Below are 52,305 nucleotides of genomic sequence, written 5' to 3' on the forward strand. Positions count from 1 at the left end.
GGACCAGGGCCGTCATCGGGGTCACTCTCATCACATAAGCGCTGACCTGCGTCGATGTTTTTCTGATGGCTTATGTCCTCCCCCTGCCGCCGCCGAATTGTTAGGCTCGTGGTTTCGCCCATCCGAGAAGGAACATTCTTCTGGGTAGGGCGATGCTTTGTATTCCCAGTACCTACGAGGAGCACCTGTGACCCAGACCAGCGAGAACGTCACCTGGCTGACCCAGGAGGCGTACAACAAGCTCAAGAACGAGCTTGAGCACCTTACTGGTCCTGCGCGCACGGAGATCGCCGCCAAGATCGCCGCTGCGCGTGAGGAGGGCGACCTGCGCGAGAACGGCGGGTACCACGCGGCCAAGGAGGAGCAGGGCAAGCAGGAGCTCCGTGTGCGCCAGCTGACCCAGCTCCTGGAGAACGCGAAGGTCGGCGAGGCTCCGGCGGCGAACGGCGCGGTGGCGCCCGGCATGGTCGTGACCATCGCCTTCGACGGCGACGAGGACGACACGCTGACCTTCCTGCTCGCCTCCCGCGAGTACGCCAGCTCCGACATCGAGACCTACTCCCCGCAGTCCCCGCTGGGCCGCGGAGTGAGCGACAAGAAGGTCGGCTCGGACGCCCAGTACGAGCTGCCCAACGGCAAGCTCGCCTCCGTGAAGATCCTGAAGGCCGTCCCCTACCAGAGCTGAGGCTCCACCCCTTCGCAGTCCCCCGCATCAGCCCTTACGAGCCCCCGGCGCCTTTCCGACGCCGGGGGTTTCGTCATACCCGGGGCGCCGTCATACCGCGGCCGAGCGGTACTTGCGGACCGCCAGGGTCCTGAATATGAGGACGATCAGGACCGAGTAGATGACCGAGGCCCACACCGGGTGCTGCATGGGCCAGGCGTCCGACGGCGAGACTCCGGGGTTGCCGAACAGGACGCGGCAGGCCTGCACGGTGGCGCTGAACGGGTTCCAGTCGGCGACGTGCTGCAGCCAGGGAGTCATCCGGCTGGAGTCCACGAACGCGTTGGAAATGAAGGTCACCGGGAAGAGCCAGATCAGCCCGCCGGAGGTGGCTGCCTCCGGGGTGCGGACGCTCAGGCCGATGAGCGCCCCGATCCAGGTGAACGCATAGCCGAGGAGCAGCAGCAAGCCGAAGCCTGCCATGACCTTGCCGAAGTTGGTGGACACCTCGGAGCCGGGACGCCAGCCCACCAGAAGCGCGACCACGGCCAGGACGAGCAGGGTCAGCGCGGTCTGTACGAGGTCGGCGATGGTGCGACCGGTGAGCACCGCGCCACGGGCCATGGGCAGGGAGCGGAAGCGGTCCACGAGGCCCTTGTGCATGTCGTCGGCGATGCCCGCTCCGGCACTGGCGGTGGCGAAGGTGACAGTCTGCGCGAAGATGCCGGCCATCAGGAAGTTCTTGTAGACGTCCGCGTCGGTGGAGCCGCCGATGTTCATCGAGCCGCCGAAGACGTACGTGAAGAGGACCACGAACATGATCGGCTGGATCAGCCCGAAGACGATCATCTCGGGAATCCGGCTCATGCGGATCAGGTTCCTGCGGGCAATGACCAGGGAGTCGTTCACGGCGCTCACTTGACGGTCTCCTTTCCGCTCTGATTCCCGTCCTGTTTCCCGCCCGGCCTTCCGCTCTCCCGGCCGTTCTCCTCTTCCTTGACCTCGGCCAGGTGGCCCGTCAGGGAGAGGAAGACGTCGTCGAGGGTGGGGCGGCGCAGGCCTATGTCGTCGATCTCGATGCCGCGGGTGTCCAGTTCCCGGATGACCTCGGCGAGGAGCTTGGCGCCGCCGGTGACGGGCACGGTGAGCTTGCGCATGTGTTCCTGGACGGTGACCTCGCCCTGGCCCTTGCCGAAAGCGTTGAGCACCTCGGACGCGGTCGTCATGTGCTCGCGCTCGTGCACGACGACCTCGACGCGCTCGCCGCCGGTGCGGGCCTTGAGCTGGTCGGAGGTGCCGCGGGCGATGACCCGGCCGTGGTCGACCACCGCGATGTCGTGCGCGAGATGGTCGGCCTCCTCCAGATACTGGGTGGTCAGCAGCAGTGTCGTCCCGCCGGAGACCAACTGCTTGATGACCTCCCACAGTTGCTGGCGGTTGCGCGGGTCGAGTCCGGTCGTCGGCTCGTCCATGAACATCACCGGCGGCGAGACGACCAGGGCCGCCGCGAGGTCGAGCCGACGGCGCATACCGCCGGAATAGGTCTTCGCGGGGCGGTCGGCGGCGTCCGCGAGATGGAACTGCTCCAGCAGTTCGACCGCGCGGGCCTTCGCCGCCTTCGCCCTCATCTGGTACAGCTGACCGACCATCTGGAGGTTCTCGCGGCCGGTCAGATACTCGTCGACCGCCGCGAACTGGCCGGAGAGGCCGATCGAGCGGCGGACGGCGTCGGGGTGCTTCAGGACGTCGATGCCCGCGACGACCGCCGAGCCGCGGTCGGGCCGCAGCAGGGTCGTCAGACAGCGGACCGTGGTGGTCTTGCCCGCTCCGTTCGGCCCGAGCAGGCCGAGGACCGTGCCCTCCGGGACGTCCAGATCGACGCCGTCCAGAGCCCTTACGTCACCGAAGGTCTTCACCAGGCCTTCGGCATAGATGGCGCCTGGCATATCCGTTCTCCACGTCGTTGGGGATTACCGCAAGAAGCCTAGATTTTCTCGTTTGCCCCACCCGACGACCACGAGGAGCATGGGAGGGCAGGGCCTTCGCGTGACACACACCATAACGCGATGTATCGCGCCTCTCAATGCATTTTTCCCGGGTCCACCCGTCCGAGTGAGAGCAGCGCCCCGACCTCAGTCGATGACCGTGTAACCGGCCTCGCGCAGCGCCAGTCCGACCTCGGCGCAGTGCTCCGGACCCTTCGTCTCCAGGTGCAGTTCGACCTCCGCCTCCGTGAGCCCGAGCCGCGGATCGGTCCGGACATGGCTCACGTCGAGGACATTAGCGTCGACCACTGACAACACCCCGAGCAGAGTCGCGAGGGCGCCCGGCCGGTCCGTCAGCCGCAGCCGGACCGCCAGGTAGCGGCCCTGCGCCGCCATGCCGTGGCGCAGGATGCGCTCCAGGAGCACCGGGTCGACGTTGCCGCCGGACAGCACCGCGACGACCGGTCCCTCGAAGGCCCCCGGCTCACTCAGCAGCGCCGCGACCGGGCTCGCCCCCGCCGGTTCCACGACGAGCTTGGCGCGCTCCAGGCAGAGCAGCAGCGCGGCCGACAGCTCGTCCTCGCTGACCGTGCGGACCTCGTCCACCAGGTCGCCGATGATCCCGAACGGCACCGCGCCGGGCCGCCCGACCTTGATCCCGTCGGCCATCGTGACCGGGTTCGCGACCGACACCGGCCGCCCGGCCGCCAGCGAGGGCGGATACGCCGCCGCGCCCGCCGCCTGCACGCCCACGATCCGTACGTCGGGCCGCACCGACTTCACGGCGACCGCGATCCCCGCGGCCAGACCGCCGCCGCCGATCCCGACCACGATCGTGCGTACTTCGGGGCACTGTTCCAGGATCTCCAGGCCCACCGTGCCCTGCCCCGCGATGATGTCGGCGTGGTCGAAGGGGTGGATGAACACCGCGCCCGTCCGGTCCGCGTGCTCCTGGGCGGCGGCCAGCGTCTCGTCGACGACCTGCCCGTGCAGCCGCACCTCGGCGCCGTACTCACGGGTGGCACTGATCTTCGGGAGCGGGGCGCCGTGCGGCATGAACACCGTGGCACGCACCCCGAGCAGCGCCGATGCCAGCGCGACCCCCTGCGCGTGGTTGCCGGCACTGGCCGCGACGACACCGGCGGCCCGCTCCTCGGGCAGCAGCCCGGCGATACGGACGTACGCGCCCCGCAGTTTGAAGGAACCGGTCCGCTGGAGGTTCTCGCACTTGAAGTGGACCGGCGCGCCCACCAGCTGGGTCAGATGCCTGCTGCCCTCCATGGCCGTCACCCGCGCCACGCCCAGGAGCATCTTCTGTGCACCGCGTACGTCGTCGAGAGTGACAGGCCTCGGGGAGCGCAAGGAGTCAGCCGTGCTGTAGCTCATGACTCAAGTCTCGCAGTTCACAGGCGCGGACTCGCGGTGTGACCAAGCTCCGAGACCGGTTTCCGCAGCGTCGGTACGGCCCGCCTTCCGGCCGCGTACCCTGTCCCCCAACCCAGCACCCCCTTTCATGAAGTGAGCCCCCGGCCATGCCCACAACACCTGAAATGTCGATGGACATGACGACCGTCGGTGACACCGGTCTCCTCGACACGTTGCAGCACGAGGTCGCGGTGTTCGCGCGCCGTGCCGAACAGACCCGGCTCGGGGGAGTCGGGCAGGTGCGCAACTCGATGGACCGCGCCGCGTATCTGCTGCTCAACCGCCTCGACAAGGAAGGCCCGATGGGCGTCAAGGCGCTCGCCGCGAGCATGGGCATCGACTCGTCGACGGTCACCCGGCAGGTGGCGCCGCTCGTCGACACGGGCCTCGTCAAGCGCACCTCGCACCCCGAGGACGGGCGCGCGGTGGTCCTGCAACTGTCCCCGCGCGGGCTGTCACGGCTGGAGGAAGTACGGTCGTCGAGGCGCCAGTTGATGGCCGAGCTGACGCAGGAGTGGACACCGGAGGAGCGCGACGCGTTCTGCACGCTCCTCACGCGCTTCAACACAGCGCTCTCGGCCCGTCAGGCCGCCCAGGGCATCCCGGTGGGGGAACCGGAGTCCGCTTCCTGAGCACCGCCTGCTTCCCGACTCTTGACCGGCGGGCGACATCTGGCCTCAGATGAGACCGGGTCCTTGTCGTACGGCGGGAGGCGCGGTGCGAGAACGGCAGGTGTCCCAGGGTGCCGGCCGGGCCAGGGACTTCGAGGCGTTCGTCGCGGGAGCGGCGGGCCGGCTGCTGCACGCCGCCACGCTGCTCACGGCTGAGGCGCCGCACGACAACCCGCGCGCGCGGCGCCTGCTCACGTACGCCTTCGCGCACACGTACGCGTGCTGGGACCGGATGCGCGGCGAGGACCCGTACGACAGGACCCGCCAGTATCTGGCCGTCCGCTTCGCGCGCGGGGCGTGGCACCAGTACGGCGGTCTCGGCCGGGCCCGCCCGCATCCCGGCAGCGCCCTGGCCGTGCTCACCCCCCAGCAGCGGCTGATCATGGTCCTGCGGCTGTACGAGGGGGTCGGCGAGGAGCAGACGGCTGCGCTGCTCGGCCTGCCCACGGAGCGCGTGCACGCGATCTGCGACCGGGCGACGGCGACGCTGCTGCATCCGCCGCGCAAGCCGGCGCCCACGGTGGCCGGGCGGAAGGTGGTGCCGTCGTGAGCCGCCGGGACCGGGAGGCCGCCGCGCGGCACCTCATGGAGGGCACGCCGCCTCCGGTGCCGCCCGACCTGTACGTGGAGGTCGTACGGCGTGGCAGCCGCATGCTGCGGCGCAGACGGGCGGTACGGCGGCTGATGTGGCTGCTGCTGTGCGCCGCGGTGGTCGTCTTCGCGGTGTGGGCGGCGACGGTCCAGCCCTGGGTGGAGCCGCCGTCGGAGACGACTCCACCCCTGACGGGCTGGTGAGGCGGGGGTAGGTCAGCCGAGGGCCTGCTGGAGGTCCTCCAGGAGGTCGTCGACGTTCTCGATGCCCACGGAGAGGCGTACGAGGTCGCCCGGGACCTCCAGGGCCGATCCGGCGACGGACGCGTGCGTCATGCGTCCCGGGTGCTCGATCAGGGACTCCACGCCGCCGAGGGACTCGCCGAGGGTGAACACCTTGGCGCGGTTGCAGACCTCGACGGCCGCCTCCTCGCCGCCCTGGACCTGGAACGACACCATGCCGCCGAACGACCGCATCTGCTTGGCGGCGACCTCGTGACCAGGGTGCTCCGGGAGCCCCGGGTACAGAACACGCGTCACGCGCGCGTGCCGGGTGAGCATGTCGGCGACCTTGGTGGCGTTCTCGCTGTGCCGGTCCATCCGTACGGAGAGCGTCTTGGCGCCGCGCAGCACCAGCCAGGAGTCGAAGGGCCCGGCGACCGCGCCCATGGCGTTCTGGTGGTACGCCAGCTCCTCGCCGAGTTCCTGGTCGGCGGTGATCAGCGCGCCGCCGACGACGTCCGAGTGGCCGCCCATGTACTTGGTCAGCGAGTGCACGACGACGTCCGCGCCGAGCGCCAGCGGCTGCTGGAGGTAGGGCGTGGCGAAGGTGTTGTCGACGACGAGCCGGGCGCCGGCCTCGCGGGCGATCTGGGCGACGGCGGCGATGTCGGTGATGCCGAGGAGGGGGTTGGAGGGCGTCTCCACCCACACGGCCTTGGTCTTCGGGGTGAGCGCGGCCCGTACGGCGGCGGGGTCGCTGGTGTCGGCGACCGACCACTCCACGCCCCACCGGGCGACGACCTTCGCGAACAGCCGGAACGTGCCGCCGTACGCGTCGTTGGGGATGACCACGTGGTCGCCGGGGCTGAGCAGCGTACGCAACAGGCAGTCCTCGGCCGCCAGTCCGGACGCGAACGCGAGACCACGGCGACCGCCCTCCAGGGCCGCGAGGTTCTCTTCGAGGGCGGTACGGGTCGGATTGGCGCTGCGGCTGTACTCGTAACCGCCGCGCAGCCCGCCGACGCCGTCCTGCTTGTAGGTCGAGACCTGGTAGATCGGCGGGACGACCGCGCCGGTGAGGGGATCCGCGGTGTTGCCCGCGTGGATCGCGAGGGTCTCGAAGTGCTGACTGATGTGCCTGTCGCTCATGAGGACCGAGCGTAGTCCGCTCACGGGATTGGTGACGGCCACTGGGGGCGAGGAAATCCGGGCAGCCGTGGGCCTTGCCTTGGACCGGGTTGGCCAATTGTCAGACCCGTCTGGTTCGCTTGTGGCATGCAGATTCTCTGGGTCCTGATGGCGCTGGTCATGATCGGCTTCGTGGTGTTGCCGCTCGTGCGGCGCAGGCGTGCCGGTATTCAGCAGGTCGCGCCCGGTGACCCGGACGCGGCGGACCCGGCGAACTACGGCTTCGCCCGGCAGGAGGCGCTGGACATCCGGATGCCCGGCCCCGACCAGGATCTGCTTGATGTCCTTGACGTCGTGCAGCGTTCGCAGGACTACAGAGCGGCGTCGCAGCTGCTCATCGGCACCGAGAAGGACGGCGAGCGGCGCTGGCAGCGCGTGCAGGCCTTCGCGGGCGCCGCGTCGCTGGAGCTGCAGCAGCGCCCCGGCGGGGTGAGCGAGTCGCCGGGCGGGCAGTGGCTGCGGGTGTGGCGGACGGAGGCGCCCAAGGACGCGGGCGGCGCGGCCGTGCACGCGGAGTTCCTGGTGCAGCAGGCGTGGCGGACGTCGACGCCCGGCACGGACGAGTTCCGGATCATCATGGAGGAGGCGAAGGCGGCGTGCGACGAGGCGGCGCTCCTCTCCCCCGGTGACCCCGTCCCGTACATCGTCGAGCTGTCGGTGGCACGCGGACTGGCGTACTCCCGGCCGGAGTTCGAGCAGCTCTGGCTGAAGATCCTCGACCGCGCGCCGGAGCACATGGGGGCGCATCTCGCGGCCCTGCACTACTGGTGCGAGAAGTGGCACGGCTCGCGCGAGCTGGCGATGTCGTTCGCGGAAGCGGCGGCGGCCCGGGCCCCGCAGGGCTCGCTGCTGGCGGCGATGCCTTTGTTCGCGGTGTTCGAGCACCTCCCCGAGGTGAACCTGGTCAGCGGTTTCTACCAGAGCGAGGTCGTGACGAAGGCGGTCCACGGCGCGCTGTTCGCGGTCCACGCAGCCCGCCCGGACGACCCGATGCTGGCCCACGTACGCCACCTGCTGATCTTCTTCCTGGTGCGCTCCGAGCGCTGGGCGGAGGCCATGAACCAGCTGGTGCACGTCGACGGCCATGTGGGCGCCCTCCCGTGGACCCTCACCGCCGACCCGGCGGCCGAGTTCGCGATCTACCGCGCGCTGGCGGTGGCGGGGTACGAGGCGAACGGGGGAAGCCCGGCGACGCTGCTGCGGTGAGGCGAGGCGAGGTCGGGAGGTGAGACAGGGGGCTGGAGGGGCTCCCTCGTAGCCCCTCCACACCAACCCCCCTGGGGTAGCGGGGGGCGTACATACACACCCTCAGGGGACATGAGCGTCCGGTGGCATGGCCATGTCTTGCCTGCCACCGTGCCCGTACGCGATACTCCGCTTTCCCCCACCCGCCGGTCATGACCCCACCGCTCGGCCGCGCGCCCTTTCCACCGTCCCCGTTCCCCGTGGAGGGATCCCGGCCCGATGGGCTCGACCCTGCGCGCGCTGCGCGCTCTCGTACTGCTCGCCGGCTTCTATCTGCTCGGCGTGCTCCTGCTGGCGGTGCTCGCCGGCGCCGACTACCTGCTCTTCGCGCACACCCCGGCCGCCGTCGCGACGAAGCTGGCCGTCGTCTCCGTACTGCTGGCGGTTCCGCTGGTCCGCGGGCTGCTGATGCTCCGTACGCCGAAGGGCGAGGAGCCTTCCGGGCTGCCCGTCACGGAGGCCGACGAGCCCGAACTCTGGCGTACCGTGCGGGAGTTGGCCGACCAGGTCGGCACCCGCGCCCCGTCCCGCATCGTCCTCATGGGCGACGCCAACGCCGCCGTCAGCGAGGACGCACGGCTGCTCGGCCTGTTCCCCGGGCCGCGCCGGCTCTACCTCGGCGTACCCCTCATGCAGGGTCTGACCGAGGCCCAGCTGCGCGCGGTCCTCGCCCATGAACTCGGCCACTACGCCGGCTCCGACACCCGCCTCGCCGCCCTCACCCTGCGCGGACGTACCCAACTCCTGCGCACGATACGGAACTTCGAGGAGCGCGCGGGCAGCACGGAGGCCCGGGAACGCACCCGGCAGGAGCGGAAGAACGCCAAGGCCGAGGCGAAGGGCAAGGAGACGCGGGAGGTCGACACGGGCCACGCGGGCGTCACGTACCGCGCGATGGCCCGGATCTACACCGCGTACGCCAAGCTGTACCTGCGCGCCACGCTCGCCGACTCCCGCCGCCAGGAGTACGCCGCCGACGCCTCGGCCGCCCGGATCGCCGGCCGCGACGCCACCGCGTCCGCACTGCGCGAAATCCCGGTCCTGGAGGGCGCGTTCGGGTTCTACGTGCGCTGCTACGCCACCCTCGGCACCGACGCCCGGCTACTGCCGCCGCCCGGTGAGGTGTTCGGCGGCTTCGGCCGGATGCTCTCCGCCCGTCAGCTCGAACTGGCGGGCCTGCGCAGCGAGTTGCCGACGGAGCCGACATCGCCGTACGACTCCCATCCGCCGATCGCCGACCGCGTACGCCGTATCGAGCTGCTCCCCGCCGACGGCCGCGCGGACGAAGCCCACGGCGCGGCCATCGCGCTCCTGGCCGACGAGGAGCGGGCGTACGCGGCGCTGGAGGACGCGGTACTGACGGACGAGGTACGGCAGTTCAGGCGTACCGCCGACTGGCAGGACCTCCTCGACGGCGCGATGGCGGCCAACCTCGCCGCGCTCAACACCCCGTTGCACCGGGCACTGGCCCTGTACACGAAGGCCGGCCCGACTCTCCCGGCCCTTCTCACCCTCATCGACGACGGCCAACTGTGGCAGCTGGCCCGCCGGTTGCCGCTGTCGGACGAGGCGGTCGCGGCGAAGGGGCGGGCGTTCCGTGAGTTCGTACGCCCGACGCTGCACAACTCGCTGCACAGCATGGTGATGGCGGAGTTCAGCGCGCGGTCGCGGATGCGCTGGGAGTTCTCCTGGGAGCAGTCGGCGAAGGCGCGGCTGCTCCCGGCGCCGGGCAGCGGTACACCGGCCGATAGCCCTTCCGAGCTCGACGCCTCGATCGGCGCGGCGGTGGACAGGGCCCTCGCCGACCACCCGGACACCGCCCCGCTGCGCGCCCTGCTTCCCCCCGCTCCCCGCTCCCCCCGAGAAACGGACGCCCCCCGATGACCGTACTGCTGTGGATTCTGGGCGTCCTGGCCGTGCCCACGCTGATCGTGGTGTTGTGGCTGGGCGGGGTGGTCGTGAAGGAGTTCTTCGTCCAGGTGACGGCGACGGGTGCGGAGGCCGCCGCGCAGCTCGGGTTCCTGTCGGCCGAGCGACAGAACACGGAGTACGCAGGGCCGCTGCCGGAAGGCTGGGAGACGGCGCTCGACGCGGTGCGGGGCGGGGGCAACGGCGGCTGGAAAGCAGCCGCGGAACTGCTGCGGGGTATCGGCCAGGACTGGGAACGCCGTTCCCTCGCCTCGTATCTGCTGGCGGAGATCGCGGCCGGGGACGACGGCTGGCTGCTCGCCTGGGAGGCCGAAGGCCCCCAGGGCACCGGCGACCCGGACGCGGCCCTGGTCCGCGCCCGCAGCACGGTGATCCTCGCCTGGGACATCCGGGGCGACAAGCTGGCCCGCCACACGACGGGCGAACAGTTCGCGGGCTTCCACCGGCTGCTGCAGCGCTCCCGCGAGGAGATAGCCAGGGCCGCGGCGCTCAACCCCGACGACCCGACCCCGTACGTCACGGAGATCTGGACCGCGCTCGGGCTCGGCTACCCGCACTCCGAGATGGACAAGCTGTGGTCGGAACTCACCGCCCGCGACCCGCACCACTACGAGGCCCACTTCTCGGCGCTGCAGTACTGGTGCAAGAAGTGGCGTGGCTCGGAGCAGATGGCGACGGAGTTCGCCGAGCGGGCGGTGGCGTCCGCTCCCCTGGGCAGCCTGTTGACCGTCCTCCCCCTGATCGTCCACTTCGAGCACGACGGCTCGGTCGGCAGTGCCACCGACCGCACCCCCGAGATGATCGCCCGGGTCGACGCCGGCCTGGCCGACGCCGCAGCCGCCGACCCGGCACACCCGCGCCTCCCGGAGCTGCGGCACCTGCTGGCGTACTACCTCTCCCGCCAGGACCGCGACGAGGCCGCCGTCGAGCAGTTCAAGCTGGTGGACGGGTACGTGAATGCGCTGCCATGGCGCTACGACGACGGGATGACGGCGCGCTACTGCCGTCTCCGGAACCAGTCCGCGCAGGCAGCCGTATCGGCGGCAAGGTACGAGTAGGCGGAGGCGCGCCGACCACTTCGGACCCGGTCGGCGGAGCCTAGACCGACCGGCCGGGGCTCCGCCTTCCGCCGGGCCACGTCGCGATCAGCCCTCCGCGCGGGCGGGCAGCCGCCATCCCGGGCGCGGGAAGTGGCAGGTGTAGCCGTCCGGGTAGCGCAGCAGGTAGTCCTGGTGCTCGGGCTCGGCCTCCCAGAAGGGGCCGACCGGCTCGACCTCGGTGACGACCTTGCCCGGCCACAGCCCGGAGGCGTCCACATCCGCGATCGTGTCCTCGGCGATCCGCTTCTGCTCGTCGTCCACGTAGTAGATGGCGGAGCGGTAGCTGAGGCCGATGTCGTTGCCCTGGCGGTTCCTGGTGCTCGGGTCGTGGATCTGGAAGAAGAACTCCAGGATCGCGCGGTAGTCGGTCGCCTCGGGGTCGAAGAGGATCTCGATGGCCTCCGCGTGCGTGCCGTGGTTCCGGTACGTCGCGTTCGGCACATCCCCGCCGGTGTATCCGACCCGGGTCGCCGTCACGCCCGGGAGTCGGCGGATCAGGTCCTCCATCCCCCAGAAGCATCCGCCCGCCAGCACGGCCCTCTGCGTCTGCGCGCCCATTGAGGCTCCTCCACTTTCTGTCAGCTCGATCACTCGCGGGCTGCTCGGCTCACACACCACCGGCATCCCCGGCCCACTCCCCTCAACGCACGAGCCCGCCAGGCGATTCCGCACCCACCAGACCGGTCCTGGCCTGCCCCTGCCGTGCCTTGCCCTGCCGGTGCTCTCAGTGGCAGTCGTCGTAGCGGTGGGCGTACGGGAGATCGGGGCATCGGCGGTACAGGAAATGGATCCTCGCCCCCGTCCGGGACCGGGCAGACGGACACGGCGACGTAGCGGAACTCGCGCCCTGATCCGTCCACCTGTGAGTACGGCTTCCAGTCGAGTACGCACCACCTTGACCGGCGGCTCCGAGCACGTCCTGCTGTCTGCTCGACCTACTCCACATCGATCCCGTAGTCCTGGACAAGTTGCTCCAGGCCGCCCGCATAGCCCTTGCCGCCGAGGACGAAGTCCCAGTCCCCGTTGGACCTTCGGCGGAAGGAGCCGAGTACCAAGGCGGTCTCGCCGGACCGGCCGTCGGAGACCTCAAGGCGTCCCAGCTCGGCCATCCCCGGGTCTAGGAGCCGGATACAGGCGTCCGTGAAGCCGGAGAGGTCTGCGTCCGGATTGACCTCCGGGTCGATGGCGGCCACGAGCACGAACCGGTCGGCGGTCTCCGGCAGCCCGTCGAAGGTCACGCAGATCGCGGCCTTGTCGGGTGCGGCGGCGGGGAGGGCTCGTACCGCGCCGTCGGGTGTCTGGTGGTTGTTGAAGAAGACGAAGTGATCATCGCTGAGTACGCGGTTGCCGTGGCAGACGAGAGCGCACACGTCCAAGGCAACGCTTCCGGTCCACGACATGCCCAGGATGTTGTAGTCAGCGGGCAGCTGTGGGTCCGGACCTGCTGGCGTCGGTCGTGCCGCGGCCGGACGCCCGCCCCCCTCACCGAGTCGCCCCCGCAGCCCGTGCCGATGCAGCAGATCGACCAGCTCCGCGCCCGAGATCAGTTCCAGGGGTTTGCCGTTGGCGAAGGTGTGTGAGCCGGGGCCGAACCCCGATGTCGTCACGAGGACGCCCTTGTTGGCACCGGCGTCCTGCACGGTCCCGTACAAGTCACGTACAGCGGTGGGTGGCACCGTGTTGCGGTAGCGCTTCACCTGTACGACGATCTTGCCGCCGCGAATCGGTGTCGGATCGTGCGCGTTGACATCCACACCGCCGTCGTTCGAGCGCTGCGTGGTCACCGCCCGCATCCCCATGGCCCGGAAGAGATCGGCGACGAGATCCTCGAATGCGACCGGATCCATGTCGAACAGGTCCGGTTCCTCATCGTTGTCGCTGCCGTGAGCCACCACAGGATTGCCGACATCTTGCGGCCGTCGACTCGGTCGTACGGGAGTGAGCTGGTCCGGCCGCGCCGAAAGCTGCCCTCGGAGTCCGTCGGTCAGGCAGCTGACCGCGTCCACCTGGGCCAGATGAAGTTCACGGAACGACGACGCCGAAGCCATCGCCGTCGCGAGGAAGATGTGGCCGCGTTGGCCCGTCGTCGGGTCGTGTTCGTCCACGAACCCGTTCAAGGACACCGACTCCAGCGCGCCCAGCTGGTCTGCGGCGAACAGCTCGTGCAGGACGAGCAGCACGCACTGCGCGAGCACCTCCCGGTACAGAGCACGGCGTTGGCCCGCCGGGCGGGGAGTCTCCTTGTCCTGGTCGAGGGACGACACGTACCGCACGGACTTCGCTTCGGGGACCACTCCGTATCCGGGCAGCTCCCAGTCGAGAACCAGTTGTCGAGCCGCCGCGTCGTACGCCGCCGAGATCTGGCGAGGGAAGTCCTCGGGCCAGGTGCCCGACGAATAGAGAGCGGCGGAGAAGTACTCGACCACCGAACCGGGGTCTCTCCGTCCGACGCCTTCGGTCACTTCGCGGATTTCGGCGTTGTGCCGACGAGTCTCCGCGAGCTGAGCGCCGGCCCACTGCTCGTACTCCCGCTGAGACGTGGCGAGTTGCTGCTGGCGCTGAGTCTCCGCGGCCTGTGCGGCCTGCCAGTCCCTCTCGAAGCGCGCCCGTGCTTCGGCCTGGGCTTGCGCGCGACGGCTCGCGGTCCAGCCGCCCTGCGCCTGGTACTGATCCGGGCTCGGCATGGTCACGGAGTAGGCCAATGATCCGGGGGCGAACGGCTGGACCTCCTCGGCCCGCATGATCGCCGCAGCGGTGAAGGCCGGTGCCTGACAGCCGACGGCCAGCAGACCTTGCAACGACGCGACCTGTCCGTCCAGTTCCTCCGTACGACGCTGTGCCTCCGCCTGGCGGTACTCCCGATGGCTCTGAGCGGCTCGCCTCTGATAGGCCCGCGCCTGCTGTTCTTCTTGTCTCCGCTGTCTGACCACGGCCTGCGACTGGCGCTGCTGCTGCCGCTGCATCTCAGCCCAGATGCCGACAGAACCAGTAGAGCGACGACTCATGTGCTGCATGCCCTCCCCAGGACGTTGGCAGCCGAAAACCTTCGGTTGTCCCCACAACCCGCTGTAACCAGACGACTCTACCCAGCAATCACCGCCTCGCATATCCACTCGTCAAAGGCGGCCCACTTCGTCATACCCGCAGGTCAACATGACTGGCGAGTAACCGGTCCCGAGGAGAGTTGAGGACCGAGTACTCGATCTGGCAGGTGGAGGAACACAGCGGTCCCCGGTGCCTGATGGCACCGGGGACCGGGGACCGCCGCGTTACGTCACTTCTGGCCCTGGAGCCAAGGAAGTTGACGAGCCGCGACTACTTGGCGGGCTTGTAGAACGTGTACGTAGCCGAGTACGGGACGCTCGTCTGGTCCGTGCCCGTGCAAGCCGTGGTCGGGGCCACTCCGCCTTGGGTGTTGAGGCGCTGGATGTAGGAGACGTCCGCGAAGACGCCGGTGCCGCGTGTGGCGGTGGACTGGAGGAGGAGTTCCGGGATCGTGCCCGTCTTGGGGGAGTTGGCGATGGCGGCGGCGTTGACCGCGCTGCCGTCCACCGTGGACACCCAGACCGGGCCACGGGAGTGGAGGGCGACCGTGCGGCGGGAGCGGTCGTTCTTGGCCCAGAGGGTGGCGGCCGGCTCCAGCAGCTTCCAGGCGCCGTCCGTGCAGGTGTAGGTCTGGACTCCTTCGGCGGAGAAGACGCCGGTCAGTCTGTTGCCGTCCGGGACCTTCAGTGCGGCGGGAGCGTCGACGACGGGACGGACCGTCTGCGCGGGAGCGGCCTGACCGACCGTCGCGCCCAGGAGCGTGCCGGTGGATGCGGCGGCGAGAGCCGTGGTGGTGAGGATGATTCGCTTGGCGAGTTTCATCGGGTTTGTCTCCAGAACGTTTCTGAACTCTGAGCTGTGAACTGCCAGTTGAGAACTGCCAGCTGTGAACTGCCAACTGTGAGCTGCCGGCTGTGAATTGCGAACTGCGGCGCGGGTGCGGTTCCGAATTCGCTCATGTTCCTGTGCCGTGGGGATCAACAACGAGAACGTGAACGAGTCGTGGGCATCACGTCCCCGTGGCGATCATCACGGCTCATGGATACGGAGTATCGCCGAACGGGTTCCGGATCGGCCAGGGACTGCCGGGCATGCCCGCGGTCACGCCGCCGTGGACTTCGGGGCGTTCGACGTACCGTCAGGGCAGTCGACGTGGTGGAAAACGGCTCGGGCGGCGCTCGCGCGATGAGCGCGGGCGCCGCCCGGAGCGACGTGAACGGCGAGGAGAGCGACAGGACTTGAGTTCATTTGCAGTGAATGAGAAGGAAGCCCCTTCATGGCCTCGCCGTGGGCAAACGCTAGCACTCAGCCCGGGATCAGGTCGCGCAGATTTTCGAGGGTGATGATCCGGGAGTCCGGGTGCAGTCCCTCGGGGCGTTGGAGGCCGATGTACGTCACCGGCTCGGCCGGGGCCAGGTCTGTCGGGTCGCCGTCCCAGAGGTCAACTACCGTGGTGTCGGCGGACATCAGGTCGATCAGATAACCCACCGTCAGCTGCTCGCGCTCCACCAAGGCACGCACCACCTTGGACACCGACACCTGGTTCTCCTCGACCCGGTTGGCGTCCGAGATGCCCTTCAGGTACAGGTGCAGCCACTTCGCACGCCACCGGCCGTCGTCCTCGCGCCGGAACACCAGCGGAAGCGCGACTCGGCCCACCCCGCGCAGCTCCGACTTCATCCGCACCGTGCGCGGCTCGAACGGCCGGCCCTTCTGCTCGCCGTCGCGCAGCATGAAGCCGAAGAAGGACTCCTCGACCTCCTCGAAGCTCTCTCCAGCGTAGATGTTGACCTGCGGAACGATGAACGTGCCGCGCACCCGGTCCAGGGACAGGTCGATGAACTCCGAGGCTCCGTCGGGTGCTTCGGTGATGTCGCCCGAGTGCCGGCCCCCGACCGCGCTGAGGGACGTGTAGGAGAGCCAGGAGTCGGTGCTGTAGTCGGAGTGGAGGAGGAGCGCCGACAGGTCGTAGTCGGTGCGCCGGTCGGTCTCCTTCCAGTACACGAAGAAGCGCAGCCGCTCGCCGTCGACCGTCGAGACCGACCCTCGCGGCAGTACGCCGAGGCCTGCCGCCGTCGCCCTGCCGCTGAGCGGGAGCGCCACGTCCAGGACGTCCGGGTCGATGAGGAGCCGGCCCGGCGCCGGGAGCCGACGGCGCAGCTCGGCGTCGAGGGCGGCCGTCAGACGGTCGCGGTCGGCGGCCGGTACGGCCGGGCGGTGGTCCGGGGTCACCCAGGCGCGGCCCCGGCGGTTGACGAAGATGCGGGGCGCGCCGCTCTCCCGCTCCCGGTTGTGGAAGTGCTCGCGCACCGAGAGCACGACCCGGCCGGAGACCTCGGGAGCGACCCGTACCGCGGCGGCCACCACCGCGTCCCGCTCCGTCTGGTCGGCGGCGATGCGCAGCAGCAGGTCCAGGGCGCGGAACAGCTTGCCGGGGGCGGACTCCAGCAGCTTCACCGTACCGAGCACGTCGAACTCGTCGAGCAGTTTCTCCACCCGGCTGTCGAAGGACCGCGCCTCCTTCTCGCCCCGCGCGACGGCGAACACGTCGGCGGCGTGCGGCCAGCGCGGGTACTCGTGCGGGTGGAGCCGCTCACCGAGCCGTTTGAAGGGCTCGCGGTACGCGTGTACGTCGGCCAGCTTGGCCGGGTTCGCCGCGATCACGGAGTCGAGGCCCGCGAGCAGCGCCCGCCGCACCGGCCGCGGCAGCGCCCGGAACGGGGTCGGCTCCTGGAGGGTCACGTCACCGCCCGACAGCGCGCAGGCCAGCCGCAGTACGTCGGTCACGGTGTCGAGGAGCAGGTCCGCACCGGCGCCGAGGCGGGCCTCGTTGACGACGGCCCGGTTCTCCCGTACCGGGATCGCCTCCGGCTGGGGGCCGAGCGCGCACCGCCCGGCGAGGGCCTTGAGGTCGCGCAGGTCGTCCTCGCCCAGCGGGGTCGTGCTGCCCGCCAACGCCAGGTACAGGTCGGTGAGTTCGTCGTCCAGGTCCCGGCCGAGGTGCAGGACGGTGACCCGGTCGCCCGCCGACGCGATCAGCTCGTCCTGCGCCGCGAGCAGCTCCTCGTACGTGTGCTGGTAGCGGCCGTACGTGGGAAGGCTGAGCAGATCGAGCACGCCGTGCGCGAGCTGCGTCAGCACGCCCTCGCGCGACTTCTCATCGCCGAGGGCCTGCGCCACGCACCGCGTCCAGAACTCCTCGGTGTCCGGCACGTTCGCCGGGAAGTCGATGAAGTACGCGTTGTGCCGGACGTGGTCGCCCACCATCTCGCTCACGGTACGCAGCGTCCGCCTGGCGGTGTGCAGGACCGCGGCCTCGGACAGCCCCGACAGCCGCTCCATCAACTCCGCCGAGAGCTTGAAGCCCACGGAGGTCAGCGCCGCGTCGAACTGCCGCGCGGCGGCGGCTCCTTGACGGGCGGAAGCCCCGAGGGAGCCCTTGGGGGCGGCAAGGCGATGGGTGTGCCGGATGACCAGCGATTCGAAACTGTGCGCCATTCCGGGATGGTCGCAGAGAGGGGCGAACCGACGCATCGGAGTTTTTCCGCACGCACTCGGACGTAATTGGAGATCGCCCGCAGGGACGAACGGCCTTCCAATGTCTTCTCAGCAGCACTCACTACTTGAGGTTGGCGAGACGTACAGAGATCTCCACGGCGACATCGTCCCCCGCCGAGATGTCCTGCCGCTTGCGTACGGCGGCCTTGAGCGGCAGCAGGTAGCGGCCGTCCTTGGGGAAGAGCGACGTCTCGAAGACGACTTCGCCGATCCGTGCCTCGACCGGGATCACTCCCCAGCCGTACGAAGCCATCGCGGCCACTTCGCGGATGTCGGCGGACTCCTCGTCCGGCACAGGGACGAAGTAGTACGGCGCCGGCCCGCGCCACTCGACCACCCGGCCTGCGAAGGCGAGTTCCACGGTGTCAGTCCCCTTCCGCGGCCTGTCACTGCCGCTCACGGTGGCCAGGCTAGAGCTGGAACGCCCCACTTCCAAACACTCCGAACAACCGTGCAGCAGGGGAATCATCAGCTGACGGAGGAAGTTCACGGGGCATGGCTGTCATCCACAGAACGACCATGTCCCCCGGCAAGCTGGAGCTGCTCACCACCTGGCTGCCCACGCGGCCCTGGTACGTCGGCACGGGGCGTGCGCCCGAGTTGACCAAGGTCGGTGGTTTTCGGCTCGATGATCCGGAGGGGGAGGTGGGCATCGAGTTCATGGTGGTCACGGATGCCTCCGGCAAGACACCACGCTCCTACCACGTGCCCCTCAGCTACCGCGGCGCACCGCTCGACGGAGCCGACGAGGCGCTCGTGGGCACGTCCGAGCACGGGGCGCTGGGCAAGCGCTGGGTGTACGACGGGACCCACGACCCGGTCCTGGTCGCGCAGTTGATCTCCCTCCTCCAGGGCCGCACCGAGGCACAGGCCCAGAGCGTGTCCGACACCCCCGACGCTTCCGTCATCAGCCACTTCACGGCTGCCGACACCTCCGCCGGGACCGAGGCCGAGGTCACCTCCCTTGCCGTCACCGATGGCAGCACGGCACGGCCGTAGTCGTGGAAACCACTGCGAACACCCTGACACTCGAAGTGACGCGCGCCCTCCCGCCGGACCAGCAGGTCCCGGGAACCGACACAACCGAGGCTCAGGGGCATGTCACCGCCGTCTGGCACCTGCCCGACGGCGGCGAGGGTCGCGCTCCGTTCGTACTCCTCGTCAGCGACACCGTACGCTGACGAGACAAGGGGGCCCGCCCCCATACGCAGCTCGATCGACCGCCCACCCCGCAGATCCAGCCGATGATGCCGAGCCGAGTAGTCGAAGCCGGCGGCGCGCTCCCGCGAGAACCGGGCGGGACCGGATGGCCCCTACGACTTGGGATCGGATGGCCGAATGGCCGAGGACCTCGACAGCGATCGCCTGTCGGCGCTGTGGCAGCGCCAGTGGCCGAAGGGACCGCCCGTCGGACATGAGCTGCGCTCTGCCTACAGCGAGCGCTGGGTGCGCTTCCACAGCCTCCCCGGCTCGAAGCGCTACCCGGAGACCGAGGACGAGTACGCCATCGCCCTGGACCGCTACAACACGGTCCTGGACGAAGTCTTCGGCGGGTCGGAGGTGTACGTCATCACCGTGTCCTGGTCCTGGGAGCCGCACGGGGCCGAACGCCCGCCCGAGCGGCGGGAGTTGCACCCCGCGGGTTCCCGCTGGCTGACCTTGGCGTACGAGGACGATCCCGACCCCGAGTTCCACACGTACAGGCACTTCTACGCGGACCGCCGCACCTGGCGACGAGGCAGCGCCGACGGCATCCTCCGCGCGGTCGCGGACGACGTCCTCTTCGGCGTGCTCATCACCGACACCGGACTCCGCCGCATCCATCACCCCTACGACGGCGGCGCGGACGTCATCACGGCCACCCCGGAGGAACGCGACCGACTGCGCGACCGCCACCCCGAGTGGCTTTCCGGCATGCCGAGCGGGCTGTAGCCCCGGACGACCAGGACACCCGAGCCACTCAGCCCCCACCACTCCCGTACGGCCGAGTAAGAATCTCCAGGCTGTGTCCGTTCGGATCCTCGAAGTACGTCCCCCGGCCGCCGTCGTTCCTGTTGATCTCCTGCGGGCGGTGGTGGAACGGGTCCGCCCAGTACATGAGGCCGGTGTCCCGGATGCGGGTGAAGATCGTGTCGAAGTCGTCCTCCGAGACCAGGAACGCGTAGTGCTGGGGTGTGATCGTGCCATCCGTGTCCATGTAGTCCAGGGTGACGCTGTTGGGTATCGCGACCGGGATGAACGGGCCGTACTGCGGGCTCACCTCCAGGCCGAGGATGTCGGCCAGGAATCGCGCCGAGGTCTTCTTGTCGTGCGCGGCGACGATGGTGTGGTTCAGCTGGACTGTCATCCGTGGGCCCCCTTTGTCTCCTTCTCGCTCACTCCTTCTCACCCCTTCTCCCACGCTACGACCCCGTGTCCACCCCACCCAGCAGGCAAGTTAAGGTAAGGCTTGCCTTATAAAAATTGACTGGTTGCGGAGTGACAAGTGCGTACGTCGAAGTGGCAGGCCCTCGCGGCCGCGATCCTCGCCGGAGGGCTGCTGACCAGCTGCTCGTCGGCCTCCGACAACGATGCCGAGGCAGCCGGCGCCGATGCCCGCAACCCGGTCATGGGGGCCTCCGAAGGTGCGTCCGAAGGACCCTCCGCCGCGCCCTCCGCCCTCGCCGACGGCATGGGCTCCGACGTCGGCACGGACGGGACCTTCCCCCGTACCGTCACCCACTTCAAGGGCACGACCACCCTCAAGGCCGCCCCCACCCGGATCGCCGTCCTCAGCACCGGGCAGCTCGACGACCTGCTGTCCCTCGGGCTCGTCCCGGCCGCCACCACCCGCGCCGACAACGCCGGGCTCGTCCCCGACTACCTCGCCGACGCCTTCCCGCAGGACAAGGCGAAGCTCGCCGCCATGACCGACGCGGGCACCCGGCAGGCGCCGAACCTCGAAACCCTCGCCGCCGCCAAGCCCGATCTCATCCTCGCCAACGACTCCCTCGGCGACCTCTACCCCAAGCTCTCCAAGATCGCGCCGACCGTCGTCACCGCAGGCAACGGCATCAACTGGAAGCGCGATCTGCTGCTCGTCGGGGAGGCCGTCGGCAAGGGGGAGGCCGCCCAGGACATGGTCGACGACATCGCCGTCGATGCCGCCGAGAAGGGCAAGTCTCTCGGCTCCACCACCGTCTCCATGGTCCGCTTCACCCCCGACCGCACCCGGATGTTCGGCGTCTCCTCCTTCACCGGGTCCATCGCCGTGGACATGGGGCTCGGACGGCCCAAGTCCCAGCAGTTCAGGGCCATTTCGGAGGACATCGGGGCCGAGAGCATCGACACCGCCGACGCCGACTGGATCTTCTACTCCGTGCAGGGCGACGCGGGCAGGACCGATGCCGCGAGCGTCGTCGCCGGGCCGCTCTGGAAGTCCATGAAGGCCGTCACCGCCGGGCACGCCGTCAAGGTCGACGACGACCCCTGGTACCTCAACGCCGGTCCGACCGCCGCCCGTCTCGTCGTACGGCAGCTCACCGAGCACATCGGCAAGTGACCGGACGTACAGCGGCCACCGGCGTCCTCGCCCTCGTGGCTGTCGCCGTCGTCTCCCTCCTCAGCCTCGCCGTCGGTACCCGGCCCGTGCCGCCGGGTGCCGTCCTCGACGCGCTGCTGCACGGCGGGAGTACGCCGGACGCGCTGGTCGTACGTTCGCTGCGGGTGCCCCGGACCGAGATCGGGCTCACCGCCGGAGCCGCCCTCGGGCTCGCCGGGGCCGCGCTCCAGGCCGTCACCCGCAATCCGCTCGCCGACCCGGGCATCCTCGGGCTCAGCCAGGGCGCGGCGGCCGGTGTCGTGTTCGCCATCGCGCTCGGGCTCGCGAACGGCTTCGGCGGGTACGTCTGGTACGCCTTCGCCGGTGCCGTCGTCGCCGCCTGTCTGGTGTACGCCATCGCCGCGCGCGGCCGGGGCGGCGCCTCCCCCGTGAAGCTCGCCCTCGCCGGTACCGCGCTGGCCGCGATGACCGGCGGCGCCACCACCGTCGTACTGACCTCCAGTTCCGCCACACTCGACCAGTTCCGCTTCTGGCAGGTGGGCGCGCTGAGTGGGCGGGACGCGGACACGGTCGGGCACATGCTGCCGTTCCTCGTCGCCGGGGCGCTGCTCGTGCTGGTCTGCGCCCCCGGCCTCGACGCCCTCGCGCTCGGCGACGACACGGCCCGTGCGCTCGGCCACCGGGTCCATGTCGTACGGGGGACTGCGGCGCTCGGTGCGACCCTGCTGACGGCCGCCGCGGTCGCCGCCGCCGGACCGATCGCCTTCATCGGCCTGGCCGTACCCCACCTGGCCCGCCGCCTCGTCCCCGGCGGCCACCGCCGCGTCCTCCCCCTCTCCGCCCTCCTCGGCGCGGCCCTGCTGCTGGCCGCCGATGTCGCCGGACGGGTCGTACGAGCGCCCGCCGAGGTCCCGGCCGGTGTCATGACGGCCCTCGTCGGCGTACCGGTGCTGGTGGTACTCGTACGGCGGAAGGTGGCCAGCACATGACCGCCGCTCCCGTACGACAGGACGCCCGCAGCGGCTCCCTTCCTCGCGGAGTCGCCGTACTGCGACCCGGGCCCCGCCTCTCCCTCCTCCTGCACCGACGGTCGGCCCTCGTCGCCGTCACCCTTCTCGTCGTGCTCGCGCTCGTGATGGGAATCTCCGCGTGCGTCGGGCAGACGTTCATCCCACCCAGCGCCGTGTGGGCGACCGTCCGGAGCGGCAGCGGGCCCCACGACCTGGTCGTCAACGAGCTGCGGGTGCCGCGGATCGCGCTCGGGGCGCTCGTCGGGGCATCCCTCGGGCTCGCCGGGGCGCTCGTGCAGAGCGTGACGCGCAATCCGCTGGCCAGCCCGGACGTCATCGGCGTCGGGCACGGGGCCGCCGCCGCGACCGTACTGGCGCTCGCCACCGGGGCCGTCGCCTCGCCGGGGGCGATGCCCGCCGTGTCCGTAGCGGGCGGACTCGCCGCCGCCGCACTGGTGTACGTACTCGCCTGGCGGCGCGGAATGCAGGCGAGCCGGTTCGTGCTCACGGGGGTCGGGATCGGCGTCGCGCTCTCGGCGGTGGTCCAGCTCTACCTCACCGACAGCGAGCTGGAGGCCGCCGAGCAGGTCAAGCTCTGGCTCACGGGCAGCCTGAACGGGCGGGGCTGGGAGCAGGCGGGCCCACTGACCGTCGTACTGCTGCTGTGTCTGCCCGCGCTGGTCTGGGCGAGCCGAGCGCTACGACCCCTCGGGCTGGACGCGGACACGGCCGCAGCACTCGGGGTACGGGTCCAGCGGACACAGCTCGGCCTGACCGTCCTCGGGGTCGTCCTCGCGGCCACCGCGACCGGCGCCGCCGGCCCGATCGGCTTCATCGCACTCACCGCCCCCCAACTGGCCCGACGCCTCACCCGCACCCCTCAACTACCGCTGCTGGGCTCGGCGTTGACGGGGTCGGTGGTACTGGTGGCCGCCGACCTGACGGCCCGCACGCTGATGCCCCCACTGGAAATCCCAGTGGGGGCACTAACGGCACTGGTGGGCGGCCCGTACTTGCTATGGCTCCTGGCAGCCCCCGGAACCCGCCGCATGGATCACGCCTAGAGGCTAGGGGGCAGGGGGCAGGGGCGCGGGGAACTGCGCGACCAGCCACAACGAACCCGCAGCCGAGAACCAACTAGATCGTCGCGGTGTCAATCACAAATCGGTACCGCACATCACTCGCAAGAACCCGCTCATACGCCTCGTTGATCTGATCGGCCCCGATCAGCTCGATCTCCGACCCCAGCCCGTGCTCCGCACAGAAGTCCAGCATCTCCTGGGTCTCCTGAATCCCACCGATGCCAGACCCCGCAAGCGTCTTACGGCCCATGATCACCGAGAAGAGGTTGATGGCGACAGGCTCCTCGGGCGCACCCACGTTCACGAACGCGCCGTCCGTCTTGAGAAGCGACAGGTACGCGTCCAGGTTCAGCGGAGCGGACACCGTCGACAGGATGATGTCGAAGGTGCCACGCAGCTCGGTGAAGGTGGCCTCGTCACTGGTCGCGTAGTAGGACGACGCACCCAGCTTCAGCCCGTCCTCCTTCTTGCGCAGCGACTGCGAGAGAACGGTGACCTCGGCGCCGAGCGCGTGCGCGATCTTGACGCCCATGTGGCCGAGCCCGCCCATGCCGAGGATCGCGACCTTCTTGCCGGGGCCGGCGTTCCAGTGCTTCAGCGGGGAGTACGTGGTGATGCCGGCGCAGAGCAGCGGCGCGGCCACGTCGAGGGAGAGGCCGTCGGGGATGCGGACCGTGTAGTTCTCGTCCACGACGATCTTCTCGGAGTAGCCGCCGTACGTCGGCTCACCGTTCTTGTCGAGGGCGTTGTACGTGCCGACACCGCCCTTGAGGCAGTACTGCTCCAGGCCGGCCTCGCAGTTCTCGCACTCACGGCACGAGTCGACGAGACAGCCGACGCCGACGTGGTCGCCGACCGTGAACTTGGTGACACCGGAACCGACCGCCTCGACGACACCGGCGATCTCGTGGCCGGGGACCATCGGGAAGATGGCCTCGCCCCAGCCCTCGCGGGCCTGGTGGATGTCGGAGTGGCAGATACCGGCGAACTTGATGTCGATCAGGACATCGAACTCGCCGACCTCGCGACGCTCGATGGTGGTCCGCTCCAGCGGAGCCTTGGCGGAGGGGGCGGCGTATGCAGCGACAGTGGTCATGCCGGGGGTCTCCTAGGGGGATTCCGTCCCCGGCCGCCTTCTGACCGGGCACGACGATCAGTCTGCCGAACGTTCCGCCTTTCACCCAGCCCACGCTTCTGCGTACGTCGGCTGGTCCTACCACTGGCGGGGTCAGGCTGGTGTTCGTACGACCGGGAATACTGGACCGCATGGACGATCAGCCCGAATCCGCGCACCCGGCAGAGCACGCTCACGCTGTGAGCCCCACCGGCGGAGCCCTGGACCGGCGTGCCGAGCTGAGCGAGTTCCTGCGCACCCGACGGGCCCGGCTCAAGCCGGAGGACGTGGGGCTGCCGGACTTCGGGCGGCACCGCCGGGTGCCCGGGCTGCGCCGCGAGGAGCTGGCCCAGCTGGCCGGGGTGTCCGTCGCCTACTACACGCGGCTCGAACAGGGCAACGGGCGGAACGTCTCCGCGGAGGTCCTCGACGCCATCGCCCGCGCCCTGCGGCTGACGGACGCCGAGCACGCCCACCTCACCCACCTCGCCAAGCCGAAGCAGCACAAGAAGAGGCCGTCTGTGCGGGCACAGGTCGTACGCGGGACGCTGCGGCAGCTGCTCGACACGATGGACGGCGTACCGGCGTACGTCGCCGGGCGGCGTACGGACATCCTGGCGTGGAACGCGATGGCCGCGGCGGTCTTCGGCGACTGGGCCGAGCTGCCGCCGCAGGACCGGAACTGGGCCCGGCTGACGTTCCTTCGCCCCGACTATCACGACCTGTTCCTGGACTGGGAACAGAAGGCGATCGACATCGTCTGCCACCTCCGCATGGACGCCGGCTGCTACCCGGAGGACCCGAAACTCTCCGCCCTGGTGGGCGAACTGTCGGTGAAGAGCGAGGACTTCCGACGCCTGTGGGCAACCCACGACGTCAAGGAGAAAAGCCACGGCGTAAAGCGCTTCCGCCACCCCCTGGTAGGCGAACTCACCCTGAACTTCGAGTCGTTCAGACTCCCGGACGACAGCGACCAGACCCTGATCGTCTACCACGCAGAACCGGCCTCACCTACGGCGGAGGCGCTGCGGTTGCTTGCCAGCTGGGGCCGCGACGCAACAAAGGCGGGCGCACCCCCCAGCCCGTCCGGCGTTTGAGGACGAGGCCGTTCAGGCCGAACGGGGGGTCTGGGGGCGCAGCCCCCAGGGACAGGATGGGACGGGTAGGGGCGGCGGGGGCGAGAAAAACACGGAAACGGCCCGCCGGAGGCATCCCCCGACGGGCCGTCAGCCAACACCTACGCCTACGCCTACATCAACGTCACCGGCAACTCACTTGCCGTAATACGCGTTGTAGACCGAGATCGTCGACTTGTTCCCCTTCTTGTCGGTGATCTTCGCGTGGAAGGAGATCGCCGCCCCCTTCTTCGGGTTCACGACAGTCACCTTCCCGTTCTTCACCGTCAGCTTCTTCCACGTCTTGCCGTAGTCGTACGACGCGTACACCGACAGCGACTTCAGGTTGCTGCCGCGCGCCGCGCCCTCGACGACGACCGGGAACGTGACCTTCGTACCGGCCGCGACCTTGTTGTCCAGGCCGACCGGCGCGTTGAAGCGGGCCGAGGACGCCGGGAGCTGGGCCCCGTCCTCCCCGGGCTTCTTCGACCGGAACGTCCAGCTCGCGTCGATCCGCGTGGACGCCTGCGCGACCTTGACGCTGCGCTTGACCGACGTCGTCAGCTTGTACGCCGCGTCGCCCGCCGGAACCGTGAACGGCTTCTCGGCGAACAGCGGGTCGTCGGTCGTGGCGACCTTCTTGCCGTTGCGGTAGAGCGTCGTGGCCACCGACGTGAAGTCGGACGAGCCGGGGTGGCCGCCGCCGTCGGAGAACAGCGGGATCAGGCCGTAGATGTAGTTGCCGTCACGGAAGAGGCCGTAGTCCGGGAGCAGCCGAGGTCCGAAGACCGCGGTGTTGAAGGTGCGCGCGTACTTGCCGCCCGCCTTCAGCGTCTGTGCCGCACCGAGCGTGTAGTAGGCCTCGGGGACCGGGAAGCCCTGCGCGTCCTTCCCCTTGAACTGGGTGAAGTCGAACAGCCACTGGACCTTCTCGCCCGTGGACACGTACTGCGTACGCGTGGCCGGCAGCGCCTGCTCGACGAGGCCGCCGAAGGCGACGTCCTCGGGCAGGAACGCGATCGCGCCGAGCGCGCCGGTCTTGCCCGGCGACCCGCCACCGAGCTTGTTCGACACCGTGGCGAACTCACTCGCCTTGAAGTGCCGGACCTTGTCGCCGGTGATCTTCTTGACCTTGGCGGTCGTGATCGCGTCGTACTCGGCGCCCGCACCCTTGCTGAACTGGCCGAACCAGGTCTGCGAGAGGCCGGTGGTCTCCGCACCGAGGTGGGCCATCCGCAGGTTCGCGAAGGAGTCGAGGCCGACTCCGATGCCGAGGCCCGCCTCGTCGTACATGTAGCTGATCATCGCGCCCAGCGGCTTGGCGCCGGCGTCCGGCACCGTGATGTCCGCCGCCTTGGTGGTGCGGGCGTCGATCGTCACCGAGGTGTCCTTGGTGACCGCCAGCTTCGGCTGGACCAGCCAGTCGAGGCCCTCACCGCCCAGGTCGGGCTTGGTGAAGTCCTTCGCTATCCACGCGTCCAGCAGGTACGTGCCCTTGGGCAGACGCATGGTCGTGGTGCCGGTGGCCGACGTCGGCACCTGGTAACCGCGGTCGGTGGCCAGGCCGGTGTAGCCGAAGGCGACCGTGTTGTACTCGCCCGTCGGCTGTCCGGCCTTGTCGATGTGCTTGACCGTGACGTCGTACGACTCGACCTCACGGTTGACCGCCGCGCCCGTACGGACGCTCTGCGCGCCGGCCGTCGCCGTCACGTACGAGGAGTACGCGCCGTCGAGGGTGCCGCCCAGCTTGGTGTTGACGGTGTAGCCGACGGAGGCGCTCTTGCCCGCCGGGACTGTCACCGTCGTCGCGGCCAGCTTGAAGAAGCCCGCCGGAGCGGCCTGGCCCTTCGGGTCGGTCGCGGTCGCCGTCAGCTTCAGCGTGACGTCGGCCGTGCCGAGGTTGCGGTACGTCAGCTGCTTGGTGACCGGGGTGTCGTCGGTGTGCGGCCACTGCTGCGTACCGAAGCTCACCGACGCGGGGTCGGCGATCACGGTCTGCTTGATGGCCTTGTCGACCTGGATACGCCCCGAACCCTGCTCGAACGGCGTGTACTTGCCGCCCTTCGCGGAACCGGTGAGTGCGCCCTTGATCTCGGCGTACGTCCAGTCCGGGTGCTCCTGCTTGAGGATCGCCGCCGCGCCCGCCACATGCGGCGTCGCCATCGACGTACCCGAGATGGAGAGGTAGCCGGCCGGGTTCTCGCCGACCTCCTGGTCGATGAGGCTGCCCGGGGCCGCCGCCGCCGTGATGTCCACGCCGGGCGCGGTCACGTCCGGCTTGATGGCGCCGTCGCCGATACGCGGGCCGGTGCTGGAGAAGGGGGCCAGCGCGTCCTTGTCGTCGACCGCGCCGACGGTGAGCGCCTTGTCTGCGCTGCCCGGCGAACCGACCGACTCCGGACCGGAGTTGCCGGCCGCGATCGCGAAGAGGATGCCCTTCTCGTCGGACAGCTTGTTGACCAGCGCCTCCAGCGGGTCCACCTCGGGGGTGTCCTGGCCGCCGAGGCTGAGGTTGACGACCTGGGCGCCCTGCTCGGCCGCCCACTCCATGCCGGCGAGGATGCCCGAGTCGTCACCGGAGCCGGTGTCGTCCAGGACCTTGCCGCTGATGATCTTGGCGCCGGGTGCGACACCCTTGTACTTGCCGCCGGACTTCGCCCCGGTGCCCGCCGCGATGGACGCGACGTGCGTGCCGTGGCCGACCTTGTCGGTGGCGTCGGCGGCCGTGGAGAAGTTCTTGGCCGCGATCACCTGGCTCTTGAGGTCCGGGTGGGTGGCGTCGACACCGGTGTCCAGAACAGCGATCTTGACGCCCTTGCCGTCGTACCCGGCCGCCCACGCCTTCGGCGCGCCGATCTGCGGCACGGACTTGTCGAGGCTGGCCTTACGGGTGCCGTCGAGCCAGACGTGCGCGATCCCCGAGGCGGTCTTGTCCCCGTTGGTCACCGCGTCCCAGAGTTCGGGAGCGTCCTTCTGCGGTGTCTGTACGGCGTCCGCGTTCAGGGACTTCAGCGTCTGACGCAGGGTGCCCGCATCACGGACGTCGGCCTTGGTGGCCGCCGCGGCCCCCGTGTAGCCGACGATGACCTTCAGTCCCTTCTGCTGGGACTTGCGGGTCGCCGCCTTGTTCAACTCCGTGACGTCGAACAGCCGTTGGTCCAGCTTGCCGCCGGCGACCAGTCGGGCCGCGTCGGCCGGGATCACGAGGGTGTGCCCGTCGATCTTGCGGATCTGTACGGGTATCCGCTCGCGCCCTGCCGCCCGCTCCAGGCCGACGACGCGGCCCTTGGCGTCGACGGCGACCCGGTCACCGGTGATCAGGGTGATGCGGTGCGCGGGCTTGAGCTTCTGGGCAGCAGCACTGGTCGCGCGCTGCTGCTCGGCCTTCGCCTCGCCCTTCGCGGACGCCGGGCCGGTCATGCCCGCCGCGAGGGCAACTGCGGCTGCCGTGGCCACGGTTGCCGCACATGCTCTTTTCACTTGTTTGCGCAAGTCTCCCCCTGGAGCGCTGTGGCTGAGGTGCCGGAAGAATTCCCCGTTCACCCGGCTGGGGGGCGGTCCTGCACGCACACGCGTACACCCCCCGACCGTGAATTATGCCGAGGGGTGATCAGCCGCTCAATAGACTGGACTCTCAAGAGTGGGCTGTTACGAGGCAGTTACGAAACCTTGCACGCCGGTTTTCTCCATTTACGCGCCGGTGGTCGCATTCCTGCACGCCGGTGGTCACATTCCTACGCGCCCGCGTTCTCCTTCACGGTGATCTTCCCCTTGCGGATGGTGGCCAGCCGCGGGGCCTTCTTCGCGATCGCCGAATCATGCGTAACCATGATGAAAGTGAGCCCCAGCTCCTTCCACATGGTTTCGAGTACGTCCATGATCTCGTCGCGCATCGACTCGTCGAGGTTCCCGGTGGGCTCGTCGGCGAGGAGCACCTTCGGCTGCTTGACCAGCGCACGGGCGATGGCGACGCGCTGCTGCTGGCCGCCGGACATCTCGCCCGGGAGGTGCCCCAGGCGCTCGCCGAGGCCGACCGACTTCAGTGCCTCGGCGGCCCGTTCGCGGCGTTCCTTGGTCTTCACGCCGAGTGGTACGAGAGCGGTCTCGACGTTTTCCTGGGCCGACAGGGTCGGAATGAGATTGAAGCTCTGGAAGACGAAACCGATGTTCTCGCTGCGGACTTTTGTCAGGCGGCTCTCGGACAGTTTGGCGAGATCTGTGCCGTCCAGGTCGATGCTGCCACCCGTGGGGCGGTCGAGTCCGCCGAGCATTTGGAGGAGGGTTGACTTGCCGCCGCCGGTGGGGCCCTGGATGACGAGGCGGTCGCCGTCTGCGATGGTCAGGTCGATGCCTGCCAGTGCGTCTACGGTTTTCTTGCCTCGGGTGTAGGTCTTGGTTACACCCTTTAGTTCGTACATGGTGGTGGCTCCTGGGTGGATTCGGGGGTGGTGCGGCGTTGTTGTCGGCTGCCGGCCGGTGGGGGCTGGTCGCGCAGTTCCCCGCGCCCCTGAAAAGCCCCCACTCGCCGTCAGTCGCGGGCGAACCCCTCGCTACTCGACGCGCCTCAGGGCGTCTGCCGGGCGGAGCCTCGATGCTCGCCAGCCGCCGAAGGCGCCCGCGATCAGGCCGCCGGCCACGGCGAGGCCGACCGCCAGGGCAATGGTCGAGAGCGCTACGGGGGCCGTGAGGGCGACCGAGAGGGCCTGGGTCGCTGCCTGGCGGCCGGGGCCGCCACCGCCGCCGGGGAAGCCGCCGCCGCCGGCACCACCGCCGTTGCCGCCCGAACTGCCCAACTCCGCCTGGAGTTCGGGGCTGATCGCGGTGACGACATAGGCGCCCGCGAGGCCGAGCGCGATACCGAGGGCGCCGCCGACCAGGCCGTTCACGATGGCCTCGCCGACGACCTGCCGGGTGACCCGGCCCGACTTCCAGCCGAGCGCCTTCAGCGTGCCGAACTCGCGCACGCGGCGGGACACGGCCGAGGAGGTGAGCAGACCCGCGACCAGGAAGGCCGCGATGAGCACCGCGATCGACAGCCACTTGCCGACACTGGAGGCCAGGTCGGAGGCGGTGGAGAGGGAACCGGAGACGGTGTCGGCCAGATCGGCGGAGGTCGTGACGGTCGTACCCGAGATGTTCTTCTGGATGGTCGACTTGACCGCGCTGATCTGCTGGGAGTCGGTCGCCTGGACGTAGATCGTGGTGACCTTGTCCTTGGAGTCGCTGAGGGTCTGGGCCTGCTTCAGCGGGATGTAGAGGTTGGCCGCCGCGTCGCCGCTCTCGGGCGTCGCGATGCCGATGGCCTTGTACTTGACGCTCTTGACGGTGACCGTGCTGCCGACCTTGAGCTTCTTCTCCTTGGCGTAGGAGGCGTCGACGACCACGACCTTGGCGTCGGTCTCGGAGGTCTTGAAGGTACGGCCGCTGGTGATCTTCGAGGAGGTCAGCGGGCCGAGTTCCGGCTTGGTGACGTCGGTGCCGTACACCGAGTAGTTGTTGACGTCGAACTCGGCGCCGCCGCCCTCAACACGCCCCTGGGGAGCGCCCGTTGAGCCGCTGTTGCCGCCCGCACCCGGGCCGCCGCCCTGCTGGTTGCCGGTGCCGCCACTGGCGCTCTCGTCCTGCTGGAACTGGCCCTGCCTGAACTGGCCGCTGACCTTGATGACTTGGAGGCTCAGTCCGCCGACGGCGTCCGAAACGCCCTTCTGCGTACCGACCTTGGTGACCGTGGAGGAGGCCAGGGTCTGGAAGCCCTGGACCATGACGCGGTCGCTGCTCTGCTCCGTGTCGGAGTCATCGCCGTCGGCCCGCGCGTCGAACTGGAAGCGCGGGCGCTGGGCGTCACCGGTGCCGGTCTGGGCCGCGGCGGCCTTGGTGACGGTCATGTCGGTACCGAGTCCGTACAGCGACTCCAGGACCTTGTCCTGCGCCTTCGACATGCCGGAGGACACGGAGGTGACCACGATGACCAGGGCGATGCCGAGCGCGAGCCCGGAGGCGACGACGAGTGCCGCTTTTCTGCGGCGGCGCAGTTCGCGCCTCAGGTAGGTGAAGAACATGGCCGCAAGGTAGGTACACCGTGTGATGGCGGGATAAGCCCCGCATAAGAGATGCATGAGAAGGCTGTGGTGAACCCCAGAAACACCGATGCCGCCCCTGGGGGCGGCATCGGAAAGCTGTGAACTCCCGCAGGGAGACTCGGGGTCAGAGCAGGATCAAACGGCCGAACCGGCCTTCCAGTCCGCCCAGCTCAGGTTCCAGCCGTTGAGGCCGTTCGCCGGGTCGACGGTCTTGTCGCCGGTGTTCCGGACGTCGACGACGTCACCGATGATCGAGTTGTTGTAGAACCAGTAGCCCTCGGAGCCCTTGTCGTTGGCGCCCTTGGTGTCGTTCAGGCCGACGCAGCCGTGGCTGACGTTGGCGCTGCCGAAGGTCCCGTCGGAGCTCCAGTAGTTGCCGTGCACGAAGGTGCCGGACGTGGTCAGGCGGATGGCGTGCGGCACGTCCTTGATGTCGTACTCGCCCTTGCCGTCGTCGTCGGTGAAGCCCACGGTCGCGCCGTTCATGCGCGTCTCCTTGAACTTCTCCGACATCACCATCTTGCCCTCGTACGTCTTGTTCTCGGGCGAACCGGCGGAGATCGGGATGGTCTTGATGACCGTGTTGTTGTGCATGACCTTCATCGTCTTCGTCTTGGCGTCGACGATGGAGACCTGGTTGCGGCCGACCTTGAAGGTGACCGTCTTCTGCTGCACGCCGTAGACACCGCTCGCGCCCTCCACGCCGTCGAGCGCCAGCTTCAGCGTGACGGTGGAGTTCTCCTGCCAGTAGTCGTCGGGCCGGCAGTCCATGCGGGTGTCGTTGAACCAGTGGCAGACGACTTCCTGCCCGCTGGTCGAGGAGACCGTGACGGCCTTCTGCACGGCCGCCTTCTCGGTGATCGCCTTGTCGAAGTTGATCGACACGGGCATGCCCACACCGACGGTCGAGCCGTCCTCGGGGGTGAAGTAGCCGACGAAGCTGTTCGCGGCGGCGACCGTCGTGAACGAGGCGTTCTCATGGGCGGCACGGCCGCCGGAGTCCTTCGCCTCGGCCGTCACCTTGTAGGTGGTGGCGCGCTCCAGCTGGCCGCTCGGCTTCCAACTGGTCTTGTCGGCAGATATCTCACCTGCGACGGCGGTACCGTCCGCCGTCGTCATCTCCACGGCCGTCAGGGTGCCCTTGGTCACCGACACCTGGGCCGCGTTGTTGATGGAGGCGTTGTTCGAACCGTCCCCGGGCGTGATCTTGATCTGGGCCTCGGAGGCCTTCTCGGCCGCCGCCTCGTCGGCCTTGGCCTGAGAGGTGTCGGTGCCGCTGTCGCCCTTGGAGGCACTGTCGCTGTCGCCCCCGCTGCACGCAGAGAGCACCAGCACGCCACCGAGCAGTGCGGACGCGGCCATCAGACCCTTGCGCCGCTTACTGTCCGTCATCACACGCTTCTCCATCGTTGCCGAATCCCCGAACCGTCGGGACCACAAGTCCCCGTACCGAACCGAACCTGCAAATCCCCGTAACCCACTTCAACGCTACGACCGGTTCGTCCCGTTCCACATTCGCTCGATGTGTGGGGCACACCACGTCGCCCGGGTCACAGGGGGCACTGTGCCCGTCCCGCACTCCACCGGGTCGCGTGGCGCCACTGCCGGTCACTGCTCTCTCTGAGACGAAGAAACCCCGGGCCGCGGTTGCCGCCCGGGGTCACGATTTTCCCAAGCCGCTCAGCCGCCGACCCGTTCCCCCACCAACTCGTCGCCGTCCGCCCCATCATCCTCGTCGAGATCCCAATCCGGCGAATCCGGGTCGTAGTCGATCTCCTCGCTGCTCCAGGAGGCCTGCGCCAGTTCGATCCCCGGCACCTCACCGACCAGGTCGAACGGGTCCACGAGGTACGCGAGCGCCTCCGCGGTGTCTTCCGTCACAGCGTCCTCGGCGTGCACCCGCTCGTCGGCGGGCATCTCGGTGTCCTCGGCGATCCGCCGCAACGCGGCCTTCGTGAGGGAGGCCGGGTCGTCGACCTCGACGACCAGTTCCACCCGAAGCCGTACAAAACGTGATGTCTCTGAAGTACTCATGGTCGGAGAGCGTACGGCTCACAGCTCCCGCAACTTTCCCACGACCCGCGCCTGTCATTAGCATCGGGTCCACGGCCAATTCGCCAGAGCCACAAGGGGATCGATATTCCGTGTCATCCGCACGTCGATCGTTGCTGACCGCCACCGCAGCGGGGACCCTCCTGGGCGCCCTGTGGTTCGTCCCGTCCGCCAACGCGACGGCCGACAAGTCTGTGGAGAAGTCGGTGGAACAGCAGCACAGAGCGGATACGTCCCTGTCCACGATGTCGGACTTCACCCGCCAGATCTCCACAACAAGCACGGACGCGAGTACGAGTACGGACGCGACCACGAGCGGCACCACGGCCACGACGACCTCGGACTCGGGCACCGGCGACGGCACCCGCCTCGCCGACACCGGCAGCTTCAACACCACCCCGTACGTCGTCGGCGGCACCCTCTGCCTAGGCCTCGGCGCGGGGTTCGTGGTGTATTCACTGCGCCGGGAACGCCTGGGGTTCTGAGACTTCCGAGCCTTCCGAGACCTCCGAGCGGGACGACGGGGACAGCCGGGACGCCAGTTTTTTACGAAACTTGACGTGCGTGCGCCCCGGCAGGCCCCGAGCGTGGGCCTACTCCAGCGGGCCGGTCACCGGCTCCACCGCGGCGACCATGTGCCCGCCCCGCACGAAGGCGTCCGCCGCGGCGAGGTCGGGCGAGAGGAACCGGTCAGGACCGGGACCCTCGACACCGGCCGCCCGTACGGCGGCGATGACGGCCTGGGACGCGGGCGCGGGCGTCAGCCCTTCCCTCAACTCGATGGCGCGCGTGGCGGCGTACAGCTCGACGGCGATGACCCGGGCGAGGTTGTCGACGGCCGTACGGAGCTTGCGCGCCGCCGACCAGCCCATGGAGACGTGGTCCTCCTGCATCGCGGAGGAGGGGATCGAGTCGGCCGAGGCAGGCACGGCGAGCCGCTTCAACTCGCTCACCAGGGCGGCCTGGGTGTACTGCGCGATCATCAGCCCGCTGTCCACACCGGGGTCGTCGGCGAGGAACGGCGGCAGCCCGTGCGAGCGGTTCTTGTCGAGGAGCCGGTCGGTACGCCGCTCGGCGATCGATCCGAGATCAGCGGCGGCGATGGCAAGGAAGTCGAGGACGTACGCCACCGGGGCCCCGTGGAAGTTCCCGTTGGACTCGACCCGCCCGTCGGCGAGTACGACCGGATTGTCGACGGAGGAGGCGAGTTCCCGCTCGGCGACAAGCCGCGCATGCGCCATCGTGTCCCGCCCGGCACCGGCGACCTGCGGGGCGCAGCGCACGGAGTAGGCGTCCTGGACGCGCGGGGCGCCGTCCTGGTGGTGCCCGGTCAGCTCCGAACCCTTGAGCACGGCAAGCATGTTGGCCGCGCTGGCGCCCTGCCCCGGATGCGGCCGGATGGCATGCAGCTCGGGCGCGAGCACCTTGTCGGTCCCAAGAAGCGCTTCGAGGCTGAGGGCGGCGGTGACATCGGCGGACTTGTAGAGGGTGTCGAGGTCGGCGAGGGCCATGACCAGCATGCCGAGCATGCCGTCGGTGCCGTTGAGAAGGGCGAGGCCTTCTTTCTCACGCAGCTCGACGGGGACGATGCCGTGCTCGGCGAGCAGTTGTGCGGCAGGCCGCACAACCCCATCGCTACCCTCGGCATCCCCCTCGCCCATGAGCGTGAGGGCGCAGTGGGAGAGCGGCGCGAGGTCACCGGAACAACCGAGGGAGCCGTACTCGTGGACGACGGGGGTGATGCCGGCGTTGAGCAGGTCGGCCATGGTCTGCGCGACCTCGGGCCGTACGCCGGTGTGTCCCGAGCAGACGGTCTTGAGCCGCAGGAACATCAGCGCCCGTACGACCTCGCGCTCGACGCGCGGGCCCATGCCGGCGGCGTGCGAGCGGACGATGTTGCGCTGGAGCCGGGCGCGTAGTTCGGGGCTGATGTGCCGGGTCGCGAGGGCACCGAACCCGGTGCTCACGCCGTACACGGGCTCGGGCCTGGCGGCCAGCGCGTCGATGACTCCGCGGGCCTTCGCGAGCGCGGCGAGGGCCTCACCGGCCAGTTCGATCCGGGCCCCGCCGCGCGCCACGGCGAGCACGTCGGCCGCGGTCACCCCGGACGTCCCCACCACCACAGTGTGCATATCCATATTCAGGAGCGTACGCAGTGAATTCCAGGATGTCACTACCGGGTGGCCGGTACGCCCCTTACAGCGTTTCCTCGCCCCCGCCGCCCCTACCCATCCCATCCCGTTCCTGGGGGCTCCGCCCCCAGACCCCCGTATCGCGCTAAAACGCGCTCGTCCTCAAACGCCGGACGGGCTGGGTGGGGAGTGCCGGCCAGCGTTCGAGGACAAGGCCCTCTCAGCCCACCCCTTTTGCCCGCCCACCCGCCCCCACCGCACCTCAGCACGGGCCCGGGCATTCCAGCCCGCCTCTTCCCACCTGCTCCCGCCGCTTCCGAAGCACAGGCAGTGCCTCTTCAGCACGGGCCCGGGCATTCCAGCCCGTCCGGCGTTTGAGGACAAGCGCGTCCAGCGCGAGCCTTTCCCACCCACCCCGCTGCACTTCACCACCCGCCCGCACCCCCACCCAGCCCGTCCGGCGTTTGAGGACGAGGCCGTTCAGGCCGAAAGGGGGGTCTGGGGGCGCAGCCCCCAGGGATGGGACGGGTAGGGGCGGCGGGGGCGAGAACAAAGCCCGTCTCACAGCCGGCGTCCACGGAACCGTCGCCGTTCCACCGCCCCCTCCCGGGACGGCCCCGCATCGGCGAGGCGTACCACCGGATCGTCAGGACCCTCGCGCCCCGCCACCACCGGCCGATCCGCGCGAAGCGCCTTCGCCCGGTACTGCGCCGCATCGGCAAGCCGGAACAACCGCCGAGCCGTCCGCACCGCCCCGATCGGATCGGCCGTCGAGGCCACCCCGCAGGCAACCCCCTCCCCCAGCTCCAACCCGGCCGCACGACGGCAGAGTTCGTCCGCCGCCCGGACCACGTCATCGGCCGCCGCACCGACCACCAACAGGCAGAACTCGTCACCGCCCAGCCGCCCGGCCAGCGCCCCCGGCAACATCGCCCCGCACAGCGACAGCACGGACCCGAACCGTTCGAGGAACCGGTCACCGACGGCGTGCCCGAGGGTGTCGTTGACGCGCTTGAGCCCGTTCAGATCGCAGACGACCAGACTGACCACCGCACCGTCCCGCCGATGCCGCTCGATCGCCTCGTCGAGATGCGCGTCCACGGCCCGCCGATTGGCGAGCCCGGTCAGCGCGTCGGTGAAGGCCAGCCGCCGGGCCTCCTCCAACCGCTCGGTCTGGGCGATCCCGGCGGCCACGACGGACGCCAGGACGGTCGCGAAGTCGGCGTCGGCACGGTCGAAGACGGGCGCACCGGCGGGCCGGGCGACATACAGCTCGCCCCAGGCCCGGCCGTGCAGCACGACGGGGGCGACGACACAGCAGCCGCGCCCCCGGCGCCGTAGGGCGGCGACACGCTGATGGCAGTACCCAGCGCGCCCCTCGAAGGCCCCGTCGGCAGGCCCCTCGGCGGTCTCCACCCAGGCGTTGGGCTCACCACCGCCCGCCCACCGCTCGTGCAGGAACTCGGTGATCTCCGGGAACTGGTGCACGGGGTACGCCTCCCCCTCCGGGAACTCCTCCTCGTCGACGGCCAGCTCCCCCACGTTCGCGAGGACCCGCAGCCGCCCCAGCTCGCGCTCCCAGACCGACAGCGCGGCGAAGTTCCCGGTCAGGGCATGACAGGCGCCGAGCGCGGCGGCACGCCAGGAGTCGCGGGGGCTGTGCGCGGCGGCCATGCCCTGCGCGAGCGTCACGACGGCGCGGAGCCGGCTTTCCTCACCCATTGATCCAGGTTAGGAAGGTTTGCGGTGATTTGAGACATCGGGAGGGCGAACAGGGGAGGCGTAGAGAGAGGCGCCACGGAGCGCCGTACCGCCGCCCGGCCCGCCAGAGGCGTGAGGGCTACTCCCCCGGCCAGACAGGCGCCCGCTTCTCCGCGAACGCCGCGACCCCCTCCGCCCGATCGCCCGAGAAGGCGACGGCACGCCATGCGGCGTCCTCCACCTCGAGCCCGGCCCGCAGATCCAACCCGAACCCCACCCGCAAGGCCCGCTTGGCCGCTCGTACCCCCACAGGGGAGTTCGCCGCGATCCTGGACGCCAGCGCCAGCGCCTCCTCCCGGTCCCGCCCCTCCTCCACCAGCACGTCCACCAGGCCCAGCTCCCGCGCCTCGCCCGCCTCCACGCGCCGCGCGGTGAAGATCAGCTCGGCGGCCCGGGCGGCGCCCACCCGCCGGGGCAGCAGCTGCGTACCACCGCCCCCGGGAATCACGCCCACGGACACCTCGGGCAGCCCCACCACCGCCGTACCGTCCGCAACGATCAGATCGCAGGACAGCGCCAGCTCGAACCCGCCCCCCAGCGCGAACCCGTGCACCGCCGCGATCACCGGCATCGGCAGCTCCAGTACGCCGGTGTAGGCACCCCGCGCCACCGGCCGCTGCCGGACCAGTTCGGCGTCGGACATCGAGTTCCGCTCCTTGAGGTCGGCCCCGACACAGAACGCCCGCTCATGGGTGGAGGTCAGCACCACCGCGCGTACGTCACGGTCGGCGGCCAGCGCGGCACACGCGCCGCCGATGGACCGGGCCATGGCAGAGGAGACCGCGTTCATGGCCTTCGGCCGATCGAGGACGAGTTCGGCGACGTACCCGTGCCGCCGCACCACGACGAACTCCCCGAACCGTTCCTCACCCATGACGCCCTCCTGGTTAACGCGGGTTAACTACGACCGCCCCGATCATCGCAGCCCGCGTCCACGCAAGGGAAGAACGGGCGGGGCCGGAACCGAGACGAAACCCCTCTCCTCGTTCGGGTGACATCGCACCGATCTCCCGAAATCCCGCTCCCGGGAGCGCATAACGTGCGCACCGCCCAGGCGCACCGGGGGCGCGAGCGCAACGGGGAGGGATCGCGATGACGGACACGACGACCAGGCCGGTCGAGACAGGCACACCGAGGCATGCCCAGGTCCCGCGCCAGTTCACACCCCCGGCCCGGTCCTGGACGCCTCCCCCGCCGCCCGCCCCAGAGCCACCGCCCGTCCCCCTCTCCACCCGCCCCCGGGGCCGGCACCGCAAGCCCCGCCCGCGCAAGGTCCTGCTCGCGGCGGGCGGCTTCGCGCTGGCCGCCGGTGTCCTGAGCCTCGTACGGCTGGCGCCCGACGGCGGAGTGGGCGGCGTCGGCAACACCCAGGCCCAGGCCGACCTGGACACGGACACGGGGACGACCGGCGACACGACCAGGGACACGAACGGGGACACCTCCGCCGACCGCACCGACAACGCGGCGGCCACCGTAGGCACCACTCCCACGCCGAACCCGTCGGCGAGCGCCCCCATGGGCGGCGCGACGCCCGCACCCACCACCCCGCCCCCGACCGCACTCCCGACGGCTCTCCCGAGCGCGACCGGCCCCCTGCGGCCCCAGCCCCTGGGCCCGTACCCCACGCCACCCGGAGCCGCCCCCGACGCCACCACGATCCCGCAGCAGCCCAGCACACCGGGACCGACCGCCACACCCGGACGGCCACCGGCCACGGCACCGACACCGGCCCCACTAGCGCCCCAGCCCCCGCAGCAGGAGGCCCCGGCGCCCCAGGCCCCCGCCCCGGCCCCACAGCCCTCCGCACCCGGCGGAGTCTGCGTACCGCTGATCGGCCTGTGCGTGGACGCGCTGAACCACCGCCACTGAGCGGAGGGAGGAAACGAAGGAAACAGGGAAAGGCGGGCGGTCCTACGCCGGTGCGGCCCGCCGGGTCAGCAGCCAGGGCTCGACCACGCCCAGCCCGCGCACCGGGCGCTGCCACATCGGCTGGAGCGCGAAACGGTACACCGGCGGCTCCTCGCCCTCCTTCTCCGCGGCGGCAGCGGCCTCGGCCGCCTCCGCCTCGGAGGCGGGCGCGTCCCCGGTCCTGATCAGCTCCTGCGCGAACGCCGCGTCGACGAGCACGGCGTCCCGTGGCGCTATCGACGTCAACCGGGAGGCCAGGTTCACCGTCGACCCGAACACATCACCCATACGGGTGGTCACCGTGCCGAAGGCCATCCCGACCCGCAGCTCGGGCATCGTCTCGTCGTGTGCCATCGTCTCGATCAGCCGCAGCGCGATCTCGGCGGCGACACCGGCGTCGTCCGCCGCGTACAGCACCTCGTCGCCGAGCGTCTTGACGAGCCGCCCGCCGTTCGCGGCCACCAGGTCGGCGGCCGTGGTCTCGAAGGCCTCGACGAGTTCGCCGAGTTCCTCCTCCTCCATACGACGGGTCAGCCGCGTGAACCCGACAAGGTCGGCAAAGCAGACGGCGAGCCGCCGGTCGACCATCTCCTCGTCGTCGGCGGCCTGGACGACCCGTCCGGTCGCGGCGGCGAGCTGGCGCCGCCAGACGTACACGATGAACTCCTCCAGCTCGGGCAGGAGCAGCTCGATCAGCGGATACGTCACCTCGGTGCGCGTCATTCCGGGTTCGGGCGGCTCGGTCAGCCCCTCCAGGAAGGAGTCGATCTGCCATTCCGCCAGCCGGGCGGTGGTCTGCCCCGTGGAACGCGCCACCTGTACGGCCATCGCCTCGCTCAGCAGCCCCGCCTCGACGAGACCGGCGAGCCGGCGCAGCGCGAGGACGTCCGCCTCGGTCAGCGCCTTGGCCTGCCCGATGTCGGCGAAGCCCATCGCCCGCCAGAAACGGGAGGCCAGCTCCATGGAGACACCGGCGCTGCGGGCGGCCTGAAAGGGGGTGTAGCGCCGCTCGGCCCCGAGAATGAGCTGTTCGAGCCGCAGGGCGAGCGGGTCCTCACCGGGGTCGGCGTCCTGCCCGTCCACCCGGCCGCCCGCCGTGTCGGAGCCCGTGTCGTCGACGGTCACGCCTGCTGCCCTTCCGATCTGTCACGGTCAGATATCGACCGCCCTCAACGATACGGCCTCACCCTGTTAGGTCCAGCAGGGAAGAGATGCAGTAAACGGGTGGGTGAGTGGGAAACAAGGCCTGTGCGGCATCGGCCCAGCCCCGAAAGCACCGGCCAGGCCGAACCTATGCCGGCCGCAGATGCACCACGTCCCCCGCCCCCACCGGCTCCTGCACCCCCTCCGCCGTGGCCAGCACCAGCCTCCCGTCCCCGTCGACGGCCACCGCCTCCCCCACCACAGACCTCTCCCCCGGCAACTCCGCCCGCACAGTCCGCCCCAACGTCGCGCACCCCGCCGCATACGTCTCCTGCAGCCCGGACAGCACCGGATCCCCCTCCACCACCCGCCACCGCACGTACCACTGCTCCAGCGACCGCAGCACCGCCCGCAGCAGCGGATCCCGGTCCGTCCCCACGGCCCCCGCCAACGCCAGCGACCCGGCGGTCGGCACCGGCAGTTCGTCCTCGCGCAGGGTGACGTTGATGCCGATGCCGATCACCACCGCGTCCGTACCGGCGCGCTCCGCGAGGATCCCGCCCGCCTTGCGCTCCGCGCCCCCGACGTTCACCAGCAGGTCGTTGGGCCATTTGAGGGACGTATCGACGCCCGCGGCCCGCGACAGCCCCGTCGCCACCGCGACCCCGGTCAGCAGCGGCAGCCAGCCCCAGCGGGCCACCGGCACCTCCGTCGGCTTCAGCAGTACGGAGAAGAACAGCCCGGAGCGGGCGGGCGCCGTCCACTGCCGGTCCAGCCGCCCGCGCCCGGCGGTCTGCTCCTCGGCGACCAGGACCAGCCCCTCCTCCGCCTTGCCCGCACCCGCGAGGGCGACGAGATCGGCGTTCGTGGACCCCGTACGGCGGACCACCTCGACCCCCGACCAGAGCCCGCCCTCCCTGACCAGCGCCCGACGCAGCGCACCGGCGCCCAGCGGCGGCCGGTCGAGATCGGACCAGCGCCCGTCGTTCCCCGCTGAACCCGCTGATCCCTCTGAACCTGCTGCACCCTCGGTGTTGTCTGAGTCATCTCGCGGCGTCATGCAAGCCACACTAGATGTGGTAAACGCCGCACTGCCGATGGGTAGGCACCCCACTACGCTACGGATGAGTAGCCAATCCCCCTTCTGAGCACGTCACTCTTTGCAGGGAGCCGCATCCCGATGGCCGAGCCGGTAAAGCCGCAGCAGATCGACATCCACACCACCGCTGGCAAGCTCGCGGACCTGCAACGCCGCTTCGACGCGGCGACGCACGCCGGATCGGCACGGGCTGTCGAGAAGCAGCACGCCAAGGGCAAGCTGACGGCCCGTGAGCGGATCGAACTGCTCCTCGACGAGGACTCGTTCGTCGAGCTGGACGAGTTCGCCACGCACCGCTCGACCAACTTCGGCCTGGAGAACAACCGCCCGTACGGCGACGGTGTCGTCACCGGATACGGGACCGTCGACGGCCGTCCGATCGCCGTGTTCTCCCAGGACTTCACCGTGTTCGGCGGCGCGCTGGGCGAGGTGTACGGCCAGAAGATCGTCAAGGTCATGGACTTCGCGCTGAAGACCGGCTGTCCGGTCATCGGCATCAACGACTCGGGCGGCGCCCGTATCCAGGAGGGCGTGGCGTCGCTGGGCGCGTACGGCGAGATCTTCCGCCGCAACACCCATGCGTCCGGGGTCATCCCGCAGATCAGCCTCGTCGTGGGCCCCTGCGCGGGCGGAGCGGTCTACTCCCCGGCCATCACCGACTTCACGGTCATGGTCGACCAGACCTCGCACATGTTCATCACCGGTCCTGACGTCATCAAGACGGTCACCGGCGAGGACGTCGGCTTCGAGGAGCTGGGCGGCGCGCGCACCCACAACTCCGCGTCGGGCGTGGCCCATCACATGGCCGGCGACGAGAAGGACGCCATCGAGTACGTCAAGCAGCTGCTGTCGTACCTGCCGTCCAACAACCTCAGCGAGCCCCCGCTGTTCCCGGAGGAGGCGGACCTCGCCGTCACGGACGAGGACCGCGAGCTGGACGTCCTGATCCCGGACAGCGCGAACCAGCCGTACGACATGCACACGGTGATCGAACACGTCCTGGACGACGCCGAGTTCTTCGAGACGCAGGCGCTCTTCGCGCCCAACATCCTCACCGGGTTCGGCCGGGTGGAGGGCCGTCCGGTCGGGATCGTCGCCAACCAGCCGATGCAGTTCGCGGGTTGCCTCGACATCGACGCGAGCGAGAAGGCCGCCCGCTTCGTGCGTACCTGCGACGCCTTCAACGTCCCGGTCCTCACCTTCGTGGACGTCCCCGGCTTCCTCCCGGGCGTCGACCAGGAGCACACCGGCATCATCCGCCGCGGCGCCAAGCTGATCTACGCCTACGCGGAGGCGACGGTCCCCCTCATCACGGTCATCACCCGCAAGGCCTTCGGCGGCGCCTACGACGTCATGGGCTCCAAGCACCTGGGTGCCGACCTCAACCTGGCCTGGCCGACCGCCCAGATCGCCGTCATGGGCGCCCAGGGCGCGGTCAACATCCTGCACCGCCGCACGATCGCGGAGGCGGAGGCGAACGGGGAGACCGCCGAAAACGCAGAGGTGGTCCGCGCCCGCCTGATCCAGGAGTACGAGGACACCCTCCTCAACCCCTACATCGCGGCCGAGCGCGGCTACGTCGACGCGGTGATCCTGCCGTCCGACACCCGCCGCCATGTCGTACGGGGCCTGCGCCAGCTCCGTACGAAGCGCGAGTCCCTGCCCCCGAAGAAGCACGGCAACATCCCCCTCTAGACCGTTCAGGAGCCGCTGTGAACATCAAGGTCGTACGGGGCAACCCGACCCCCGAGGAGCTGGCCGCCGCCCTGGCGGTGGTCCGAGCCCGCGCCGTGGCAGCGTCCTCCACGACGCCCGGCACCCCGCGAACAAGGGACGCGTGGTCGGACCCGTCAAGGATCGCGACCCACCACGTCCCCCAACCGAGCCCGACATCCTGGACCCGCACCTACTGGCCGAGCTGAGCACCCCAAAGGGGCGCGAGGAACCGCGCACAGAAGGACAACAAAGGGCGCCGATTTGAGTACGGCTACTCAGGCGCCCCAACCCGCAGAGCGCCACGCTGGATGGCATGTTGTGGTCCGACCCGGAGAACGAGCCGCCGAAGGAACTGCGCGAAGCGCAGCAGATGCTTCGGCGGCTCGGGTTTCTCATGGCACTGGCCATGCTGCTCGCGATGATCGTTCTCGGCGTGTTGTAGGCCAACCCCCGCCGATACCCTGACCGCATGACCGATCAGCCACGCCGCCGCCTCGTACTCGCCTCGCAATCACCCGCCCGGCTCAACCTGCTCAGGCAGGCAGGACTCGACCCCGAGGTGATCGTCAGCGGGTTCGACGAGGACGCCGTGACCGCGCCGACCCCCGCCGAACTGGCCCTCGCCCTCGCCGAGGCCAAGGCCTCCGTGGTGGCCGCGAAGCCCGAGGTGCGGGGCGCGCTGGTGATCGGCTGCGACTCCGTCCTCGACCTGGACGGCGAGGCCTACGGCAAGCCCGCCGACGCCGAGGAGGCCACCGCCCGCTGGAAGGCGATGCGCGGCCGGGCGGGCACGCTCCAGACGGGCCACTGCGTCTGGGACACGGCGAACAACCGCCATGTGTCGGCCACCGCGTCCACCGTCGTCCGATTCGGCGAGCCGACGGACGAGGAGATCGCCGCGTACGTCGCCTCGGGCGAGCCCCTCCACGTCGCCGGGGCGTTCACGCTCGACGGCCGCTCGGCACCGTTCATCGACGGCATCGACGGCGGCCACGGCAATGTGATCGGCATCAGCCTGCCCCTCGTACGCAGGCTGCTCGCCGAACTGGGCGTCGGGATCACGGAGTTGTGGACGCCCGGGGAGAAGTAGCGATCAGAGGGTGCTGGGCGTCGGCGGAGGTGTGAGCGGGGAGCCACCGTTCCCCTTGGCCGGGGAGCCGCTCTCGCCCGTACCGCCCGCGTCACCCGCACCGCCCGTGCCGTCCTCGGGGCCCTGCGCCGCCGCCGTGGTGCCGTTCTGCCGGTCGTACGTCATCAGCAGGAGCACCACCAGGGTCATCACCACGACCATGGTCAGGAACGCCGTCCAGCCCACCAGCCCCCAGGCGAACGCCCCCAGCAGCGCGTGCACCACGGCCACGCTGATCAGCAGGATGCGGCCGAGGCCGGCCGGGGAGCGGTCGCGCAGGGCGACGAGCAGGGCCACCACCCCGCACAGCCCGAAGTAGGCGCCGAAGACCAGGCCGCCGACCTTCGAGGACACGGACATCATGTCCGGGTCGAGACCGGCGAGGGACATCTGCTGGTTGTCGACGACCGTCCCCAGGAGCCAGTTCAGCGCTGCGACGCCGAACGCCTCCACGAACAGGACGACCGCGACGATCCAAGCCACCGGTCTGCGGACCACTGGCCCCCACCCACTTTCGACTGCCGCGCGTGCGGCTAGTACTACGTTCGGTTGGTACTACCTTCGGTACAGCGTGAACGCTACTAACGGGTAAACGCGCGGACAAGGGGCGGACACGGGTTCGGCGGAGGTTGCTCGACGGGCAAAGAATCATTGGGCCGTTCGTAGGGACTCCACAAAGAAACGGAGTGGGCCGCAGCACGCTCTCACAGAGACCTTGACCACATGAGGGGGCTAGGGTTTCCCGCAGGAGTCCTGCATAAGTAGGTGCGACAAGGGATTTCGCGGGTCGAGCGAGCCTCGTATCACGCTCCGTGTGGGCAAGCTCACCAGTGGGGACGGGTCGATGCGCCGTGTCGGCAGTCCCTAAACTCGGCTTGTTTCAAGGAGGGAGCCTCAATCGTGCGCAAGGTGCTCATCGCCAACCGTGGCGAAATCGCTGTCCGCGTTGCCCGGGCCTGCCGGGATGCCGGGATCGCGAGCGTGGCCGTGTACGCCGACCCGGACCGGGACGCTCTGCATGTCCGCGCCGCGGATGAGGCGTTCGCCCTGGGCGGTGACACCCCGGCGACCAGCTATCTCGACATCGCCAAGGTGTTGCAAGCCGCCAAGGACTCCGGGGCGGACGCGATCCATCCCGGATACGGCTTCCTCTCGGAGAACGCCGACTTCGCCCAGGCCGTCCTCGACGCGGATCTGACCTGGATCGGCCCGCCCCCGCAGGCCATCCGTGACCTCGGTGACAAGGTCGCCGCCCGTCATATCGCCCAGCGCGCCGGTGCCCCACTGGTCGCCGGCATGCCCGACCCGGTCTCCGGATCCGACGAGGTCGTCGCCTTCGCCCAGGAGCACGGCCTGCCGATCGCCATCAAGGCCGCCTTCGGCGGTGGCGGACGCGGCCTGAAGGTCGCCCGGACCCTCGAAGAAGTCCCCGAGCTGTACGACTCCGCGGTCCGTGAGGCCGTGGCCGCCTTCGGGCGCGGGGAGTGCTTCGTCGAGCGCTACCTCGACAAGCCCCGGCACGTGGAGACGCAGTGCCTGGCCGACTCCCACGGCAACGTGGTCGTCGTGTCCACGCGTGACTGCTCCCTCCAGCGCCGCCACCAGAAGCTGGTGGAGGAGGCCCCGGCGCCGTTCCTGTCCGAGGCGCAGGTCGCCGAGCTGTACGCGTCGTCGAAGGCGATCCTGAAGGAGGCCGGCTACGTCGGCGCCGGGACCGTCGAGTTCCTCGTCGGCATGGACGGCACGATCTCCTTCCTGGAGGTCAACACCCGACTCCAGGTGGAGCACCCGGTCACCGAGGAGGTCGCCGGCATCGACCTCGTACGCGAGATGTTCCGTATCGCCGACGGCGAGGAACTCGGCTACGGCGACCCGGAGTTGCGCGGCCATTCCTTCGAGTTCCGCATCAACGGCGAGGACCCGGGCCGGGGCTTCCTGCCCGCCCCGGGAACCGTCACCACCTTCGCCCCGCCGTCCGGCCCCGGCGTCCGCCTGGACGCGGGCGTCGAGTCCGGCAGCGTGATCGGCCCGGCGTGGGACTCTCTCCTCGCCAAGCTGATCGTCACCGGCGCCACCCGTGAGCAGGCCCTTCAGCGCGCGGCCCGTGCGCTGGCCGAGTTCCAGGTCGAGGGCATGGCCACTGCCATCCCCTTCCACCGTGCGGTGGTCACCGACCCGGCTTTCGCCCCCGAACTGACGGGCAGCCAGGACCCCTTCACGGTCCACACCCGGTGGATCGAGACCGAGTTCGTCAACGAGATCAAGCCCTTCGCCGCGCCGACCGACGCCGAGGCGGAGGACGACACGGACCGGGAGACGATCGTCGTCGAGGTCGGCGGCAAGCGCCTGGAGGTCTCCCTCCCGTCCTCGCTGGGCATGTCCCTGGCCCGCACCGGCCTCGCGGCGGGCGCCAAGCCCAAGCGCCGCGCGGCCAAGAAGTCGGGCCCGGTGGCCTCCGGCGACACTCTCGCCTCCCCGATGCAGGGCACCATCGTCAAGGTGGCCGTCGAGGAGGGCCAGGAGGTCAAGGAGGGCGACCTGGTCGTCGTCCTGGAAGCCATGAAGATGGAACAGCCCCTCAACGCCCACAAGGCCGGCACCATCAAGGGCCTCGCGGCAGAGGTAGGCGCGTCCCTGACGTCGGGCGCCCCCATCTGCGAGATCAAGGACTGACGGTACGAAGTTACGAGGCGCCCGGCAGGCTGAGCGATCAGCCACCGGGCGCTTCACTTTCTGGCGAACGGTGCGGGCAGTTTTTAGGGGCGCGGGGAACTGCGCGACAAGCCCCCACGGACCCGCACCCGACACACAACCACCGGATGGCATGCTGAACCCCCGGACCAAGCACACGAAGGCCAGGTGAACCATGGCCCACCCGCCAGCAGGCCTCCGCTCAGACGCCCGCCGCAACTACGAACGTCTGCTCACAGAAGCCCGCGCCGCCTTCGCCGCACACGGCACAGACACCTCCCTCGAAGACGTCGCCCGCCGCGCAGGCGTAGGCATCGGCACCCTCTACCGCCACTTCCCCAACCGCCACGCCCTGATGAGCGCGGTCTTCGAGGACGCGGTCAGCGACCTACTGGCCCGCTCCCGCGAACTGCTCACCGCCCCGGACCCATGCGCCGCGCTGGTGACCTGGCTGCGCGAGATCGTCACGCACGCCGGCGAGTACCGCGGCCTGGCCCGGGCGCTCATGTCGGTGTCGTACGACGCCGACTCGGCGCTGGCCAGGTGCAGCAACCCGATGCGGGCGGCGGGCGCGGCCCTGCTCACCCGCGCCCAGCAGGCCGGCACCCTGCGCACCGACGTCTCCATCGGCGACCTGCTCCAGCTCACCAACGCCATCGCACTGGCGGCCGAGGAGACCCCGGACGACCCGGGCCTGGCCGACCGCCTCCTGACCCTGACACTGCGGGGCGTGAAGGCCTGAGAGCCTGTACGGCGGTCAGCGCCGGCGGAGATCCGCCACCCGGGCCCGCTCCCGCTCCCGTTCGCGCTCACCCGGTCCGCCAGGCTGCTCACCCAGCATCGTGCCGCGCAGCGGATGACCCGCCGCACCGCCGGGCAGCTGTCCCCGGCGCGGGTTGGGCAGCGGCACGTCCCGGCGCTGTTGGCGTGCCGGGGCCTGCTCACCGCCCCCCGCTCCACTGCCCGGGGAACTGTTCCCCGAGCCCGAGGATCCGGCGACCGCGATCTGCACTCCCTGGTCGGCCAGGGCCTGCAGTTCCGTACCGGCGCGGTCGTCGTGGACGGGCGGTTCGTCCGTGACGAGGCGGGTGATCACATCCGTGGGCACGGTCTGGAACATGGTGTCCGCACCGAGCTTGGTGTGATCGGCGAGCACGACGACCTCGGCGGCGGCCTGCACCAGCGCGCGGTCGACGGACGCCGACAGCATGTTGGAGGTGGACAGCCCGCGTTCGGCGGTGAGCCCGCTTCCGGAGAGGAAGGCCTTGGACACCCGCAGCCCGTGCAGGGACTGCTCGGCGCCACTTCCGACCAGGGCGTAGTTGGAACCGCGCAGAGTGCCGCCGGTCATCACGACCTCCACCCGGTTTGCGTGGGCCAGCGCCTGGGCCACCAACAGGGAGTTGGTGACGACGGTCAGCCCGGGGACCCGCGCGAGCCGGCGTGCCAGCTCCTGCGTGGTGGTCCCCGCCCCGACCACGATGGCCTCGCCCTCTTCGACGAAGCTCGCGGCGAGGTCGGCGATGGCCGTCTTCTCGGCGGTCGCGAGATGGGATTTCTGCGGAAAGCCGGACTCCCGCGTGAAGCCGCCCGGCAATACCGCACCGCCGTGCCGGCGGTCGAGGAGTCCTTCTGCCTCCAGTGCGCGCACGTCCCGCCGTACGGTCACTTCGGAGGTCTGGACGACGCGGGCGAGCTCACGGAGCGACACGGCCCCATTCGCTCGCACCATTTCGAGGATCAATTGACGACGTTCTGCAGCGAACACGAAACTGACAGTAACCCCAACGACCGTCTGCTTTCAGCAGTTTGCGCCGAATAACAGAAGTTGTTCGCATGGGGGTACGAGAAGTGGTATACGCGCCTATCCGCTCCGCCTATGCCCTACGAATGGGCCGCAACTCCCCGTGACCAGCGGGAAGTTCCACCGGGGCGGTCAGGCCTCGCCCGCCGCCTTGCGCGTGTGGAGCTGCCGGGCGACCTCGGCGATCGATCCGGAAAGGGACGGATAGACCGTGAACGCGTTCGCGATCTGCTCGACCGTCAGATTGTTGTCGACCGCGATCGAGATCGGGTGGATGAGTTCGGAGGCGCGCGGCGACACGACACACCCCCCGACGACAATCCCCGTACCCGGCCGGCACATGAGCTTGACGAAGCCGTCGCGGATGCCCTGCATCTTCGCGCGCGGATTGCGCAGCAGCGGGAGCTTCACGACCACGGCGTCGATCTTGCCGCTGTCGACGTCGGCCTGGGTGTAGCCGACGGTGGCGATCTCGGGGTCGGTGAAGACGTTGGAAGAGACGGTCTTCAGGTTCAGCGGGGCCACCGCGTCGCCGAGGAAGTGGTACATGGCGATCCGGCCCTGCATGGCGGCGACGGACGCGAGGGCGAAGACGCCGGTCACGTCACCGGCGGCGTACACGCCGGGAGCGGTCGTCCTGGACACCTTGTCGGTCCAGATGTGCCCGGAGTCGCGGAGCTTGACCCCGGCCTCCTCCAGCCCCATTCCGGCACTGTTGGGAATGGCTCCCACGGCCATCAGACAGTGCGAGCCGCTGATGACCCGTCCGTCGGAGAGGGTGACCTCGACACGGTCGCCGACGCGCTTGGCGGACTCGGCGCGGGAGCGGGCCATGACGTTCATGCCACGGCGCCGGAAGACCTCTTCGAGGACGGCGGCGGCGTCCGGGTCCTCACCCGGCAGCACACGGTCACGGGAGGAGACGAGGGTGACCTTGGAGCCGAGGGCCTGGTAGGCACCGGCGAACTCGGCACCGGTGACACCGGACCCGACCACGATCAGCTCTTCGGGCAGCTCGGTGAGGTCGTAGACCTGGGTCCAGTTGAGGATGCGCTCGCCGTCGGGCTGCGCGTCGGCCAGCTCGCGCGGGTGTCCGCCGGTGGCGATCAGCACGGCGTCGGCGACGAGGGTCTCCTCGGTGCCGTCCGCCGCCCGGACGACGACCTTGCGGGAGCCGTCGATGGCCTGCATGCCGTCGAGACGGCCACGGCCGCGCAGGACGCGGGCACCGGCCCGGGTCACGGAGGCTGTGATGTCGTGCGACTGGGCGAGGGCGAGCCGCTTCACCCGTCGGTTGACCTTGTCGAGGTCGACGCCGACGACGCGGGCGGCCTGCTGGTCGGGTGGGGTGTCGTCGGCGACGATGATCCCCAGTTCCTCGTACGACGAGTCGAAGGTGGTCATCACCTCGGCCGTGGCGATCAGGGTCTTCGACGGTACGCAGTCGGTGAGCACCGACGCCCCGCCCAGACCGTCGCAGTCGACGACGGTCACCTCCGCGCCGAGCTGCGCTGCCACCAGCGCAGCTTCGTATCCGCCGGGTCCGCCACCAATGATCACGATCCGAGTCACATGCTCCATTGTCCCGCATGCCCCGAGGTGCCCACGCCCCGGGGCATGTGTGGCCGTGCGGGACCGGTGCGGGCGCACGGTTGTACGGGTGCGGAAGGGGCCTGTGCTGTCGGAGTGACGGCCGTGTCCGCTGCCGTACTCTCGACCCATGTCGCTCTACGCCGCCTACGCCGGCAATCTCGACGCGCGGCTCATGACGCGTCGCGCACCGCACTCGCCGCTGCGCGCCACCGGGTGGCTGACCGGCTGGCGGCTGACGTTCGGCGGCGAGCACATGGGCTGGGAGGGCGCCCTCCCGACGATCGTCGAGGCCCCCCGCTCACAGGTCTTCGTCGCCCTGTACGACATCGCCCCGCCCGACGAGGAGTCGCTGGACCGCTGGGAGGGCGTGGGCCTCGACATCTACCGCCGGATGCGGCTGCGCGTCCACACGCTGGAGGGCGAGGAACCGGCGTGGGTGTACGTCCTCAACGGGTACGAGGGCGGCCTGCCGTCGGCCCGGTACCTGGGCGAGATCGCCGACGCGGCGGAGTCGGCGGGCGCGCCGCACGACTATGTGATGGAACTGAGAAAACGTCCCTGTTGAGCAGGTTGGGCGGGCGGGTGCCCCTGCCTCGGTTCGGACTTTGGTTGGAAACGACAAGACAACGATCGCCATCCCGTGGCCTCTGTCATCTACGCGCGTAGGCTCCGACCGGATACGCTCTTGCGCGTGAACGCATCTCTTCTTCCGGACGACATCCAGGGCGACCCCCACGCCGCCGCCGACGCCGCCGCCGCGCGCCTGCGGGAGCTGACGGGCGCCGAGACCCACGACGTCGCCCTCGTGATGGGCTCCGGCTGGGCACCGGCAGTGGACGCCCTGGGCGCCCCCGAGGCCGACCTCCCGGTCACCGAGCTGCCCGGATTCCCGCCGCCCGCGGTCGAGGGCCACGGCGGCAGGATCCGCTCGTACCGGATCGGTGACAAGCGCGCGCTGGTCTTCCTGGGCCGCACGCACTACTACGAGGGCCGGGGCGTCGCGTCCGTGGCGCACGGTGTCCGTACCGCCGTGGCCGCCGGCTGCAAGACGATCGTCCTGACCAACGGCTGCGGCGGCCTGCGCGCCGACATGCGTCCCGGCCAGCCGGTCCTGATCAGCGACCACATCAACCTCACGGCGACGTCCCCGATCGTCGGCGCGAACTTCGTGGACCTGACGGACCTGTACTCGCCTCGGCTGCGGGCCCTGTGCAAGGAGATCGACCCGAGCCTGGAGGAGGGCGTGTACGCCCAGTTCACCGGGCCGCACTACGAGACTCCTGCCGAGATCCGGATGGCGCGGGTGATCGGCGCGGACCTGGTGGGCATGTCGACGGTCCTGGAGGCGATCGCGGCGCGTGAGGCGGGGGCCGAGATCCTGGGCATCTCGCTGGTGACGAACCTGGCGGCCGGGATGACGGGCGAGCCCCTCAACCACGAGGAGGTCCTCCAGGCGGGCCGCGACAGCGCAACCCGCATGGGCTCGTTGCTGGCCCAGGTCCTGGACCGCCTGTAGAAACTTTTCTCGCCCCCGCCGCCCCTACCCGTCCCATCCTTCTGGGGGCTGCGCCCCCAGACCCCCCTTTGTCGCGCTGAACGCGCTCGTCCTCAAACGCCGGACGGGCTGGGTTAGTCAGCCCGTCCGGCGTTTGAGGACAAGGCCCGTTCAGGGCCGTAGCGGGGGTCTGGGGGCGCAGCCCCCAGGGATGGGA

Annotated in this window: 48 protein-coding genes; 24 read left to right on the forward strand and 24 right to left on the reverse strand. The window is 69.9% G+C overall.

Annotated features, from left to right (window positions below; all coding sequences use genetic code 11):
• The first annotated feature begins 187 nt into the window (after positions 1 to 187).
• Positions 188 to 685, forward strand: coding sequence for a transcription elongation factor GreA (gene greA, locus ACWDR4_RS26025; RefSeq protein ID WP_450412133.1), 498 nt, complete (start codon positions 188 to 190; stop codon positions 683 to 685).
• A gap of 90 nt (positions 686 to 775) precedes the next feature.
• On the opposite strand, the gene ACWDR4_RS26030 is transcribed toward greA, so the two are convergent.
• The 3 genes from ACWDR4_RS26030 to ilvA form a co-directional block, all read right to left on the reverse strand.
• Positions 776 to 1,582, reverse strand: a complete 807-nt coding sequence (locus ACWDR4_RS26030; protein WP_450412134.1) for an ABC transporter permease — start codon at positions 1,580 to 1,582, stop codon at positions 776 to 778.
• The gene (locus ACWDR4_RS26035; RefSeq protein WP_450412136.1) at positions 1,579 to 2,610 is read right to left on the reverse strand and encodes an ATP-binding cassette domain-containing protein; all 1,032 of its coding nucleotides are present in this window, start codon (positions 2,608 to 2,610) and stop codon (positions 1,579 to 1,581) included. Before ACWDR4_RS26035 ends, ACWDR4_RS26030 begins: the two co-directional genes overlap by 4 nt.
• Before the next feature lie 186 nt (positions 2,611 to 2,796).
• Positions 2,797 to 4,035 (reverse strand): threonine ammonia-lyase, encoded by a 1,239-nt coding sequence (gene ilvA, locus ACWDR4_RS26040; protein WP_450412138.1) that lies wholly within the window; start codon positions 4,033 to 4,035, stop codon positions 2,797 to 2,799.
• A 164-nt stretch (positions 4,036 to 4,199) separates the two neighbouring features.
• Here ilvA and ACWDR4_RS26045 point away from each other — a divergent pair, with 164 nt between their 5' ends.
• The 3 genes from ACWDR4_RS26045 (at position 4,200) to ACWDR4_RS26055 (ending at position 5,540) form a co-directional block, all read left to right on the forward strand.
• Positions 4,200 to 4,706, forward strand: a complete 507-nt coding sequence (locus ACWDR4_RS26045; protein ID WP_450412139.1) for a MarR family winged helix-turn-helix transcriptional regulator — start codon at positions 4,200 to 4,202, stop codon at positions 4,704 to 4,706.
• A gap of 85 nt (positions 4,707 to 4,791) precedes the next feature.
• Positions 4,792 to 5,295, forward strand: a complete 504-nt coding sequence (locus ACWDR4_RS26050; protein ID WP_450412140.1) for a sigma factor-like helix-turn-helix DNA-binding protein — start codon at positions 4,792 to 4,794, stop codon at positions 5,293 to 5,295.
• Complete coding sequence (locus ACWDR4_RS26055) at positions 5,292 to 5,540, forward strand: hypothetical protein (RefSeq protein ID WP_450412142.1); 249 nt, start codon at positions 5,292 to 5,294, stop codon at positions 5,538 to 5,540. Before ACWDR4_RS26050 ends, ACWDR4_RS26055 begins: the two co-directional genes overlap by 4 nt.
• A gap of 12 nt (positions 5,541 to 5,552) precedes the next feature.
• Here the strand turns inward: ACWDR4_RS26055 and ACWDR4_RS26060 are convergent, their stop codons facing one another.
• Positions 5,553 to 6,707: a cystathionine gamma-synthase gene (locus ACWDR4_RS26060; protein WP_450412144.1), complete on the reverse strand. Its 1,155-nt coding sequence runs from the start codon at positions 6,705 to 6,707 to the stop codon at positions 5,553 to 5,555.
• Between the two features lie 126 nt (positions 6,708 to 6,833).
• Here ACWDR4_RS26060 and ACWDR4_RS26065 point away from each other — a divergent pair, with 126 nt between their 5' ends.
• The 3 genes from ACWDR4_RS26065 to ACWDR4_RS26075 all read left to right on the forward strand — a co-directional run bounded on the left by ACWDR4_RS26065 (position 6,834) and on the right by ACWDR4_RS26075 (position 10,978).
• A complete protein-coding gene (locus ACWDR4_RS26065; protein WP_450412146.1) occupies positions 6,834 to 7,952 on the forward strand; it encodes a hypothetical protein in 1,119 nt (372 codons plus the stop codon).
• A gap of 258 nt (positions 7,953 to 8,210) precedes the next feature.
• The gene (locus ACWDR4_RS26070) at positions 8,211 to 9,875 is read left to right on the forward strand and encodes a M48 family metalloprotease (protein WP_450412148.1); all 1,665 of its coding nucleotides are present in this window, start codon (positions 8,211 to 8,213) and stop codon (positions 9,873 to 9,875) included.
• Complete coding sequence (locus ACWDR4_RS26075; RefSeq protein ID WP_450412150.1) at positions 9,872 to 10,978, forward strand: hypothetical protein; 1,107 nt, start codon at positions 9,872 to 9,874, stop codon at positions 10,976 to 10,978. The genes ACWDR4_RS26070 and ACWDR4_RS26075 overlap by 4 nt, the downstream gene beginning before the upstream one ends.
• 87 nt (positions 10,979 to 11,065) lie before the next feature.
• Here ACWDR4_RS26075 and msrA read toward each other — a convergent pair whose 3' ends face one another.
• The 5 genes from msrA to ACWDR4_RS26100 form a co-directional block, all read right to left on the reverse strand.
• A complete protein-coding gene (gene msrA / locus ACWDR4_RS26080) occupies positions 11,066 to 11,578 on the reverse strand; it encodes a peptide-methionine (S)-S-oxide reductase MsrA (protein WP_450412152.1) in 513 nt (170 codons plus the stop codon).
• A gap of 377 nt (positions 11,579 to 11,955) precedes the next feature.
• On the reverse strand, positions 11,956 to 14,025 hold the full coding sequence (locus ACWDR4_RS26085) for a restriction endonuclease (protein ID WP_450412153.1): 2,070 nt from the start codon (positions 14,023 to 14,025) through the stop codon (positions 11,956 to 11,958).
• Between the two features lie 310 nt (positions 14,026 to 14,335).
• Complete coding sequence (locus ACWDR4_RS26090) at positions 14,336 to 14,887, reverse strand: DUF3455 domain-containing protein (RefSeq protein WP_450412154.1); 552 nt, start codon at positions 14,885 to 14,887, stop codon at positions 14,336 to 14,338.
• A gap of 483 nt (positions 14,888 to 15,370) precedes the next feature.
• Positions 15,371 to 17,563, reverse strand: coding sequence for a hypothetical protein (locus ACWDR4_RS26095; RefSeq protein ID WP_450412156.1), 2,193 nt, complete (start codon positions 17,561 to 17,563; stop codon positions 15,371 to 15,373).
• A gap of 121 nt (positions 17,564 to 17,684) precedes the next feature.
• Positions 17,685 to 17,984: a DUF1905 domain-containing protein gene (locus ACWDR4_RS26100; protein ID WP_450412158.1), complete on the reverse strand. Its 300-nt coding sequence runs from the start codon at positions 17,982 to 17,984 to the stop codon at positions 17,685 to 17,687.
• Between the two features lie 134 nt (positions 17,985 to 18,118).
• Between ACWDR4_RS26100 and ACWDR4_RS26105 the strand changes: the two genes are divergently transcribed.
• The 3 genes from ACWDR4_RS26105 (at position 18,119) to ACWDR4_RS26115 (ending at position 19,555) form a co-directional block, all read left to right on the forward strand.
• Positions 18,119 to 18,622 (forward strand): maltokinase N-terminal cap-like domain-containing protein, encoded by a 504-nt coding sequence (locus ACWDR4_RS26105; RefSeq protein ID WP_450412160.1) that lies wholly within the window; start codon positions 18,119 to 18,121, stop codon positions 18,620 to 18,622.
• Between the two features lie 2 nt (positions 18,623 to 18,624).
• Entirely contained in the window at positions 18,625 to 18,804 is a 180-nt protein-coding gene (locus ACWDR4_RS26110; protein WP_450412161.1) for a hypothetical protein, read from the forward strand.
• Between the two features lie 157 nt (positions 18,805 to 18,961).
• Entirely contained in the window at positions 18,962 to 19,555 is a 594-nt protein-coding gene (locus ACWDR4_RS26115; RefSeq protein ID WP_450412162.1) for a DUF3885 domain-containing protein, read from the forward strand.
• Between the two features lie 28 nt (positions 19,556 to 19,583).
• On the opposite strand, the gene ACWDR4_RS26120 is transcribed toward ACWDR4_RS26115, so the two are convergent.
• Positions 19,584 to 19,970 carry a VOC family protein gene (locus tag ACWDR4_RS26120; protein WP_450412163.1) on the reverse strand — a complete coding sequence of 129 codons (387 nt, stop codon included), beginning with the start codon at positions 19,968 to 19,970 and terminating at the stop codon, positions 19,584 to 19,586.
• Between the two features lie 138 nt (positions 19,971 to 20,108).
• Between ACWDR4_RS26120 and ACWDR4_RS26125 the strand changes: the two genes are divergently transcribed.
• From ACWDR4_RS26125 to ACWDR4_RS26135, 3 genes are read left to right on the forward strand one after another with little or no spacing between them, the layout of a single operon-like run.
• Complete coding sequence (locus tag ACWDR4_RS26125) at positions 20,109 to 21,164, forward strand: ABC transporter substrate-binding protein (protein WP_450412165.1); 1,056 nt, start codon at positions 20,109 to 20,111, stop codon at positions 21,162 to 21,164.
• Positions 21,161 to 22,153, forward strand: coding sequence for a FecCD family ABC transporter permease (locus tag ACWDR4_RS26130; RefSeq protein WP_450412167.1), 993 nt, complete (start codon positions 21,161 to 21,163; stop codon positions 22,151 to 22,153). Before ACWDR4_RS26125 ends, ACWDR4_RS26130 begins: the two co-directional genes overlap by 4 nt.
• Entirely contained in the window at positions 22,150 to 23,238 is a 1,089-nt protein-coding gene (locus tag ACWDR4_RS26135; RefSeq protein ID WP_450412169.1) for a FecCD family ABC transporter permease, read from the forward strand. Before ACWDR4_RS26130 ends, ACWDR4_RS26135 begins: the two co-directional genes overlap by 4 nt.
• 73 nt (positions 23,239 to 23,311) lie before the next feature.
• Here the strand turns inward: ACWDR4_RS26135 and ACWDR4_RS26140 are convergent, their stop codons facing one another.
• Positions 23,312 to 24,352, reverse strand: a complete 1,041-nt coding sequence (locus tag ACWDR4_RS26140) for an NAD(P)-dependent alcohol dehydrogenase (RefSeq protein WP_450412171.1) — start codon at positions 24,350 to 24,352, stop codon at positions 23,312 to 23,314.
• A 170-nt stretch (positions 24,353 to 24,522) separates the two neighbouring features.
• Between ACWDR4_RS26140 and ACWDR4_RS26145 the strand changes: the two genes are divergently transcribed.
• Positions 24,523 to 25,467 (forward strand): helix-turn-helix domain-containing protein, encoded by a 945-nt coding sequence (locus ACWDR4_RS26145; protein WP_450412172.1) that lies wholly within the window; start codon positions 24,523 to 24,525, stop codon positions 25,465 to 25,467.
• 174 nt (positions 25,468 to 25,641) lie between these two features.
• On the opposite strand, the gene ACWDR4_RS26150 is transcribed toward ACWDR4_RS26145, so the two are convergent.
• The 5 genes from ACWDR4_RS26150 to ACWDR4_RS26170 form a co-directional block, all read right to left on the reverse strand.
• A complete protein-coding gene (locus ACWDR4_RS26150; RefSeq protein ID WP_450412206.1) occupies positions 25,642 to 28,905 on the reverse strand; it encodes a S8 family peptidase in 3,264 nt (1,087 codons plus the stop codon).
• A gap of 314 nt (positions 28,906 to 29,219) precedes the next feature.
• The gene (locus ACWDR4_RS26155; RefSeq protein ID WP_235475260.1) at positions 29,220 to 29,903 is read right to left on the reverse strand and encodes an ABC transporter ATP-binding protein; all 684 of its coding nucleotides are present in this window, start codon (positions 29,901 to 29,903) and stop codon (positions 29,220 to 29,222) included.
• Positions 29,904 to 30,035: 132 nt separating this feature from the next.
• Positions 30,036 to 31,544, reverse strand: coding sequence for an ABC transporter permease (locus ACWDR4_RS26160; protein ID WP_450412173.1), 1,509 nt, complete (start codon positions 31,542 to 31,544; stop codon positions 30,036 to 30,038).
• Positions 31,545 to 31,700: 156 nt separating this feature from the next.
• On the reverse strand, positions 31,701 to 32,972 hold the full coding sequence (locus ACWDR4_RS26165) for a L,D-transpeptidase (RefSeq protein ID WP_450412175.1): 1,272 nt from the start codon (positions 32,970 to 32,972) through the stop codon (positions 31,701 to 31,703).
• Between the two features lie 273 nt (positions 32,973 to 33,245).
• Positions 33,246 to 33,599 (reverse strand): hypothetical protein, encoded by a 354-nt coding sequence (locus ACWDR4_RS26170; RefSeq protein WP_450412176.1) that lies wholly within the window; start codon positions 33,597 to 33,599, stop codon positions 33,246 to 33,248.
• 110 nt (positions 33,600 to 33,709) lie between these two features.
• Between ACWDR4_RS26170 and ACWDR4_RS26175 the strand changes: the two genes are divergently transcribed.
• A complete protein-coding gene (locus ACWDR4_RS26175; RefSeq protein WP_450412178.1) occupies positions 33,710 to 34,102 on the forward strand; it encodes an LPXTG cell wall anchor domain-containing protein in 393 nt (130 codons plus the stop codon).
• A 108-nt stretch (positions 34,103 to 34,210) separates the two neighbouring features.
• On the opposite strand, the gene hutH is transcribed toward ACWDR4_RS26175, so the two are convergent.
• The 3 genes from hutH to ACWDR4_RS26190 all read right to left on the reverse strand — a co-directional run bounded on the left by hutH (position 34,211) and on the right by ACWDR4_RS26190 (position 38,384).
• Complete coding sequence (hutH, locus tag ACWDR4_RS26180; protein WP_450412208.1) at positions 34,211 to 35,749, reverse strand: histidine ammonia-lyase; 1,539 nt, start codon at positions 35,747 to 35,749, stop codon at positions 34,211 to 34,213.
• A 561-nt stretch (positions 35,750 to 36,310) separates the two neighbouring features.
• A complete protein-coding gene (locus ACWDR4_RS26185; protein ID WP_450412179.1) occupies positions 36,311 to 37,471 on the reverse strand; it encodes a diguanylate cyclase domain-containing protein in 1,161 nt (386 codons plus the stop codon).
• A gap of 118 nt (positions 37,472 to 37,589) precedes the next feature.
• Positions 37,590 to 38,384, reverse strand: a complete 795-nt coding sequence (locus ACWDR4_RS26190; protein WP_450412181.1) for an enoyl-CoA hydratase/isomerase family protein — start codon at positions 38,382 to 38,384, stop codon at positions 37,590 to 37,592.
• Between the two features lie 218 nt (positions 38,385 to 38,602).
• On the opposite strand from ACWDR4_RS26190, the gene ACWDR4_RS26195 reads away from it, so the two are divergent.
• Positions 38,603 to 39,379 (forward strand): hypothetical protein, encoded by a 777-nt coding sequence (locus ACWDR4_RS26195; RefSeq protein WP_450412183.1) that lies wholly within the window; start codon positions 38,603 to 38,605, stop codon positions 39,377 to 39,379.
• A gap of 42 nt (positions 39,380 to 39,421) precedes the next feature.
• Here the strand turns inward: ACWDR4_RS26195 and ACWDR4_RS26200 are convergent, their stop codons facing one another.
• Positions 39,422 to 40,543 (reverse strand): adenylate/guanylate cyclase domain-containing protein, encoded by a 1,122-nt coding sequence (locus tag ACWDR4_RS26200; protein ID WP_450412184.1) that lies wholly within the window; start codon positions 40,541 to 40,543, stop codon positions 39,422 to 39,424.
• A 166-nt stretch (positions 40,544 to 40,709) separates the two neighbouring features.
• Complete coding sequence (locus ACWDR4_RS26205) at positions 40,710 to 41,621, reverse strand: biotin--[acetyl-CoA-carboxylase] ligase (RefSeq protein ID WP_450412186.1); 912 nt, start codon at positions 41,619 to 41,621, stop codon at positions 40,710 to 40,712.
• Positions 41,622 to 41,741: 120 nt separating this feature from the next.
• On the opposite strand from ACWDR4_RS26205, the gene ACWDR4_RS26210 reads away from it, so the two are divergent.
• From ACWDR4_RS26210 to ACWDR4_RS26225, 4 genes are all read left to right on the forward strand, one after another.
• Positions 41,742 to 43,355, forward strand: a complete 1,614-nt coding sequence (locus ACWDR4_RS26210; protein ID WP_450412188.1) for an acyl-CoA carboxylase subunit beta — start codon at positions 41,742 to 41,744, stop codon at positions 43,353 to 43,355.
• Positions 43,356 to 43,372: 17 nt separating this feature from the next.
• The gene (locus ACWDR4_RS26215) at positions 43,373 to 43,582 is read left to right on the forward strand and encodes an acyl-CoA carboxylase epsilon subunit (RefSeq protein WP_450412190.1); all 210 of its coding nucleotides are present in this window, start codon (positions 43,373 to 43,375) and stop codon (positions 43,580 to 43,582) included.
• Positions 43,583 to 43,689: 107 nt separating this feature from the next.
• Positions 43,690 to 43,818: a morphogenic membrane protein MmpB gene (gene mmpB / locus ACWDR4_RS26220; RefSeq protein ID WP_268828153.1), complete on the forward strand. Its 129-nt coding sequence runs from the start codon at positions 43,690 to 43,692 to the stop codon at positions 43,816 to 43,818.
• A 27-nt stretch (positions 43,819 to 43,845) separates the two neighbouring features.
• On the forward strand, positions 43,846 to 44,466 hold the full coding sequence (locus ACWDR4_RS26225) for a Maf family protein (protein ID WP_450412192.1): 621 nt from the start codon (positions 43,846 to 43,848) through the stop codon (positions 44,464 to 44,466).
• A 3-nt stretch (positions 44,467 to 44,469) separates the two neighbouring features.
• Here ACWDR4_RS26225 and ACWDR4_RS26230 read toward each other — a convergent pair whose 3' ends face one another.
• The gene (locus ACWDR4_RS26230; RefSeq protein WP_450412193.1) at positions 44,470 to 45,003 is read right to left on the reverse strand and encodes a hypothetical protein; all 534 of its coding nucleotides are present in this window, start codon (positions 45,001 to 45,003) and stop codon (positions 44,470 to 44,472) included.
• A 402-nt stretch (positions 45,004 to 45,405) separates the two neighbouring features.
• Between ACWDR4_RS26230 and ACWDR4_RS26235 the strand changes: the two genes are divergently transcribed.
• Together ACWDR4_RS26235 and ACWDR4_RS26240 are read left to right on the forward strand one after the other, a co-directional pair.
• The gene (locus ACWDR4_RS26235) at positions 45,406 to 47,178 is read left to right on the forward strand and encodes an acetyl/propionyl/methylcrotonyl-CoA carboxylase subunit alpha (protein WP_450412195.1); all 1,773 of its coding nucleotides are present in this window, start codon (positions 45,406 to 45,408) and stop codon (positions 47,176 to 47,178) included.
• 193 nt (positions 47,179 to 47,371) lie between these two features.
• The gene (locus tag ACWDR4_RS26240; RefSeq protein ID WP_450412197.1) at positions 47,372 to 47,938 is read left to right on the forward strand and encodes a TetR/AcrR family transcriptional regulator; all 567 of its coding nucleotides are present in this window, start codon (positions 47,372 to 47,374) and stop codon (positions 47,936 to 47,938) included.
• Between the two features lie 15 nt (positions 47,939 to 47,953).
• Here the strand turns inward: ACWDR4_RS26240 and ACWDR4_RS26245 are convergent, their stop codons facing one another.
• Together ACWDR4_RS26245 and ACWDR4_RS26250 are read right to left on the reverse strand one after the other, a co-directional pair.
• Positions 47,954 to 48,964 (reverse strand): DeoR/GlpR family DNA-binding transcription regulator, encoded by a 1,011-nt coding sequence (locus ACWDR4_RS26245; protein ID WP_450412198.1) that lies wholly within the window; start codon positions 48,962 to 48,964, stop codon positions 47,954 to 47,956.
• A gap of 168 nt (positions 48,965 to 49,132) precedes the next feature.
• Positions 49,133 to 50,722, reverse strand: coding sequence for an NAD(P)H-quinone dehydrogenase (locus tag ACWDR4_RS26250; protein ID WP_450412200.1), 1,590 nt, complete (start codon positions 50,720 to 50,722; stop codon positions 49,133 to 49,135).
• Between ACWDR4_RS26250 and ACWDR4_RS26255 the strand changes: the two genes are divergently transcribed.
• Both ACWDR4_RS26255 and ACWDR4_RS26260 read left to right on the forward strand, forming a co-directional pair.
• The gene (locus ACWDR4_RS26255) at positions 50,721 to 51,158 is read left to right on the forward strand and encodes a gamma-glutamylcyclotransferase (RefSeq protein ID WP_369037808.1); all 438 of its coding nucleotides are present in this window, start codon (positions 50,721 to 50,723) and stop codon (positions 51,156 to 51,158) included. The genes ACWDR4_RS26250 and ACWDR4_RS26255 overlap by 2 nt on opposite strands.
• Before the next feature lie 126 nt (positions 51,159 to 51,284).
• A complete protein-coding gene (locus ACWDR4_RS26260) occupies positions 51,285 to 52,109 on the forward strand; it encodes a purine-nucleoside phosphorylase (protein ID WP_450412202.1) in 825 nt (274 codons plus the stop codon).
• Positions 52,110 to 52,305: the final 196 nt, after the last annotated feature.

Source organism: Streptomyces sp. NPDC000878 (assembly GCF_053599695.1).

Coding starts and splice junctions, on each gene's coding strand:
- ACWDR4_RS26035 (WP_450412136.1), bottom strand. CDS start 2,610: ATGCCAGGCGCCATCTATGCCGAAGGCCTGGTGAAGACCTTCGGTGAC.
- ilvA (WP_450412138.1), bottom strand. CDS start 4,035: ATGAGCTACAGCACGGCTGACTCCTTGCGCTCCCCGAGGCCTGTCACT.
- ACWDR4_RS26045 (WP_450412139.1), top strand. CDS start 4,200: ATGTCGATGGACATGACGACCGTCGGTGACACCGGTCTCCTCGACACG.
- ACWDR4_RS26060 (WP_450412144.1), bottom strand. CDS start 6,707: ATGAGCGACAGGCACATCAGTCAGCACTTCGAGACCCTCGCGATCCAC.
- ACWDR4_RS26065 (WP_450412146.1), top strand. CDS start 6,834: ATGCAGATTCTCTGGGTCCTGATGGCGCTGGTCATGATCGGCTTCGTG.
- ACWDR4_RS26070 (WP_450412148.1), top strand. CDS start 8,211: ATGGGCTCGACCCTGCGCGCGCTGCGCGCTCTCGTACTGCTCGCCGGC.
- ACWDR4_RS26075 (WP_450412150.1), top strand. CDS start 9,872: ATGACCGTACTGCTGTGGATTCTGGGCGTCCTGGCCGTGCCCACGCTG.
- msrA (WP_450412152.1), bottom strand. CDS start 11,578: ATGGGCGCGCAGACGCAGAGGGCCGTGCTGGCGGGCGGATGCTTCTGG.
- ACWDR4_RS26085 (WP_450412153.1), bottom strand. CDS start 14,025: ATGAGTCGTCGCTCTACTGGTTCTGTCGGCATCTGGGCTGAGATGCAG.
- ACWDR4_RS26090 (WP_450412154.1), bottom strand. CDS start 14,887: ATGAAACTCGCCAAGCGAATCATCCTCACCACCACGGCTCTCGCCGCC.
- ACWDR4_RS26095 (WP_450412156.1), bottom strand. CDS start 17,563: ATGGCGCACAGTTTCGAATCGCTGGTCATCCGGCACACCCATCGCCTT.
- ACWDR4_RS26105 (WP_450412160.1), top strand. CDS start 18,119: ATGGCTGTCATCCACAGAACGACCATGTCCCCCGGCAAGCTGGAGCTG.
- ACWDR4_RS26115 (WP_450412162.1), top strand. CDS start 18,962: ATGGCCGAGGACCTCGACAGCGATCGCCTGTCGGCGCTGTGGCAGCGC.
- ACWDR4_RS26120 (WP_450412163.1), bottom strand. CDS start 19,970: ATGACAGTCCAGCTGAACCACACCATCGTCGCCGCGCACGACAAGAAG.
- ACWDR4_RS26135 (WP_450412169.1), top strand. CDS start 22,150: ATGACCGCCGCTCCCGTACGACAGGACGCCCGCAGCGGCTCCCTTCCT.
- ACWDR4_RS26140 (WP_450412171.1), bottom strand. CDS start 24,352: ATGACCACTGTCGCTGCATACGCCGCCCCCTCCGCCAAGGCTCCGCTG.
- ACWDR4_RS26145 (WP_450412172.1), top strand. CDS start 24,523: ATGGACGATCAGCCCGAATCCGCGCACCCGGCAGAGCACGCTCACGCT.
- ACWDR4_RS26150 (WP_450412206.1), bottom strand. CDS start 28,905: ATGACCGGCCCGGCGTCCGCGAAGGGCGAGGCGAAGGCCGAGCAGCAG.
- ACWDR4_RS26155 (WP_235475260.1), bottom strand. CDS start 29,903: ATGTACGAACTAAAGGGTGTAACCAAGACCTACACCCGAGGCAAGAAA.
- ACWDR4_RS26160 (WP_450412173.1), bottom strand. CDS start 31,544: ATGTTCTTCACCTACCTGAGGCGCGAACTGCGCCGCCGCAGAAAAGCG.
- ACWDR4_RS26165 (WP_450412175.1), bottom strand. CDS start 32,972: ATGGAGAAGCGTGTGATGACGGACAGTAAGCGGCGCAAGGGTCTGATG.
- ACWDR4_RS26170 (WP_450412176.1), bottom strand. CDS start 33,599: ATGAGTACTTCAGAGACATCACGTTTTGTACGGCTTCGGGTGGAACTG.
- hutH (WP_450412208.1), bottom strand. CDS start 35,749: ATGCACACTGTGGTGGTGGGGACGTCCGGGGTGACCGCGGCCGACGTG.
- ACWDR4_RS26185 (WP_450412179.1), bottom strand. CDS start 37,471: ATGGGTGAGGAAAGCCGGCTCCGCGCCGTCGTGACGCTCGCGCAGGGC.
- ACWDR4_RS26190 (WP_450412181.1), bottom strand. CDS start 38,384: ATGGGTGAGGAACGGTTCGGGGAGTTCGTCGTGGTGCGGCGGCACGGG.
- ACWDR4_RS26195 (WP_450412183.1), top strand. CDS start 38,603: ATGACGGACACGACGACCAGGCCGGTCGAGACAGGCACACCGAGGCAT.
- ACWDR4_RS26205 (WP_450412186.1), bottom strand. CDS start 41,621: ATGACGCCGCGAGATGACTCAGACAACACCGAGGGTGCAGCAGGTTCA.
- ACWDR4_RS26210 (WP_450412188.1), top strand. CDS start 41,742: ATGGCCGAGCCGGTAAAGCCGCAGCAGATCGACATCCACACCACCGCT.
- mmpB (WP_268828153.1), top strand. CDS start 43,690: ATGTTGTGGTCCGACCCGGAGAACGAGCCGCCGAAGGAACTGCGCGAA.
- ACWDR4_RS26225 (WP_450412192.1), top strand. CDS start 43,846: ATGACCGATCAGCCACGCCGCCGCCTCGTACTCGCCTCGCAATCACCC.
- ACWDR4_RS26240 (WP_450412197.1), top strand. CDS start 47,372: ATGGCCCACCCGCCAGCAGGCCTCCGCTCAGACGCCCGCCGCAACTAC.
- ACWDR4_RS26255 (WP_369037808.1), top strand. CDS start 50,721: ATGTCGCTCTACGCCGCCTACGCCGGCAATCTCGACGCGCGGCTCATG.
- ACWDR4_RS26250 (WP_450412200.1), bottom strand. CDS start 50,722: ATGGGTCGAGAGTACGGCAGCGGACACGGCCGTCACTCCGACAGCACA.